Source organism: Ruegeria sp. CDSC052, from assembly GCF_059610685.1.
On sequence record NZ_JBXWOB010000004.1, the window covers coordinates 1 to 57,671 of the forward strand.

Consider the following 57,671-nt stretch of genomic DNA (forward strand, 5'->3'; position numbering starts at 1 on the left):
TGTTATACCCCTGAAACTCACGGGTATGAATCACGCAGGCGGGATGACGGCAACCAAATTAATAGGTCCAGAACCTAGGGATTGTGCCACTCAAAGGCGATAGGGCTGGCTAGGACGGTTGGCAAGATCGCGATGTGGCCAAGATCTTGGAGAAAGCTAACAAGTATAGAAGTGGCTACCTTGCCCGCGCAATCAGGCGCCGGGTAAGTGAAGTTTTTGCTAAGTATTAGCTAGAGCTTCACGCCGCCGCGACTGGGCCTGAAGTCCGAACCTTTTGGCCGTTGCTATCAGCGGACCCGGTTTCGGTTGGCGTTCCCTTGGCGACTTGCACCTGATTGCGCCCTTTGTCTTTTGCCATATACAGCGCGTCATCGGCGGCGCGCATCAAATCTTGCGGCATGGTGCCGTGCGCCGGGTAATGCGATACACCAACCGAAATCGTTATTCGCGGCAGCGACTTGTCACCGTATCGGACCGAGACCGCTTCGACCGACTGCCGTAATTTCTCGGCACGGCTCACCGCGTCATCCGGGGTGTTGTCCGGCAAGATCAGCATGAATTCCTCACCACCAATACGGCAGGCAACCTCGTCCCGGTCACAGCCCTGTTCCAAGGCGGCTCCGACTGCGCGCAGCACCATGTCGCCTGCATCATGGCCATGAGTGTCGTTGAACTTCTTGAAATGATCGACATCAACGGCGATCAGGCTCAGCGGTACACCGGTCTGTTGACTGCGTGAAATAGACTTGCGCAGGGTTTCCGTCATATGACGACGGTTGAACAGTCCGGTCAAAGGATCACGCACGGACTGGTCGTGCAGCTGATCGCGCATCCTCACATTTGCGATGGCCATGCTGATCTGTTCAGCGCAGAGCTGCGCCAGTTTCCTGCTGACATGGAACTCTTCTTCGCGCTCTTCAAGCGCGCGCAGATGCAGCAGGCCGACTGTTTCGCCATGCGCCAGAATTGGAAAGCAGAAATACGGGCGGCCGTCATGCGGTTCCGCATGTTCGCAGATGAAATCAATCTCAGAGGCGCCGAATTCATAGGTGCGTCCTCGGCGCAGGCCCCAGCAACCCTCGGGGTGGATATGTGCCTTATGCGTGCCGCCGTTCCAGCTGGCACATCCATCCAGCACATCGCGCGAGTTCGAGTAGACGTAAACGCTGCCCTCTGCTTCGGGCAGGATATGGGTCATAAAGCGCGAAACCATATCGAACAGTTCATCCAGCGAACGGCTGGATTGCAGCCATTCGTTCAGCTCCCCTAGCAGCCGCACCTCGCGGGCCAGCCGCAACTGGTCAGCCATCAGATCACGCTCTTTCTCGGATTGTTTGTGCAAAGAGCGCAGTTGCGCCCGGTTGGTCCTGTAGGTCACCAATGACACCATCGCCAGCGCCAACAGGGCCACACCGCTTAGAACGATCAGCGAAATTCTCAGCCGGGTTATGAAGGTCGCCCGCAAATCCGAGATATCGGTAAAAAACTCTATCGCACCGATGAAGCGACCGTTTTTTGTAACCGGCATAAAGACTTTGACTATGTGATGCGCACTGGAGTTCTGAATGTTGCCTGTGTGCAAGTCCAAGCCGTCAATCTCGGATAGGGGCACAACCTCTTGTAAATAGTACACCATTCCCCGGGCAACATCGGCGCGAAAGAACGCGCTGTCTTCGCGCAGGCCGACCTCACCTTGACGAGTGGACCAGACCACGCGTCCACTCGTGTCGAACAACCTGAACCGGTAGACATCCGATGCTTCGGGCATCGAGGTCAGAAACTCTGCGTCATGCCCGTCTATATGGCCGGTTCGCAGCGTTGTTTCGGGGTCTTCAAGATGCAAAACAACGCGGCGTTTCCACAATTCTGATTGTTTGAGGATATCTGTCCGCAGCATCCGTTCCACCAAGGGCGCAGGGAGCCTATAGACACCCCAGCCTGCTCCAATGGCGAGGCTGATCAGCAATAGGGTGATCCCGGTCCATTTGAGTCGATGATTGATCGTCCCCCGCTCAGCCAATGCCATATCCATATGCTCCCAAACCTTTGGGCCAAGCATCTGACCTAAGGCTTTACAGAGAGTTAAGGGCATCAGTCGAACACCGCTTCATTTGGTTAGAATTGAACGCAAGGAAAATCTTAAAAGCTTGTGAACAAGCCGTGAACAAAGCCTTTCCCTTTGCGCCCATCCGGCGTAGTTTGAGAGTATGAGCAGTTTTGACGAAATGGACGCCTTCGAGGGCGCATCGCTGTCGGCGCGGGCGATGCCTGCGGTGGCTGCCGACTATTTGAACGAACTCAACCCGGCACAGCGCGAAGCGGTCGAGCGGCTGGACGGTCCGGTTTTGATGCTGGCAGGTGCCGGCACGGGCAAGACCAAGGCACTGACCGCGCGGATCACCCATCTGCTCAGATCGCATCGGGTACGCGAGAACGAGATTTTGGCCGTGACCTTCACCAACAAGGCCGCGCGCGAGATGAAAGAACGGGTCGGGCGCATGCTGGGCCGACCTGCCGAAGGGATGCCGTGGCTGGGAACGTTCCACGCGATCTGCGTCAAACTGTTGCGCCGCCATGCCGAACTGGCGGGCCTCAAGTCGAATTTTACCATTTTGGATACGGATGACCAAAAGCGCTTGCTCAAGCAACTGACTCAGGCAGCCAATATCGACGACAAACGCTGGCCTGCGCGGATGCTGGCCGGGATCATTGATGACTGGAAAAACCGCGCGCTAACACCAGATAGAGTGCCTGCTGCGGATGCCGGAGCTTATAATAACAAAGGCATTGAGCTTTATGCCCAATACCAGACCCGCCTGCGTGAGCTGAATGCGGTGGATTTCGGCGATCTGCTGTTGCACGTGGTGACGATCTTTCAAACCCACCCGGATGTGCTGGAGCAATACCAACGCTGGTTCCGCTACATCCTTGTCGACGAGTATCAGGATACCAATGTCGCCCAATATCTCTGGCTGCGTCTGCTGGCCGGGGGGCATAAGAATATCTGCTGTGTTGGCGATGACGATCAGTCGATCTATGGCTGGCGCGGGGCTGAGGTGGGTAACATCCTGCGGTTTGAAAAGGATTTCCCCGGCGCTTTCGTGGTGCGGTTGGAGCAGAACTATCGCTCGACCCCGCATATTCTGGCGGCGGCTTCGAACGTTATTCGGGGCAATGAAAGCCGGTTGGGCAAAGAGCTTTGGACCGACAGAGAAGAGGGTGAAAAGGTTCGCCTGATTGGACATTGGGATGGTGAGGAAGAGGCGCGTTGGATCGGAGAAGAGATCGACGCGATGCAGGTCGGGACGCGTGGCGTGCGCCCGATGAACTTGGACGAAATAGCCATCCTCGTGCGTGCGTCGCACCAGATGCGCGCGTTTGAGGATCGGTTCCTGACTATCGGGATGCCCTATAAGGTGATTGGCGGGCCGCGGTTTTATGAGCGGATGGAGATTCGCGATGCCATGGCCTATTTCCGGTTGGTGGTCAGCCCCGAGGATGATCTGGCGTTCGAGAGGATCGTGAACACGCCCAAGCGCGGCCTTGGTGACAAGGCGCAGCAGACCATTCAGGTGGTGGCGCGTGAAAACGGGGTGTCCCTGGTCGAAGGCGCGCGGATCGTGGTCGAGCAGGGGTTGATCAAGGGCAAGGGCGGCAAGGCGCTGCGCGAGTTGATCGACGGGCTGGCTCGGTGGAATGCGATGACACGTGGACCACGGATTGAAGTGGATGATGACACCCTCATTGATGACGGGGTGTCTCCGATCCGCTATGGCGCGCCCGAGCACACGCATATCGAACTGGCGCAGATCGTGCTGGACGAGTCCGGCTATACCGCCCATTGGCAGAATGAGAAAACGCCCGAGGCGCCGGGCCGGCTGGAAAACCTCAAGGAACTGGTCAACCAACTGGACAATTTCGAGAACCTGCAAGGGTTTTTGGAACATGTCAGCCTGGTCATGGACAATGAAAAGGAAACGGATGGGGCAAAGGTCTCGATCATGACTCTGCATGCGGCCAAGGGGCTGGAGTTTCCCGCCGTGTTCCTGCCGGGTTGGGAGGACGGGTTGTTCCCGTCGCAGCGGTCGATGGACGAGACCGGAATCAAGGGGCTCGAAGAGGAACGGCGTCTAGCCTATGTGGGCATCACCCGTGCCGAAGAGGTCTGTACGATTTCCTTCGCCGCCAACCGCCGGGTGTTCGGGCAATGGCAGAATTCGATGCCATCACGGTTTATTGACGAACTGCCCGAGAAGCATGTCGAGGTTCTGACGCCTCCGGGGCTCTATGGCGGGGGGCAGCCGTCGGCCGGGATCGAAACCCGCGCGGCTGAGGCAAATGTCTATAACTCACCCGGCTGGAAACGGCTGCAGGCGCGGCAGGGACAATATGGCATGTCGCAACCGCGCGAAACCCGCAACACGGTGATCGACGCAACCGCAGTGGCAAGTTTCACACTGGGTGAACGGGTGTTTCACAAGAAATTCGGCTATGGCGCAGTGGAGGGCATCGAGGGCGACAAGGTTGAGGTCGCGTTCGACAAGGCGGGCACCAAGAAGGTTGTTGCCCAGTATCTTTTTCCGAAGGACGACGTTCCGTTTTAACCAAAAGGAATGCGCCTGACGGCGCATGCTCAATGTTTTGAAAGGCGCCTGGGTGGGCGCCTTTTTCTTTGGGGGAAACGAAAAACGGCGGTTCCCAGGGAGGAGGAAGGAAACCGCCGTTCTTTTCAACACCAAGGCAGGGAGGAGGAGAGCCCCGATGTATCCGAACCCGGGTTTGATCCCGGTATGAGGAAGACGCGGCGACGTCAGGGAGGAGGAGAGACGTCGCCGCGTACTTTCAACATCAGGGCAGGGAGGAGGAGAGCCCCGATGTATCTGCTTCCGGCGTTCAGGGCCGGTATAAAAGGCGGCAACGTCAGGGAGGAGGAGAGACGTTGCCGCAGATTACAGACCCAAGGGAGGAGTAGGGTCTGATCTCTGTATTGCTGTGCGCTTAACGCGCGAATTGTTCTTCTGCGGCCTGCATTGCCAGCCGACGGATCATTGAGCGGTGCAGGCCCAGGTCGGCCAACTCGCGATCGGACAGCTCGGACAGTTCGTTAACCGTCTGGCGGTAGGCCCGATAGCGTGCAAACCGGGTCTTTGCGGTTTCGATCATCGAAGCCAGGCCGAATGCCGGAGCGCTTCTCAGAGCGGTTTGTTGTGTTGCTACACCCATCTGCGTAACCCGTTTCGTATGTTGGTGCCGAAGTGTTTCGGCGTTTGCTTGAGGATGAAAATAAGCAAATGCTGCGATTGCACAATAGTTGACGTCGTCAATGCTGCTATGCAGCAAATGCATGGATATCAAAGAGTTGAATGTTGGCAATCGAATATGCCTTAAAAATATGGGTTTGAGTTGCGCCAAGGGTGTCGCTTCTAATGCGGTTCCACTGAAAACCATAGGATCGTGACGTAAGGTCCGATTGCTTCGGTACGGTTATCGAAGAAGCCGAATGGCTGTGGTCGTGCGTATATGGGAAATCGTGGGTTCAGGTGGTTTTTAGTAACTTGGGAATGCGTGGGAACCGAGCCACCTTTGTTGATTCGTAGTTTGGAATGGAGGATTTGCTGGCTCTATCTACGGGGAATCGATGAAAGTGAAAAAATGTTGGGAATTCATGGGACGTTCATAATCTCTCTGATTTGTCTATATATGGTTGCTTTGAGGTGGTTGTATTCTAATTCTGGTGTATAAATAGAGTTTTCATTCATTTTCTTATCGATTACATTGTGAGTTGGGATGTGAGTGTGAGAAATTTTCTATTGATTTCCATGAATTCCCATGCCATCCCTTGGTTATCCGATGAGGACGAGGCACATGGGGCGCTAAACGACCCCGAACCAATAAAATCAGGTTTCATACAGGCATCTCGCTTTCATCAATCAAGAGATCCGGCGCGCGGGCGAGCAGACATCCCCCCAGGTGGCGCGCGCAGCTGGACATCCCGCAAAGCGGGTCAATGCGGCGGGTTGATCAGTGGCAGCAGATCAACCCGCCGTTTTAATTCTGGGGGGAGTGAGAATTTCAAGTGGGGCGCAAGCGAAAGGGACAGTCGTCTTGGCGCGCAGGTTTAGAGGTGAAAGCCGCCATAAGGTGGACACGAAGGGCAGGGTCTCGATCCCGGCCTCGTTTCGCCGTGTGCTTGAAGCTTCTGATCCCAACTGGCAGCCCGGTGACAATCCCGAACTTGTAATTGTTTATGGCGACCACCGGCGCAAGTTCCTTGAATGCTATACTATGCAGGCGATTGACGAAGTTGACGCCAAGATTGATGCGCTTCCGCGCGGTTCGATGCAGCGGAAGACATTGCAGCGCATGTTCCACGGACAATCCTTTCCGACAAACGTGGATGAGACCGGGCGTCTGGTTCTACCCGCCAAGCTGCGCAGCAAGATTGACCTAGAGGGTGAAGCCTTCTTTATTGCCGCTGGCGACACGTTCCAGATCTGGAAGCCTGAAACCTACGAGTCTGATGAATTGGCGGCGGCCGAAGAATGGCTGGATGATCAGCCCGAAGATTTTGACCCTCTGGTGTTCCTAGATGGCGTCGGGGACGCGTGACGGCATGGCCGGTGCGCAACCCTCTTCTGACAAACCACATATTCCGGTATTATTGCGCCCTTTGCTGGCTGCGGTCTCTCCGGTGTCGGGTGTTTGGTTGGACGGAACCTTTGGTGCCGGGGGATATACCCGTGGCCTGCTCGAGGCAGGCGCGGACAAGGTCGTCGGCGTTGATCGTGATCCGCTGGCCTTTGAAATGGCCGCGGACTGGGCCAAGGGCTATGGCGATCGGCTGGTGATGCAGCCCGGCGTCTTTTCGCGTCTGGACGAATACGCGCAGGACTTGGACGGGGTGGTGCTGGACCTTGGGGTTTCCTCCATGCAGCTGGATTTGGCCGAGCGTGGCTTTTCCTTTATGAAGGACGGCCCGCTGGACATGCGCATGAGCCAGGACGGCGAAAGCGCGGCTGATCTGGTCAACACAGCAAGCGAAGCGCAACTCGCCGACATCCTGTTTCACTATGGTGAAGAACGCGCCAGCAGGCGAATTGCCAGGGCTATCGTAAAGGCGCGGGCGGAAGAGCCGATCACAACCACTTTGCGGTTGGTGGGGCTTATCGAATCCTGTCTGCCCAGGCCCAAACCCGGTCAATCGCATCCCGCGACACGCAGCTTTCAGGGGCTGCGCATCGCGGTGAATGCAGAATATGAAGAATTGTTCCAGGGCCTGATGGCCGCTGAGCGCGCGCTGAAACCTGGCGGGCAGCTGGCTGTTGTGACGTTTCATTCGATCGAAGACCGCATGGTCAAGCGGTTCTTTCAGTCGCGGGCGGGCAAAACAGGCCGGGCAAATCGCTATGCGCCCGAAATTGCGCAGGACCAGCCGCAATTTACGCTCAAAACCCGCAAGGCAGTGGGGCCGGACGAGCAGGAATTACAAGAAAACCCGCGTTCGCGCTCAGCCAAGCTGCGTGTTGCTGTGCGCACTGAGGCTCCGGCGGGGGAAATTGAAGCCCGCGCCATTGGGATGCCGCAACTAGGGGGAAGGGCAAAATGAAGAGTGTATTGTATGTGTTGACTGCCTTGGCCGTGTTCGGGGTGGCCCTTTGGGCGTATCAAGAGAACTACCGCACCCAGCAAGTTGTGAAAGAAACGCAAACACTGCAACGAGAGATCGGCGTGGCGCAGGTCCGACTGGCCGTTCTGAATGCGGAATGGGCTTATTTGAACCGTCCTGATCGTCTCCGAGAGCTGGCGGATCTGAATTTTGAACGTCTCGGCCTGCTGCCCTTGCGAGCAGAGCAGTTTGGGCGCGCGGATCAGGTTGCCTATGCCGAGGATCCAGATCTTCCGATTGTCGATCCCATCGAATTGCAGGCGATAACCAACATTAAGGCGTTGGGAGAGGTGCAGTTCCCATGACGCGCACGCCCCTCCGCCCTCTGGCCCGTGTCCTGGATGCGCGTGCACGCGGTGAAAATCCCAAGGTTATCGAGCGCGAAAACATCCAGAAGCGCCATGAAGATATGAAGGACAGGGCCCGTGCTCGGGCCGAGGGCCGTTTGCTGGTGCTGGGACTTTTCTTCTTTTGCGCCTTCTCGGTGGTTGGTGTTCGGATGGGGATGCTTGCGACATCCGAGGCGCAAGAACCCTTGGCCAACGCCCCCGGTGCCACAATCGCGATGCAGCGCGCCAATATTGTTGACCGCGAAGGGCGCATTCTGGCCACCAACCTGGACACCTATTCCGTCTATGCCCAGCCGCCGTTGATGATCGATCCGATTGCCGCCGCGGATCAACTGGTGGCAATCTTCCCGGATTTGGAAAAAGACCGTCTGATCAAGGATTTCACCGGCAACCGCAAGTTCCTGTGGATCAAAAAGCGCATCTCGCCCGAGCAGAAGCAAGCCGTGCATGACATCGGTGATCCAGGTATTCTGTTCGGCCCGCGCGAAATGCGCCTTTACCCGAATGGCAAGCTGGCAGCACATATCCTTGGCGGGTCAGGTTTTGGGCGTGAAGGCGTCAGTGCTGCCGAGGTGATCGGCGTGGCCGGGATTGAAAAGCAATTCGACGATTATCTGCGGGACCCTGCCAACGGAAACAAGCCGCTGCAACTCTCGCTGGATCTGACTGTACAGGCCGCTGTCGAACAGGTGCTTTTTGGTGGCATGAAGATCATGAACGCCAAAGGCGCCTCAGCCGTTTTGATGGATGCGCATACGGGCGAGGTCATCTCGGCGGCGTCGCTGCCATCCTTTGATCCCAATGATCGCCCGCGCCCCCCGACCTCGGGGTTTGATCCTTCGGACAGCCCCTTGTTCAACCGCTATGTGCAGGGCGTTTACGAGCTGGGATCGGTGTTCAAGATATTCACCGCCGCGCAGGCAATTCAGCTTGGTCTGGTGAACTCTGAAACGATCATCGACACCTCGGGTCCGATGAAAATCGGGCGTTTTCCGATTGGTGAGTTCAACGGCAAGAATTACGGCAAGATCAGCGTGGCGGATGTGATCGTCCACAGCTCGAACCGGGGTACTGGGCGTCTGGCGCTGCAAATTGGCGCGCAGCGGCAACAGGAATTCCTGCGTTCGCTGGGCATGTTCGAACCGACCCCGTTCGAGATTGTCGAAGCAAAAGGTGGCGAGCCGCTCAAGCCCAAGAAATGGGGTGAGCTGAGCACAGTGACCATTTCTTATGGCCATGGCTTGTCGACCAGCCCGATGCATCTGGCGGCAGGATATGCGGCGATTGCCAATGGCGGGTATTATGTCAGCCCAACGATTCTGCGCCGGAGCGGGTCACAATATGGCCCGCGCGTGATGTCTCTGGGCGCTGCGACGCAGGCGCAGAAGATGCTGCGCAAGGTTGTCACCGACGGCACAGCGAGCTTTGGCGATGTCGCCGGCTATGACGTGGCAGGTAAAACCGGTACGGCAGACAAACCGAAGCCGCGCGGTGGGTACTATGATGACAAAGTCATCGCCACTTTTGCGACGATCTTCCCGGCCTATGATCCGAAGTACGTACTTATCGTCACTCTGGATGAACCTTCCATCGTGGCCTATGGCGAAAAACGCCGTACAGCAGGGTGGACAGCCGTACCTGTGGCTGCAGAGCTGATCGGGCGTGTCGCGCCCTTGTTGGGATTGCGCCCCCGGCTTGAGCCTGAGGCGCGCGCTGCTATAACGCTGACCTCGAATTAGGCGTCCGGCGAAAGGTGGGTCATGGGCACTAGGACTAAGAAACTCAGCCAACTGGCCCTGACCGCACGTGCGGGTGCAAACCCTGAGATTACCGGGTTGGCCGTTGATAGCCGCGAGGTCAAAGACGGTTATCTGTTTGCGGCACTTCCGGGAACGCGCGTCCATGGCGCAGAGTTCATTCAATATGCTCTGCGCATGGGGGCCGCCGCAATCCTCACCGATGCCGAAGGGGCCGAGGTCGCAGCGGGCGTGCTTGCGGGGTCGGATGCCGCGCTGGTGGTGGTTGAAGACCCAAGGCAGGCGCTGGCAGGATGCGCAGCACTGTGGTTCGGAAAGCAGCCTCAAACCATCGTGGCTGTGACGGGGACCAATGGTAAGACCTCTGTCGCGACCTTTGTCCGCCAAATCTGGATGGAACTGGGTCATGCGGCCGTCAACCTGGGCACAACCGGGGTCGAGGGCGCATGGACTGCCCCTCTGGCGCATACAACGCCCGAACCGATCACCCTGCATCGGTGTTTGGCCGAGGCGGCTGAGAACGGTGTGACACATGCCGCGATGGAGGCATCCTCGCATGGTCTCGAGCAGCGCCGCCTCGACGGGGTACAGTTGGCGGCAGCGGGTTTCTCGAATTTCACCCAGGATCATCTGGATTATCACGAAACCTTCGAGGCGTATTTTGCCGCCAAAGCAGGACTTTTCGACCGCGTGTTGCCTCAGGACGGCACGGTTGTGGTCAACATGAGCGATCCAAAGGGTGGGCAGGTTCGTCGTATCGCTGAAACCCGCGGGCAAAATGTGCTGACCGTTGGATTGGGTGATGCAGATCTGTGTCTGCTCAATCAGCGCTTTGATGCAACCGGGCAAGATCTGCGGTTTTCGTGGCAGGGTAAGGTGTATCAGACCCGATTGAACCTGATCGGTGGGTTCCAGGCTGAAAACATCCTGCTGGCATGTGGGCTGGTGATCGCTGGCGGCGAAGATCCCACGCGTGTTTTCGAGACCCTGCCGCATCTGACGACGGTCCGGGGACGGATGCAACTGGCTGCGACGCGTGAAAACGGGGCTGCTGTGTTTGTCGATTACGCCCATACGCCAGATGCTGTGGCCACGGCACTCAAGGCTTTGCGCCCTCATGTTATGGGCCGGCTGATTGCCGTCATCGGTGCCGGCGGAGATCGTGATGCGACCAAGCGCCCGCTGATGGGCAAGGCTGCGGCCAATAACGCTGATGTGGTATTTGTCACCGACGACAATCCCCGCACCGAAGACCCAGCTACCATTCGTACTGCGGTGATGCTGGGCGCGCCCGAGGCAACCGAAGTGGGTGATCGTGCCGAAGCCATCCTGCGCGGCATAGATGCCCTGCAACCGGGTGATGCGCTGCTGATCGCCGGTAAAGGGCACGAGACAGGCCAGATTGTGGGCGATCAGGTTTTACCTTTCGACGACGTAGAACAGGCCAGCATCAGCGTGGCCGCCCTCGACGGGAGGGTGGCATGACGCTCTGGACTGCGGCCGAGGCCGCTGCGGCCACGGGTGGGCGTGCCACTGCTGATTGGCAGATCAATGGCGTATCCATCGACACCCGGACACTGCAGTCCGGCGACTTGTTTGTTGCTCTCAAAGCGGCACGCGACGGCCACGATTTTGTGGCGCAAGCGCTTGAGAAGGGCGCAGGCGCTGCGCTGGTCTCGCAGATACCCGAAGGCGTTTCCCCGGACGCGCCGTTACTGATCGTAGAGGACGTGCAGACCGGGCTTGAGGCGCTGGGACAGGCGGCTCGTGCCCGGACAGAGGCGCGCGTGGTCGGTGTAACCGGCAGCGTCGGCAAGACATCGACCAAAGAAATGCTGGTCAACATCTTGGAAATGCATGGAAAAACACATGCCAGCGTTGCCAGCTACAACAACCATTGGGGGGTGCCGCTGACGCTGGCGCGGATGCCGCGCGATACCGAATTCGCTGTGGTCGAGATCGGGATGAATCATCCCGGAGAGATTGCTCCGCTGGCGCGTCAGGCCCGCCCGCATGTGGCCTTGGTTACCACCGTCGCGGCAGTCCATCTGGAAGCATTCGAGTCGGTTGCAGGTATTGCGAAAGAGAAAGCCGCGATATTCGAAGGGTTGGTCCCGGGCGGTGCGGCCATCGTGAATGCGGATATCGAACACGCCGACATCCTGCGCCAATACGCAGATGAGGCCGGAGCAGGGATCGTCGATTTTGGGCGCGCTGCGTCAGATTACGTGCTGACCGGAGTTTTGCAAAAACCTGACTCGGTCCATGCAACGGCCGGCGTCGACGGAAAAGACATCTCTTTTGATGTGCAATCAGCAGGCACTCATTTCGCCATGAATGCGCTTGGGGCATTGGCCGCCTGCGTTGAACTTGGTGTTGACCTGAACGACGCCATCACCGGCCTGCGCAACTGGTCGCCGGTAAAAGGTCGCGGCGTTCGCGAGCAGATTTCGCTGGCCGGTGGTGGTCAGATCGAATTGCTGGACGACAGCTATAACGCCAATCCAACTTCGATGGAGGCTGCCTTGGAAGTTTTGGCCGCCTCACAGGGCATGCGCCGGATCGCGTTTCTGGGTGATATGAAAGAGCTGGGCGCGCAAGAGATCCCCATGCATGCAGCGATGGCGAATGTCGCGGCTATGACGCAGATGGATCAGGTTCACTGCATTGGCCCGCTTATGAAAGCGCTTTACGATGCGTTGCCAGCGGAAAAGCGCGGACTTTGGTTTGAGACCAGCGTTGAGATGGCTGAACGGCTGCCAGAGCTGATCTGCGCAGGCGACACTGTTCTTGCCAAAGGATCACTCAGCATGGCGCTGGCGCGAATTGTTGACGGTTTGCGGGAAATGGGGCAAGGGGACGCGCTTGAGCCATGATCGCCGCACGGGAAAGGTATTGATATGCTCTATTGGTTGACCGGCCTGTCGGACGGAGGGGATTTTTTCAATCTCTTCCGGTACATCACGTTCCGGGCGGGCGGTGCCTTTATGACAGCGCTGATTTTCGGGTTTATCTTTGGCAAACCGCTGATCAATGTTCTGCGCCGCAAGCAGGGCAAAGGGCAACCGATCCGCGATGATGGCCCCGAGGGGCACTTCTCCAAAGCGGGCACGCCGACCATGGGCGGCTTGCTGATCGTGGGCGCGCTGGTCACATCCACACTGGTCTGGGCGCGCTGGGACAACCCCTATGTCTGGATGGTCTTATTCGTGACGCTGGCCTATGCCGCCATCGGGTTTGCAGATGACTATGCCAAAGTATCCAAGCAAAACACCAAAGGTGTTTCGGGGAAAATGCGGTTAGGACTTGGTGTGATTATCGCAGTTCTGGCCTCAATTTGGGCCACGATGCACCACCCTGAGGCGCTGCAGAATCAGCTTGCTGTGCCGGTATTCAAAGACACGCTGCTCAATCTGGGGATATTCTACATTCCCTTCGCGATCGTCGTGATCGTTGGGTCAGCAAATGCGGTGAACCTGACCGACGGGCTGGACGGCCTGGCGATCATGCCCGCAATGATCGCCGCATCGACCCTGGGGATTATCGCCTATGCAGTGGGCCGGGTCGACTTTACCGAGTATCTGGATGTGCATTACGTGCCCGGAACCGGCGAGATCTTTATTTTCACCTCGGCCCTGTTCGGCGCTGGCCTTGGGTTTCTATGGTACAACGCGCCGCCTGCGGCCGTGTTCATGGGCGATACTGGATCGCTTGCCTTGGGCGGCGCTTTGGGAGCGATTGCGGTGGCCACCAAACACGAATTGGTGTTGGCTGTCGTCGGAGGTCTGTTCGTGGTCGAAGCGCTGAGCGTGATCATCCAAGTGCTGTATTTCAAACGCACAGGTCGTCGCGTGTTTCTGATGGCCCCGATCCATCATCACTATGAGAAAAAGGGGTGGGCAGAACCCACCATCGTGATCCGGTTCTGGATCATTTCTTTAATCCTGGCGATGATTGGGCTTGCGACGCTGAAGGTCCGGTAGGCTCCCGGCAGGTTCGGAGGACAGCCGGCCCGCCGCCTCCTGTTGGGCCGGGCTCGCGCTGCGCACGAACCTGCTGTCGATCTTGCCAATGGCAGGTTCATCTGTGCAGTGTGTCGGCGCATTTGAAGTCGAAAGAAGGTGGGAAATATGATCCCGGTCAAAGGGTTTTCAGGACAGAAAGTTGCGGTTCTGGGGCTGGGTCGGTCTGGCCTGACCACGGCGCGCGCCTTGCGGGCCGGTAATGCCGAACCCGTCTGCTGGGATGATAATCCGGCTGCACGCGCGGCGGCCGAAGCCGAAGGGTTCACATGCTGCGATCTAGGCCGTCACGGGGCGTTTGATGAGGTTGCCTGTCTGATTGTCTCGCCCGGGATACCGCATCTCTACCCATCGCCGAACCCTGTGGTGGCCGCAGCGCTTGAGGCCGGGGTGCCGGTGGATAACGATATCGGTTTGTTCTTCCGCTCGTTTGCCGGGCCGGAATGGGACAATCTGGATACTCCGCCCCGCGTGGTTGCGGTGACCGGGTCGAACGGGAAATCAACCACCGCCGCCCTTATCCATCATATCCTGACCGAAGCGGGCCGCGAGGCGCAGTTGGCCGGGAACATAGGCCGCGGCGTTCTGGATATTGATCCGGGGGGCAATGGCTCGGTCGTGGTGTTGGAACTGTCCAGCTATCAGACAGAGCTCGCGCGGTCGCTGACACCCGATGTGGCCATTTTCACCAACCTGTCGCCGGATCATCTGGATCGTCATGGCGGCATGGGAGGCTATTTCGCCGCCAAGCGCCGTCTGTTTGCCGAGGGCGGCCCTGACCGCGCCGTGATCGGTGTGGATGAGGACGAAGGCGCCTTTCTGGCCGGCCAGCTGGCCGAAGCGCCAACGGATGACCGGGTGATCCGTATCTCAGTTGCCCGCAAGTTGACCGGACCCGGATGGCAGGTATTTGCGCGCAAAGGGTTCCTGTCGGAGTATCGCAAGGGGCGACAGGCGGGGTCGATTGACCTGCGCGAGATCAAAGGTCTGCCCGGTGCACATAATCACCAGAATGCCTGTGCCGCCTACGCCACGTGCCGCGCGTTGGGGTTGGCCCCTCGGATCATTCAGGATGCGTTGCACAGCTATCCGGGCCTGCCGCATCGCAGTCAGATCATCGCCGAAGCGGATGGGGTCACCTATGTGAACGATTCAAAGGCGACCAATGTCGACAGCGCAGTAAAGGCGTTGAATGCGTTCAAGAAGGTCCGCTGGATCTGTGGCGGGCTTGAGAAAGAGGGCGGGTTGTCTGCACTCAACTCAGCCAGTGAACATGTGCTCAAGGCTTATGTGATCGGGCGCGAAGCTGCCGGATTTGCAATGCAGTTACAGGCAGATACCCTGGTTTGCACCACAATGGCAGAAGCCGTTGAACAGGCAATGAACGACGCGCAGTCGGGCGAGACGATTTTGCTGGCCCCTGCCGCAGCCAGTTTTGATCAATATGACAATTTCGAACAACGCGGTGAGGATTTTGCAGAACAGGTTCGTAAACGGCTTTAGGACACGCCATTTGCAATAGATCGCCGGTTGGGCCAAGCTGAGATGCTATCAGCTTGACGCGCCATATTTTTTGGTTTTGCTACCCGTCAAATTCAACACGAGGTTATGACTATGCCATATCGTAAGTTTTCCCTGATCCTGCCTGCCATTCTGATTGCGGGTGCCTGCACCAACACTGGCGCAAACTACCAGCCGATCATCGATGGTCCGGTTGGCCCTAATTACAACGTTGATCTGCAGCAGTGCCAACAGCTTGCGGCATCGCAGGCATCTGTTGATGGCACCACGGCCGGGAATGCAGCCATCGGCGCCGTTGGCGCAGCCGCAGTGACCGGGATCGTACAGGACAGCAGCGATAATCTGGGCCGCGCTGCAGTTGCAGGTGCGTTGGTTGGCGCCGGTGCGGATGTGATCAACAAGAACCAGAACAAAGAAGTGTTGGTGCGTAACTGCATGCGTGGCCGTGGGTACAACGTCGTCGGCTAGTGCCACGCAAATACCGTGTCGGCTAACCACGACTGGCGATTGCAGTTCCAGCGGCATGGCCCGAGGACCATGCCCATTGGAAATTGTACCCGCCCAGCCAACCGGTGACATCCACCGCTTCACCTATCGCATAGAGGCCGGGGACATCCCTGGCCTCCAACGTTTTTGACGACAGATCATCGGTGTCGATGCCGCCCAGCGTGACCTCGGCGGTGCGATAGCCTTCGGTCCCGGACGGGGTCAGATGCCAGTTCGACAGGGCCTCGACCAGGTCCGAAAGGGCAGTGTCCGATTGGTCGGCCAGATTGCCCTGCATGGGAATGTGTTGGCTCAGGAAATCGACCAATCGCGCGGGTAACTGCCGGGAAAGTTCAGTAGTCAGGGCTTTGCGTCCGCTGTTTTGGCGCTGATCTCGCAGCAGGTCGAACAGTGGCATATCCTGGATCAGGTTGACCCGGATCGCCTCACCCTCGCGCCAGTATGAGGATAGTTGCAGCGCGGCTGGTCCGCTGAGGCCGCGATGGGTGAAAAGCAAAGCCTCGTCAAAGCTGGTCCGGTCGTTCGACAGCCGCGTCGGCAGCGAGACACCGGACAGGTCCCTGAACCTGCCATCGGAAAAGGTGAACGGCACCAGAGCCGCGCGTGTCTCGGTCATCTGCAATCCAAACTGGTGCGCGATGTCATAAGCCAGACCCGTCGCCCCCATTTTAGGGATCGACTTGCCGCCTGTGGCCAGTACCAGATTGGTGCAGGTCAGGGCATGACGCTGCCCCTCGCGCTCAACCGTCAGCGCGAAACCAGTGTCGGTTTTGCGCAGGTCCTTCATCTCGGTCCTTACCCACAGCTCGGCCCCGGCGCGCTCTATTTCATCCAGCAACATTTGGATGATCTGTTTCGAGGAACCGTCGCAGAACAGCTGTCCCAGTGTTTTCTCGTGCCAAGCGATGTCATGACGCCCGACCATTTCAATGAAATCCCACTGCGTGTAGCGCGCCAATGCGGACTTACAGAAATGCGGGTTCTGAGACAGGAAGTTGCCTGGCCCTGCATACATATTGGTGAAATTGCACCGCCCGCCGCCCGATATGCGGATTTTCTCACCCGGCGCCTTCGCGTGATCGATCACCAGAACGCGCCCAACGCAATGGGCGGCACACATCAAGCCAGCAGCACCGGCGCCCAGGATGATCGTATCATAAGTCATGCGCGGGGGATGGCGTGGAATGGCTGGGATGGCAAGGGGGAGACGTGAAAACGCGCTGTAAACGTCCGTCCGTGACTGTGGCTCCGTCCTCTGATTGGTTTGGGAAAATGGAATGAAATTGGCAGTTGGAACATTTGTGATTTAGGCCGGAATACCATGTGCCAGAATACGCCCGACAAGGAAGCTCAATTTGACGCACTGCAGAGGGGGGCGGTTCAGTGATCACGCGCATTTCCCAAGTCACAGTTCGACTGGGAAAAAAGGCTGAATTGGTCGAATCCAGAAGGATAAAGCACTACGATCTTGTTCCCTAGGTGATCCGAACGCCCGGGACTGGAAGCCCTGAAGCGGATCACTGGCTTGAAGGCGCCAATTTCCCCATGTTGCGGCGTCATTCCACTAGCCCAAACGCTAAAACCCCTGTAGACTCGCACGTAGACCCCGAAAACGGGGCGTTAACGAGGCAGATAGTGGCGGTATCTCATGACTGAGATGGTGTATGGCGCGGTCCAGAACCAGCGCGGAGAACCGATTCTACCAAAGTGGTGGCGGACGATTGATCGTTGGACGATGTCCTGCGTACTGATCCTGTTTGTCATCGGGCTGTTGCTGGGGTTGGCCTCATCGCCGCCGCTGGCTGGTCGCAACGGGTTCGATCCGTTCCATTATGTCGAACGCCAGGCGTTGTTCGGCGGATTGGCGCTTGTTGCGATGCTGCTGACTTCGATGATGTCGCCTACACTGGTTCGACGTCTGGCGGTGTTGGGGTTTCTTGCTGCTTTTGTCGCGCTGGTCTTCCTTCCCGTCTTTGGCACAGATTTTGGCAAAGGTGCGGTGCGTTGGTATTCGCTTGGCTTTGCCTCGCTGCAACCGTCTGAATTTCTGAAACCCGGGTTTATCGTTGTGGCGGCCTGGTTGCTGGCCGCGTCACAACAGATCAACGGCCCGCCCGGTCGGCTATGGTCTTTTGCGCTGTGCATGGCGATTTTCGCCATGTTGGTTATGCAGCCCGATTTTGGTCAGGCCTGCCTGATCCTGTTTGGCTGGGGCGTGATGTATTTCGTTGCCGGTGCGCCGATGTTGTTGCTGGTTGGTATGGCGGGGTTTGTCGTGCTAGGCGGTATGTTCGCCTATTCCAACTCGGAACATTTCGCCCGACGTATTGACGGATTTCTGAACCAAGAGGTCGATCCGACCACCCAGCTGGGCTATGCCACCAATGCGATCCGCGAGGGCGGGCTTTTCGGTGTCGGCGTGGGTGAAGGGCAGGTGAAATGGTCGCTGCCCGATGCCCATACGGATTTCATCATCGCTGTCGCGGCCGAGGAATATGGCCTGATCCTGGTGCTGATCATCATCGCGCTGTATTCCCTGATCGTCGTGCGGTCATTGCTGCGGCTGATGCGCGAGCGCGACATGTTCATCCGCCTGGCGGGCACCGGTCTGGCCTGCATGTTCGGGGTTCAGGCGATGATCAATATGGGCGTCGCCGTGCGCCTTTTGCCTGCCAAAGGCATGACTTTGCCGTTCGTTAGCTATGGTGGGTCCTCGCTGATTGCAGGTGGTATTGCAATCGGCATGCTTCTGGCGTTTACCCGCACCCGCCCACAGGGCGAACTTGGTGATATTCTACGCGGACGAGGCTGATGGGCAAACCCTACCTTCTGATTGCGGCTGGCGGGACCGGGGGCCACATGTTCCCGGCTCAGGCGCTAGCCGAGGCGATGCTGCACAGGGGCTGGCGTGTGCGCTTGTCCACCGATACGCGCGGCGCACGATATACGGGTGGCTTTCCGCATTCGACTGAAATTGTCGAGGCGTCCTCGGCAACCTTCGCTCGTGGCGGACTGGCCGCCAAACTGATGGTCGGTCCCAAGATCGCAGGTGGTGTCGCCGGTATGGGGTTTCAGATGCTGCGCGACCGACCGGACGTCGTGGTCGGCTTTGGCGGTTACCCCTCGATCCCAGCGCTGGGCGCTGCGACGATGTTGAAGATCCCGCGCATGATCCATGAGCAGAACGGCGTTTTGGGCCGCGTGAATCAGCTGTTTGCGACCCGCGTGGCGCAGGTGGCTTGTGGTGTCTGGCCGACTGATCTGCCGGACGGTGCAAAGGGCATACATACCGGCAACCCGGTTCGGGCCGCCGTGCTGGACCGGGCTGCGGCGGGCTATATCCCACCGGGCGATTACCCGATGTCGATCCTGGTGATGGGTGGCTCGCAAGGTGCGCGCATCCTAAGTCAGATTGTGCCCGAAGCGATTGCCGCGCTGCCTGATGAGATGCGCCGACATATTCGTGTCGCACATCAGGCCCGTGACGAAGACGGCGCCCGTGTTTCCGCGTTATATGATGACCACGGTATCCGTGCCGAAGTGAAACCGTTCTTTCAGGATGTGCCCCGTCGCATGTCTGATGCGCAGCTGGTGATATCACGCTCAGGCGCGTCAAGTGTGGCGGATATATCCGTCATCGGGCGGCCCTCGATCCTGATCCCGTATGCCGCCGCAGCGGGCGATCATCAGACCGCCAATGCACGCGGGCTGGTTCAGGCCGGAGGGGCAATCATGATCCCAGAGAACCTGCTTGACGTTCCTTCGCTGACACAGCAAATCACCGCAGTTCTGACAAACCCCGAAGCCGCGCAAAAGATGGCCCATGCCGCCTTATCGACCGGCGCACCGGACGCGACCGAGCGTTTGGTCGCCCAGGTCGAACAGTTGGCGCAGAAGGAGACCGCATGACCCCAGCAACCAAACTGCCGCAGGATGTCGGGCCGATCCATTTCGTGGGTATCGGCGGGATCGGGATGTCGGGCATTGCCGAGGTGCTTTTAAATCTGGGCTATCGGGTTCAAGGCTCGGACCTGAAGGCGTCGAAGATCACCGACCGTTTGGCGGGTCTGGGGGCCGAGATCTTTGTCGGTCAAAGTGCTGAAAACCTTGAGAACGCCGCCGTGGTTGTGGTGTCGACCGCGATCAGACCGGGCAACCCGGAGCTGGACGGCGCCCGTGCGCGCGGCCTGCCAGTGGTGCGCCGGGCCGATATGCTGGCCGAGCTGATGCGCCTGAAATCCAACATCGCCATTGCCGGAACCCATGGCAAAACCACCACCACCACGATGATGGCGGAACTGATGGTGGCGGGGGAGTTTGACCCGACCGTGATCAATGGCGGCATCATTCACGCTTATGGCTCGAACGCGCGGATGGGGCAGGGCGAATGGATGGTGGTCGAGGCGGACGAATCCGACGGCTCGTTCAACCGTCTGCCTGCGACCATTGCCATTGTCACCAATATCGACCCCGAGCACATGGAGCATTGGGGCGATTTCGACCAGCTGCGCGACGGGTTCTATGAATTTGTCTCGAACCTGCCGTTTTACGGGCTTGCCGTCTGCTGCACCGACCACGCCGAAGTGCAAACACTGGTGGGTCGCATCACAGACCGGCGCGTGCGGACTTATGGTTTCAACGCGCAGGCGGATGTGCGGGCCGAGAACCTGACCTATAAGGGCGGCGTCGCACATTTCGACATTCACCTGCAATACGAAGACAAGAGGATCGAGGGTTGCACCCTGCCGATGCCCGGCGACCACAACGTCTCGAACGCATTGTCGGCCGTCGCTGTTGCCCGCCATCTGGGCATGAAAGCCGCCGAAATCCGCGAAGCGTTGGCTCATTTCGGTGGCGTCAATCGTCGCTTTACCAAAGTGGGTGAGGTCGATGGCGTCACGATCATCGACGATTACGGTCACCACCCGGTTGAAATCGCAGCGGTTCTGAAAGCCGCACGCCAGGCCACCGAAGGCCGAGTGATAGCGGTCCATCAACCCCACAGGTATTCGCGTTTGTCTAATCTGTTCGATGATTTCTGTACCTGTTTCAATGACGCCGACGTTGTTGCCATCGCCGATATTTTCGCTGCCGGAGAGGACCCGATCGAAGGGGCGTCCCGCGATGACCTGGTTCAGGGGCTGATCCGGCATGGGCATCGACATGCCCGCGCTTTGATGGACGAATCCGATCTTGAACGCCTGGTTCGTGAACAGGCCCGCCCCGGAGACATGGTTGTCTGCCTTGGTGCCGGTACGATCAGCGCCTGGGCCAATGGCCTGCCTTCGCGCTTGCAGAAATAACAGGCGATGTGACGTAATGGACTCTTTTGTGGTGCAACCCTAAAGAGTGATCGTGCAACCGCAGAAAAAGCGGTCTCGGAGGCAAGATTTGGCGTATTCGGTATTATTTGCAGGGTTGTGGGTCATAGCATCGACTATCGTGGCCATGCTACCGATGCGCCTGCAATTTCCACCGGGGATTGTGTTGGTTATCGTTGCGCCGGCGCTGATTGTCTGGCTGGGTTACGATTTCGGCTGGTTCTTTTCGGTCCTGGGCTTTGCGGCTTTTGCATCCATGTTCCGAAACCCAATTCGCCACTATTGGCAACGTTGGACAGGCCGAGGGGACGACGAATGAATTGGTCCATTGCCCTTGCCGCCCTGTGGGGAGTTGTTGCGAATGTCCTGGCGATGATCCCCAGCAAGGATAATCACTGGACCCGCGCCTATTTCTTGATTGCTGCGGGTATTCCTATCGTTGGCTATGTCACGCTGCAGAACGGTCCGTGGATCGGGTTGATTGTTCTGGTTGCTGGGATCTCGGTACTGCGTTGGCCCGTGATTTATCTGGGCCGGTGGTTGCGTCGGATCCTGGGTGCCGCGCAATAGCGGATACAGCTTGCTTTGGCGGTTCGAATCCGCGAATTAGCGGCCATGACTTCTGTTCCCTCGCCACGCGGCAAGCTCACCCAGAACCGCCCGCTGAATGATCTGACCTGGTTGCGGGTCGGAGGACCGGCGGATTACCTCTTTCAACCCGCCGACCAGGAAGACCTGCAGCAGTTTCTGCGCGACTTGCCTGACGATATCACGGTTTTCCCGATGGGCGTCGGCTCAAACCTGATCGTCCGGGACGGTGGGCTGCGCGCCGTAGTGATCCGGTTGGGCCGGGGATTTAATGGCATCTCGATTGAGGGCAACATTGTCACCGCAGGCGCGGCAGCGCTGGATGCGCATGTGGCGCGCAAGGCAGCTGATGCGGGCGTGGACCTGACGTTTTTGCGAACCATTCCGGGGTCGATTGGCGGCGCTGTGCGGATGAATGCGGGATGTTATGGCAGCTATACGGCGGATGTTCTGTGCAAGGCGACGATCATTACGCGGCAAGGGCAGGTCGTCGATCTGACGCCCGAAGAACTGAATTTTCGCTATCGTCAGTCGGATCTGCCTGAGGGTGCGGTGCTGATCTCGGCCACGTTCGAAGGCCCCCTAGGTGATCCTGATGAACTGCATGCCCGCATGGACTCGCAGTTGAAAAAGCGGGATGAGACCCAGCCGACCAAAGATCGCAGCGCGGGCTCGACCTTTCGCAATCCGGCGGGATTTTCCTCAACCGGTCGCGCGGATGATGTGCATGACCTCAAGGCTTGGAAGGTGATCGACGACGCGGGAATGCGGGGCGTGATGCGGGGCGGGGCGCAGATGAGCCCCAAGCATTCCAATTTTCTGATCAACACCGGCTCTGCCACCGCTGCCGACCTCGAAGGGTTGGGCGAAGATGTGCGAAAAAAGGTTTACGAAACAAGCGGCATCACGCTAGAGTGGGAAATCATGCGGGTCGGTGATCCGCTGACAGATTAAAGCCCCGACCGTCAGACCCAAAACAGGCAAAATAGGGCGACGGATCAAAGGCATAAAGCAGGACGGACCACCACATAAGGTCCGCAGGATTTGAGGCGCACGACGTGGGTAGTTCGAGCAGGACAAACCCCAAAGTGGCGGTATTGATGGGTGGACCCTCGGCGGAACGTGAGGTGTCTCTCAGCTCTGGGCGCGAATGCGCGGCCGCCCTAAGGGGAGAAGGCTTTGAAGTGGTCGAACTGGACGCGGGTCCGGACCTCTATGTGCGCCTTTTGGATATCAAGCCGGATGTGGTCTTCAACGCTCTGCATGGTCGCTGGGGCGAGGATGGCTGCGTGCAGGGTCTGCTGGAGTGGTTGCGTATTCCCTATACTCATTCCGGTGTGCTGGCATCGGCGTTGGCCATGGACAAGCAGCGCAGCAAAGCGGCGTTCCGTATCGCGGGTCTGCCAGTCGCCGAAAGTGTGATCGAGGCCAAATCCGAAGTTGCCGCGCGTCACATGATGGAACCGCCCTATGTGGTAAAGCCCAACAACGAGGGTTCCAGCGTCGGGATTTATCTGGTGCATGAAGGCGCCAACACTCCACCGAAACTGGCAGACGACATGCCCGAACTGGTAATGGTCGAACAATATGTGGCTGGCCGCGAGTTGACCGTCACAGTCATGGGCGACCGCGCTTTGACCGTGACAGAAATCATGACGGATGGCTGGTACGATTACGATGCCAAGTACAAGCCGGGTGGGTCGTGGCATGTGCTGCCTGCTGAAATCCCGCAGGACATTTTTGACCTTTGTATGGGCTTTGCCAAACAGGCGCATGATCTGTTGGGTTGCAAAGGCGTCAGCCGCACAGATTTTCGGTGGGATGACAGCAAGGGCGCAGAGGGCTTGTTCCTGCTGGAAACCAACACCCAGCCAGGAATGACGCCGACGTCACTGGCTCCGGAACAGGGCGCGCATTGCGGGATAACCTTCGGCCTGTTTTGCGCATGGATGGTGGAGGACGCATCATGCGACCGCTGACAGCCACCCGTGCGCCGGTTATCCACCGGTCAAAGCCACTTGCTGGTCCGGATGCCGATTTCGCTTCGGGGGACCGCAACAATGTAGAACCCAAGTTCCGCCTGCGGCGGCTTTGGGGGCGTAAGTCATCGGCGTTTGATCCGGCGCCGTCCCGCCTAAGCTATCGGTTGCAGCGCTGGATGTTGACGCCTGGTGTTCGCCGTGGCCTGAAATACGGGCTGCCGGTCTTCGCTGTGTGTGCTGCGCTTGGCGGGTATTTCAGCTCTCAGGACCGGCGCGAAGCGATTGTGGCTCATGTCCATGATGTGAAAATCTCGATCCAGCAGCGACCAGAATTCATGGTCAACCTGATGGCGATTGATGGGGCGGGAACCAACCTTTCGGAAGACATTCGTGAAGTGGTGCCGCTGGACTTCCCAATCAGTTCCTGGGACCTGGATGTCGAACAGATGCGCGAAACGATCACAGGGCTGGATCCGGTTAAATCCGCCTCTGTGCGCATCCGTCCCGGAGGTATCCTGCAGGTGGATGTTGTCGAACGGCAGCCCGCCATTGTCTGGCGTACCCGTCGAGGGGTCGAATTGCTGGATGAAACCGGCGCGCATGTTGAAATCATCGCATCGCGGCAGGATCACTCCAATCTGCCACTGATCGCGGGTGAGGGCGCGGATTCCTATGTACCCGAAGCGCTGCAACTGACGGCCACAGCCAGCAGTCTTGGCAATCGGGTGCGCGGTCTGGTGCGAATTGGCGAACGTCGCTGGGATCTGGTTCTGGATCGCGGTCAGCGCATCATGTTGCCGACGGAACGGCCAGTGCGCGCATTAGAACGCGTGTTGGCCGTGAACGAGGTTCAGGATCTTCTGGAACGCGATGTGGCCGTGGTGGATATGCGCCTGGGTCAGCGACCAACAATCCGAATGACCAAAGCCGCCAGCGAAGACTGGTGGAATACAAAAGTAGATGTGAGTAGCGGGCAGTAACGACAATGATGACCGATCTTTATCAGTCCCAACGGGCCATGCGGCAAATGCGCAGGCAGGCGATGCAACGCGGCGTTGTCGCTATTCTGGATGTCGGGAGCTCTAAGATTTCCTGCCTTGTGCTGCGGTTCGACGGCGCCGGACGTTTGCACGAGGACAGTGGCATCGGGTCTTTGGCCGGACAATCCGGGTTTCGGGTGATCGGTGCCGCGACCACGCGTTCCCGTGGTGTGCAATTTGGCGAAGTCACTGCGATGCAGGAGACCGAGCGCGCCATTCGAACCGCGCTTCAAGCCGCGCAGAAAATGGCAGATATCCGTGTCGACCATGTGATCGCCTGTTTCTCAGGGGCAAACCCGCGGTCCTATGGTTTGGATGCCCAGGTGGATCTGGAAGGTCAGCTGGTAACCGAGGCCGAAGTCGGCCGGGTTCTGAATGCCTGTGACGTGCCCGACTATGGTGTGGGTCGCGAAGTCCTACATGCTCAGCCGGTGAATTTTGCGCTGGATAACCGATCGGGCCTGATCGACCCAAGGGGTCAGATGGGGCAATCGCTGGCCGTCGATATGCACATGCTGACCGTGGACGCGGTTGCAATCCAGAATATCGTGCGCTGTATCAAGCGTTGCGATCTCGAATTGGCCGGTATCGCGAATTCGGCCTATGTCTCGGGTATTTCGGCGCTGGTTGAGGATGAACAGGAACTGGGTGCGGCCTGTATCGACATGGGCGGTGGCACCACCAGCGTGTCAATATTCATGAAGAAACACATGATCTATGCCGATTGCGTGCGCATGGGTGGGGATCATGTGACCAGTGACATCTCGATGGGGCTGGGCGTTCCGGCCTCTGTTGCCGAACGGATCAAGACATTCAATGGCGGCGTTCACGCGACCGGCGCGGATGACCGCGACCTGATCGACATTGGCGGTGATACCGGCGATTGGGAACATGACCGCCGTACTGTCAGCCGGGCAGAGTTGATAGGTATCATGCGTCCACGTGTCGAAGAAATCCTGGAGGAAGTGCGTGTACGGCTGGATGCGGCTGGCTTTGAGCACATGCCCAGTCAGCAGATCGTCCTGACCGGAGGCGGCAGCCAAATCATGGGGCTGGACGGGTTGGCCTCTCGTATTCTGGGGCAGCGTGTTCGCCTTGGTCGCCCGCTGCGGGTCCATGGGTTGCCGCAATCGGCCACAGGGCCGGGGTTCTCTTCGGTTGTGGGGCTAAGCCTGTTTGCAGCCAACCCACAGGATGAATGGTGGGATTTTGAAATCCCCGTAGACACCTATTCCGCACGCCCGTTCAAGCGCGCTGTGCGGTGGTTCCGTGACAACTGGTAAAGCCGCGATCGCGGCGCTGGTCATGGCTGTGCCGTCAGCGATAGAGGCTCAGACCCGTATCACACCCGAAGCCTTCCTGGGGGCCGTTCAAGGAAAGACCGTAAAGTTTCACGTCTATGACAGCGGTATACTGGTCGGCACCGAAGAGTTCCTGAGCCCGACTCTCTCGGTCTGGCGTATGGAGGGCAAGGGTTGTGTGTACGGGAAAATTACAACTCCTAATGGGCAGATTTGCTTTCTGTACGACGATGACGAGGATGGTCTGCCAGTTTGCTGGTGGCCGTTTTTGTATGAAGACCAGTTGATGGTGCGAATGGTCGGTTTCTCCAGGACAGAAATTCAAGAGGTCAGGGACATTTCTGAGAAAGGTCTTAACTGCCCAAGTGCCCCAATTAGCTAAAGAAATATCTTGCAGGGGCTGTCAAAATCCCGCAAGATATCCACAGGGCCCGTCAGAGGCCTTGCGAGAGGGCTTGAGCAGTTTTCCGCAGACAGAATGTGAATGAATTGCAAGTGACGCGCCCGTCAACAGTGGCGCGAGCGTCGCATGTTTTGTGGTGCTTTGAGATAATTCCGCAACATCTGGCAATCTCTGCCAAATACTGTTTCCAGGTGCCTTATTTCCTCCATATTTTGTGGATTTTCGCGATTTTTGGCGTGACGTTTGCCGTTTGGATCGGTAGGATTGTTAGTGGATAGGTAAGAAAAACACCGCGTTGGCGGGTTATATAAACAGGCGGACAGAAGCATGACATTGAATCTTTCGATGCCCGGGCACGACGAGCTGAAGCCTCGGATTACAGTTTTTGGCGTTGGCGGAGCGGGCGGTAACGCCGTCAACAACATGATTGAAAAACAGTTGGACGGTGTCGATTTTGTCGTTGCCAACACCGATGCCCAGGCGCTGCAGCAAAGCCAGTCTTCGTCACGAGTTCAACTGGGCGTGAAAGTCACCGAAGGTCTGGGTGCGGGCGCGCGTCCGACAGTGGGTGCGGCAGCTGCCGAAGAAAGCATCGAGCAGATTGTAGACCATCTGGCAGGCGCGCATATGTGCTTCATCACGGCCGGTATGGGCGGTGGCACCGGCACGGGTGCCGCACCGATCATCGCGCAGGCAGCGCGTGAATTGGGTGTTTTGACCGTCGGTGTTGTGACCAAGCCTTTCCAGTTCGAAGGCGCCAAGCGGATGCGTCAGGCCGAAGACGGTGTTGAAGCCTTGCAGCGCGTAGTCGACACGCTGATCATCATTCCAAACCAGAACCTGTTCCGTCTGGCCAACGAAAAGACCACGTTTACCGAGGCGTTTTCGATGGCGGATGACGTTCTGTATCAGGGTGTCAAAGGCGTGACCGACCTGATGGTGCGTCCGGGCCTGATCAACCTCGACTTCGCGGATGTTCGCGCCGTTATGGACGAGATGGGCAAGGCGATGATGGGCACGGGCGAAGCCACCGGCGAAGATCGCGCCGTACAGGCCGCCGAGAAGGCCATCGCGAACCCGCTGTTGGATGAAATCAGCCTCAAGGGCGCCAAGGGCGTTCTGATCAACATCACCGGCAGCCACGACCTGACCCTGTTCGAACTGGACGAAGCCGCAAACCGTATCCGTGAGGAAGTGGATCCTGAGGCGAATATCATCGTCGGCTCCACGCTGGACACCGCAATGGAAGGCGGCATGCGCGTTTCGGTTGTGGCAACAGGTATCGACGCCAGCGAAAAGCAGGATGATGTGCCTGTCGCGCGTCGTTCGATGTCGGCACCGCTGACCCGTTCGGTTTCTGCAGAGGAAGCGGCCCTGGAAGAAATGTCAGTGGCGGCAAGCGCCGAACCTGAACCTCAGCCCGAACCAACGCGTGAACCTTCGCTGTTTGAGGCAACTGAAGAGCCGATGGAACCGCAGTTCCAACCGCGCGCAGAACAGGATGATGACGGCCTGCCACCCCCGGCTTATCAGCCGCGCGTGGCCGAATTCGAGCCGACTCCCGAGCCGGTCGAATACGCCCCAGAAAGCTTTGTCGCACCTCAGCCGCAAGCACCCGCAGGATCGCCATCACCCGAAGCTCTGAGGCGCTTGCAGGCAGCCGTCCAGAATGTACCTCCGGCTGAAAGAGGTCATCCTGCGCCTCGGCCACAGGAGGTCTCCGATAATCATGGGGATGCCGACCGCCCGCGATTTGGTTTTAACCGCCTGATTGATCGCATGACCGGCCACGCAGCCGATACTCCGGCGCAGCAACCGGCCCGCCAGCAGCCGGTATTGCGCCAATCTGACGCTACGGCACCTGCACATGTCGAGGACGACCCGGAGCAGGATCGGATCGAAATACCGGCCTTCCTTCGCCGTCAAGCCAACTGATCGCGGTAACAATATACTAAAGAGGGGCTGCCATTTGGCGGCCCTTTCTTATTTTAAAACAGTGCATTATCCCTATGTGAGCAGGGTTTTGCCGACCTGTCACATTCATGTTTCATTCGGTTGCAAAGAGTGAGTTGAGCCTTTTGACCTGCTTCCTTAGTTGAATGCCAACACGGCCATCACAGGTCGGACGCCACTCACCGAGGTCACACTTGCAACATACGCTCAAATCTCCGATCACGTTTACAGGCCTCGGGCTGCACAGCGGTAAGCCTGCGACGATGATCCTGAAGCCGGCTGCTGCTGGCCACGGCATCTGGTTCAAACGGACGGATATCGAGCTGGGCAATGCGTTGATCCCTGCAATCTACGATGTGGTCGATCGTACCCCGCTTTGTACCCGACTGGTCAATGAAGCGGGCGTTACGGTTTCCACCGTCGAGCATATCATGGCAGCTTTGGCTGGATGCGGTGTCCACAATGCGCTGATCGAGATTGATGGCCCCGAGGTGCCGATCATGGACGGGTCTTCGATTGAATTCGTTCGTGGCATCATGTTGAAAGGCGTGCGTCGTCAGGCAAGCCCGGTCCTGGCCTATGAGGTTCTTAAACCTGTGACCGCAACCCGTGAGGGTGCCAGTGCTTCGATTGCGCCTGCGGACGGTTTGATTATCGATTTTCATATCGATTTTGAAGACAGCGCCATTGGTCGTCAGACTAAGACGCTGGATATGTGCAATGGCTCTTTTGCACGCGAGCTTAGTGATTGCCGGACATTCTGCCGTCGTACCGACGTCGAAGCAATGCGCGAGAACGGCTTGGCTCTTGGCGGCACGCTTGAAAATGCTGTGGTCGTTCAGGGCGACGAAGTTCTGACCCCGGGTGGCCTTCGCCACGCAGACGAGGCAGTGCGTCACAAGATGCTAGATGCTCTGGGTGATTTGTATTTGGCGGGTGGACCGATTCTGGGTCATTTCACCGGCGACAAGTCTGGTCATGCGATGACAAACACGCTGCTGCGCAAGCTGTTTGAAACGCCCGGTGCTGTGCGTCCGATCCTGTGTACCCCCGAACAGGCCGCGCGTCTGCCCGGACAGGGTCTGGTCTGGGACGAAATCCCCGAAGTCGCCTGATTGGTTCCACTCTGCTGACAAATCCGCCAAAGGGCCTACTAAGGCGTTTTGCACTGGAATTTTATGTGCTAGACCAAGGCCCAAACCGGGGTATTCCCATTAAGCAAGACGACAAGGATTGGCGGAATGATAGGCACCAAAGCGGCGGTCAGATTCGCAGGGGCGGTACTTCTGACAGCAGTTTTGACAGCGTGCAACAGCGGGGGCGCTGACCGCAATCAGAACCTAGAAGGGTTCACCCCCGAACAGATTTTCACGCGTGGGGAATTTGAGCTGTCGGAGAATCGTTCCGACGATGCGGCGTGGTACTTCTCCGAGGTTGAACGTCTTTACCCTTACTCTGACTGGGCAAAGCGCGCGCTGATCATGCAGGCGTTTTCGTACCATGCAGATGAGAATTACGAAGAAAGCCGTGCAGCAGCACAGCGCTATATAGATTTCTATCCAACCGACGAAGATGCGGCCTATGCCCAATATCTGTTGGCACTCAGCTATTACGACCAGATTGACGAGGTGGGCCGCGATCAGGGCCTGACGTTCCAGGCGCTTCAGTCATTGCGCACGGTGATCGAGGTCTATCCGGACAGCGAATATGCCACCTCCGCCGTGCTGAAATTCGATCTGGCCTTTGACCATCTGGCTGGCAAAGAAATGGAGATCGGACGTTATTATCTGCGTCAGGATCACTATACTGCCGCGATCAACCGGTTCCGCGTTGTGGTAGAGGATTTTCAGACAACTTCGCACACCGCCGAAGCGCTCTATCGCCTGATCGAGGCATATCTCTCGCTGGGTCTGGTGGATGAGGCGCAATCGGCCGGTGCAATTCTGGGTTACAACTACCAATCCTCGGAATGGTATGACGCTGGCTATAAGCTGCTGACCTCTCGCGGGCTGAAACTCAAAAGCCGCGGCAACAACTGGCTCAGCACGATTTATCGCCAGACCGTCAAAGGTCAGTGGTTGTAATCGTCATGGCAAAAGGCGTGGGACGCTGAGACCCGATGCTGCGCGCCCTTGATATCCGCGATATGCTGATCATCGACCGGTTGGAACTGACGTTCCAGCCGGGATTGAACGCGTTGACCGGCGAGACCGGCGCGGGCAAGTCGATCCTACTGGATTCGCTTGGGTTCGTTCTGGGCTGGCGCGGGCGGGCAGAGCTGGTGCGTCAGGGGGCCGCTCAGGGCGAAGTTGTGGCCGAGTTCGAGCTGCACGAAAAACACCCCGCACATGCGATTTTGGCCGAAGCCGGATTGCCCGGAGGCGAAGAGCTGATCCTGCGCCGCGTGAACACAGCCGAGGGCCGGAAAACCGCATGGGTCAATGACCGGCGTTGCTCGGGCGAGGTGCTGCGGGCCTTGTCGGAAACCCTGGTGGAACTGCATGGCCAGCACGATGATCGCGGCCTGCTGAACCCACGTGGCCACCGCGCGATGCTGGATGATTTTGCCGGGGCAGGGGGGCAACTGGCCACTGTGCGCTCTGCATGGTCCGAGATGTCGCGTGCGCGCAAGCTTTTGTCTGAGGTCGAATCTGCCTTGGCTGCCATGCGGGCAGAGGAAGAATTTCTGCGCCATGCGGTCACTGAGCTTGATAAGCTTGATCCGCAGCCCGGCGAGGATGCCGAACTGGATGCAAGGCGCCGCATGATGCAGGGGGCAGAGCGGATTCGCGATGACGTCGCCCGTGCCTATGACTTGCTTGGCAGTGATGGGGCCGAGGGCGCGATGTCTGATGCTCTGCGCTGGCTGGAAGGCGTGTCCGATAATGCAGGCGGGCAGTTGGAAGAGCCTGTTGCCGCACTGGGGCGTGCACTTGTCGAATTGGGCGAGGCGCAAGATGGCGTTAATGCCAGTCTTCAGGCGCTGGACTTCAATCCAGCTGAATTGGAGGCAGTCGAGGAACGGCTTTTCGCCATTCGTGCGTTGGCCCGCAAGCATGACGTTGCCCCGGACGACTTGGGCGGGTTCGCGGAGACCTTGCGTGAGCGGCTGAACCGTTTGGATGCTGGTGACGCTGATCTGGCCGACAGGCGCGTTGCGGTTGAGACTGCGCAGGCAGTTTATCACAAGGCTGCGGAGGCACTCAGCAGCCTGCGCCAACGGGCAGCGGGTGAACTTGACACCGCTGTGATGGCCGAGCTTGCACCGCTGAAAATGGAACGCGCTGTGTTCCAGACCGAGATCACCCCGTCCGATCCCGGCCCCGAAGGTGCGGATGCTGTGGCGTTCACCGTTGCCACCAACCCCGGTGCACCGTCTGGACCGTTAAACAAAATCGCCTCGGGCGGTGAACTGAGCCGCTTCTTGCTGGCGCTCAAGGTCTGTCTGACCGGCGATGACAGCGTGCGCACGATGATCTTTGATGAGATCGACAGGGGTGTTGGCGGCGCGACTGCGGACGCCGTCGGCAGGCGTCTGGCATCGCTGGCACAGGGCGGGCAGGTATTGGTCGTGACGCATTCCCCGCAGGTCGCCGCACGTGCCGCCTATCACTGGCGTGTTCAGAAACATGTGACCGATGGGCAAACTCTGTCGACCGTGGTGCCTTTGGCCCAGGCCGACCGGGTGGACGAGATCGCCAGGATGGTCGCCGGAGACACGATCACGGACGAAGCGCGCGCCGCTGCCCGTGCTCTTCTGGACGCATAGGCCCTCACAGACGCGCGATCCGGCTTTTAACCGTGCCCTCCGTGGCTTAGTAAGGGGTGTATTCTGATCCCCCGAGGGCAAATGACCCAGTCAACCCGCACCGTTCTGCGCAACCAGCTCAATCAGGCTCTGGCCGCGATGAAGGACGCGTGGCGGGTGATGCGCAGGCGCGGGCCCAGCCAAATTCAGTTCTGGTTCATCGCGCTGGCGATTGGGATTGCCGCAGGCTTTATGGCATTGGGATTTCGTAAGGCAATTCAGGCATTGCAGGCCTATGTCTACGACACCGGGGATATCTCGTTACTGCACAGCCATGTGGAAAAGCTACCCTGGTTCCTGATCCTGATCACACCGATCATCGGCGGTCTTATCGTTGGCATCATCCTGCACCGGTATACCGATGACGGGCGCGTGCGTTCAGTTGCCGACGTAATCGAAGGCGCTGCCCTTACCGATGGTCGGGTCGAAGGCAAGGCGGGTATCGCGTCTTTTTTCTCCTCGCTGATTACGCTCAGCACAGGTGGGTCCACGGGTCGAGAAGGGCCGGTTGTGCATATGGCAGGCGTGATCTCGACCTGGGTCAGCAATCGTATCCATGCCGACGGAATTACCGGGCGTGATTTGCTGGGATGTGCGGTGGCGGCGGCAGTTTCGGCCAGTTTCAACTCACCCATTGCCGGTGCTTTGTTCGCACTTGAGGTGGTGTTGCGCCATTTCGCGGTGCATGCTTTTGCGCCCATCGTTATCGCTTCGGTCGCCGGGACGGTGATTAACCGGCTGGAATACGGCGACGTGACCGAATTCACTCTGGATACGCCCGGATCCCTGCAATTCTATGTCGAGCTGCCCGCGTTTCTGATCCTTGGGTTGATCTGCGGGTTGGTGGCCTTGCTTCTGATGCGGTCGATCTTCTTTGCAGAAGATATTGGCAATCACATTCAAAGCCGGCTGTCCTTGCCCGGATGGCTGCGTCCTGCTGTATCAGGCGCAATGTTGGGACTGATCGCGATCTGGTTTCCCCACATCATCGGCGTTGGATACGAAACCACGATCCGGGCTCTGGCCGGAGATTTGGTTCTGACAACCGCCATCCTGTTCGCAATCATCAAAACTGTGGCTGTTGCGATCACGATGGGGGGACGTATGGGTGGCGGTGTGTTTTCACCCTCGCTGATGATAGGTGCGTTAACCGGGTTGGCATTCGGGTTGATTGCAACGGGTTTGCTGCCCGATGTATCGGGGACCCATACCCTTTATGCATTTGCCGGGATGGGCGCGGTTGCCGCTGCCGTGCTTGGTGCCCCGATTTCGACCACGATGATTGTCTTTGAACTGACCGGAGATTGGCAGATCGGTCTGGCGGTGATGGTGTCGGTTTCAATGTCCACGGCGCTGGCTTCGCGCCTCGTGGATCGATCCTTCTTCCTGACACAACTGGAACGGCGCAATGTGCATCTGGCCGCGGGGCCACAGGCCTATCTTCTGGCAATGTTGCGCGCAGGCGCAGTGATGCGACCGCTTGGCGATGCACGTTCAATCACCCGGGAAGAAGCACAGGTTTTGATTGATCAAGGTCTTTTTGTTCAAGCAAGCGCTACGCTTGAGGCGGCGATGCCGTTCTTCGACCGAGACGAAATCCTCTGCATACCGGTGGTTGTGAGCGGTGATGACGGAGCTGAGACCCCAGTCGGTACGCTCTACCATATTGATGCGCTAAAGGCCTATAACCGCGCGTTGGCAGCCACGGCTGCAGAAGAACATTCATAACAGGGGCCCCTGCAACATTGGTCCTTGTCAATCTTGTTCCTTGAAACAGGCGAGGCATTAACGCGATACGATCTTTGGATCTGCACTTGCCGGGCGTGGCCAGTCGAAATCCAGAGGCTCATGTGTTCGATCTGACAAGCTGTGCAGAACTGAGCTTTCTAGCTGAAAAACATTAGGCCTTGGAGCGCTGGTGAAGGACTAACTTTACCTCACTGACGCTCTGGAATTTGTGGAACGACGCGCAACTTTGAGCCGTCGACAGCTTCCCAGGATATTTTCGAGCCAGCGGGTCATGCAATATTGGCCGTAACATCGAGAAATTCTGATCTATTGCGGACTTTTGTCGGTATCTGGTCAAAGAACGGCAGTGTGGCACAGCCCAATTCCGCGGCGGCTGCGCCAATGTCTGATTTTGGAAGTTAGATTCAATTTCCGCAGAATCCGGTTTGCACACTCTTTGTCTGTCATCGCGCTCTGAGGGCAACAATCCGAGCGAGTGATGAACTTTGCGCCAACACCGCTCCTTACGATCTGTTGGCATTCGCCGCTGGAAGGAGGCCATCCGGGCGCAACAGCAGCAGCAAGATGACTGAGGCCAGAACCATTGCATCCCGGTATGGGGCCAGACTGTCTGGCAGGAAAGCCTGTAGCAGAACTTCCAGCCCGCCGACGATGAACCCACCAAGGACAGCGCCGCCTAAGCTGCCCAAACCTCCAAGTACGGTCGCAATGAAGGCCTTCAGAACGGGGAAAAATCCCATCAGTGGATCCACTGACCCGCGTTGTGCCGTCCAGATGACAGCGGCAATACCCGCAAGTAGCCCTGACAGGGCAAAAGCCACAGCAACGACCCGGTTGGCCTTGATACCCAGCAGTTTGAGCATCTCGATATCTTCGGCAGCGGCGCGCATGGCCATGCCAATGGTTGTGCGCCGCAACACGAATGTCAGGCCTGCAAGGGCTGAAAATGTTACGATGATTGATACGGTCGGGATAATGCCAAATGTCGTCTGGCCGATATGATAAGTGCCAGACCATGACGCTGGAAAAGAGATCGGGACGGGTCTGGCGGAAATTCCGTTCTGGAACAGAACTTTGAGGATCTCGGACACCGCGAAAGATGTGATCAAAAGTGCAACGACATCCGCGCCGCGCATGGCGCGAAACGCTGTACACTCCATTGCCATGGCCATGAACACAGAAGCGCCAAGCCCGACAACAAGAGCGGCGATCGGCGGCAGGCCAAAGCTCATGGCCAGAAAGATGCCATAGCCCCCAAAAGTCATGATTTCGCCATGCGCGAAATTGATCAACCGCACAATAGAGAACACAATCGCCAGCCCCAGGGCCAGCATCGCATAAATTCCCCCAAGGCTAAGCGCGTTGATCATTTGTTGAAGAAGAACTTCCATCGCTCAAGCCGCCAGATATGCGGATTGCAAGACCGCGTCATTTGCTAGTTCCGATGGTGCACCGGCAGCGGCAACAGCGCCATTCGCCAGCACCACGGCATGATCGGCAATGTCCAGGGCAAGAGCCGCGTTTTGCTCGACCAGAAGCACTGAAATACCGTCGGCTTTCAATTCTTCTACGATGTCGAAAATCTGATCCACGACCTGCGGCGCAAGACCAAGCGACGGTTCGTCCAGCAACAGCAAGCGCGGTCCGCTCATCAAGGCACGTCCCACCGCCAGCATCTGTTGTTCGCCCCCCGACAAAAGCCCCGCCATCTGACGGCGGCGTTCGCCCAGGATCGGGAAACGCTCTTTCATCTCGGCCAAACGTTTGGCGCTGAGCTTCTCGTCGCCCAGAATTGATCCGGCCAGCAAAAGATTTTCTTCGACCGTCAGCTGCGCAAACACGCGGCGTCCTTCCGGTGAGATGGCCACACCCGCCCGCACAATGGCGTCGGGTTTGGCCCCTGTCATATCCTTGCCAAAAAGGGAAACAGCGCCCGATACCACGGGCAAAGCACCTGCGATGGCCATGACCGTCGTTGTCTTGCCTGCGCCATTGGCCCCTAAAAGCGCCGTTATGCCGCCTTTGGGGACGATCAGGTCAATGCCCTGAACCGCGCGGATTGGGCCATAGCGGACGTGCAAGCCTTGGATATCGAGTGCTGTTTCCATTGGGTTCAGACCTTACGGCTGTGGCAGGATTGCGGGATCAGCTGAGGTGCGCAGGACAAACTCTTTTTCGCCTGCATCGGTAATCCGCGCGACCACAACATCACGCAGAGGCATCCGGTCGGTCCCCGCGAAAGTGAAGTTGGACATGATACCCTCACCATTCTCAATGCCGGCCATTGCGGCAGTCACGGCAGCAGGGTCTGTCGTGCCAGCCGCTGCGACAGCATCCTCGATCATATGCGCAATATCGCAGCCATTGACGTAGTAATTGTTGTCAGGCGTGATCCCCTTTGCAGCAGAGAACCGAGCGATGAAATCGGCATAGGCAGAGCCTTCGTCTGGGAAGCCACCAGATGTATGCGCTACGCCTGTGACGACATCACCAAGGCCGCGTACGGTTGGTGAATCGAGTACGTCACCTCCCATCACCTGGGTATCAACCCCGGCACCGCGCAGCGCACGGATGAAGGCCGGGAAATCAGGCTCCCAAGCCCATGTGACGATCACATCCGGGGTGGTATCCGCATTCTTGATGGTCGTCACGATGGCAGAAAAGTCCGGCTGGTTCAGCGAATAGTTGCTTTCCCCGACAACGGCACCACCAAGCGATGTGAAGGCCTCGCCAAAGTACTCGGGCCCACCCAATGTGTAGGCACTGTCTGGGGATTTCACGAGCCAGACACGTTCGAACCCTTGCTCGCGTGCGTGGCCTGCCAGTACGGCGGCCTGTTGGTTGTCCGCAGGGTAACTGCCAAAGACATGTTCACCGACTTGCGTCAGAACCGGGGCTGTTCCGGCAAAGGTCATTGTTGGGATGCTGTCAGCCGCTGTGATCTGGGCCGCGGCGATTGTCGGATCGGCATCGGCTGACGCCACGATGAACTGCGCGCCGTCATCGATCATTTCCTGTACGACTTTAACGCCTTCGGCGATGTCAGACCGGGTGTCGCGCACGATCAGCTCAACCGGTGTTGTGCCGTTCAGGCCCCCCTTGGCGTTCATTTCGTCAATGCAGAACTGGAACCCGGCATAGGCGGGTCCATCATAGGGGGCCAGATAGCCCGATTGCGCGGACATTACGCCGATTTTATAACTCTCAGCCATCGCTGTTCCAGCCAGGCCGGTGATAACTGCTGTTGAAAGAAGAAGGGCATTACGTATCATTTTATTGCTACCTCTGTTGGTTGACTTCGGTTGGTTTCGCTAATTTCTGCTTTTTGGGCTGTGCGCCCTTTGCCGATGTAAGCCTCGATGACTTTGGGATTTGCGCGCACGTCTTCAGGCGTGCCTTGCGCGATGACGCCACCTTGGTGCATCACCACGATCCAGTCCGACAGGCGGTTCACGAACCTCAGGTCATGATCGATCAGAAGGACACCGATGCCGCGTGTTTTGCCGACCTTAATCAGCCGATCAGCCAGGTCATCTGTTTCGCTGGGATTCATGCCAGCGGCCGGTTCATCCAGTAAAAGAATCTTCGGGTCTTGTGCCAAAGCGCGGGCGATTTCCAGGCGCTTGCGGGCACCATATGGCAGGCCGTCGGCGCGATACCCGGCGACTTCCCCAAGATCAAAGGCATCCAGTTCACGCAGCGTGATAGCCGCGGCAGTCTTGCGGTCGTGACCTGCGGCCAAAGCGGCAACAAGAACATTTTCGTAGGCTGTCAGACCGCTGAACAGGCGCAAGTTTTGGAAGCTACGCGAGACACCAAAGCCTGGCACTTTGTGATGCGAGACACGGGTCAAATCAACCTCGCCCATATGCGCAGAACCGGTGTCCGCCTGATAGGCGCGTGTCAGCAAGTTAACAAGCGTGGACTTGCCAGCACCGTTGGGGCCAATCAGGCCAGTGATGCGCCCAGTCGGAGCTTCGAAACTGACGTCTCTTACGGCTTTGACGCCTGCGAAACTTTTTGACAGGTTTGATGCTTTCAGCGTGGCTGGGACGACGGACTCGGGCGTGCGCGCAGGAGTTACTCGGGGCTTCAGGCGCCCGAGCAGATTTGCATCGGCGCCAGGGCCAAGTTCAAAGCCTCCGACCAGACCCTGAGGTCGCGCCCAGATCACCAGCAGGATGGCAAGCCCCAGGACAATCGTCGTCAGGCCAAAGACCTCGGGCAAGGTGACGCCAAGCACAGTTGAGCCGCCTTCGAACTGGCGCACAGTGTCCTGCAGCAGCGTCACCGCGATCACCCCGACCACTGCGCCGCCAACCGATGACATTCCACCGACAATCATCATGACCACTTGCGCAAAGACGAGCCCAAGGTAGAAGGATGCGGGTGAAAATGCCCCCAGCATATGCCCATAAAGTGCACCCGCGACTGTCGCCATGGTACCAGAGGCACACCAAGCAATGAATCTTGTGCGTCGGGCATTGATGCCAAGTGCTGTTGCGGCATCCTCATCGTCACGGGCCGCGCGGGAAAACAGACCCAAACGGCTTTCGCGATACCAACGGGCCAGCAGGATTGCACCCGTGGCCGCGCCGAGGGCCAGAACCAGGTCTGTCACCCTTGGCACACCGTAAAACGTCTGGCTGCCGCGTGTGATCTCGCGTGCGGCGATGGCCACGCCATGGGCGATGATCAGCAGGCCAAGCGTGGCAATCGTGGCAGACGCACCCACAAGCCGAGCGATGGCGCTTCCGGTTAGGGCTGCAAAGGCAAGTCCCGCAAGGGCGACCACCGGCAGCGACACCCAGATCGTTACTTCATGGCCTGCCAGAAATGACGGAAGATCCGGCAGGGCAGAACGTTGAAGAGCAGCAGGCATGGTGAGAATGCCTGACAGATAAGCGCCTAGCGCCAAAAAGGCGCCATGCCCGAAAGACACAATGCCCGTGTTGCCGCAATAAACCGCAAGGGCCACTACAGCGACCACATTGACACACATCTGTACAGCAATCCGCTCGCCAGTGCGTCCAAAAATCAACGTCAGCCCAAGCACCACAGCCAGCAGCACAGCAACCGCCGCCGCCGTCCGGAGCAAGTTGGACGCCCGCAAGCGTCCGGGATGTGTATGAAGGGGGACGATGCTCATGAGGGAATGTCCCCTACTGCTGTAAGGATTGCGTCTGCCAGCAGATCCGCCCACAGCCCGACTTGCGATTGTTCGCGGATTTGATCGTTTCGAATTTCAATCAGGCAATGCACAAGCTCACGGGGTTCTGCATGCGCTGGAATAAACCAATCGCCCTCAGTTTCGATCTGATAGGGCTTGTTCAACGCAAAGGTCATGTCAGGGCGGCGCTGCGCGATATGTGCCATCAATGCTTTGGCAGCACCGCCTGTGCCGCGGCTTAAAAAGCCTGCCTGCCAAGGCCGGTCCTTGCCATCGAGATGCGGTGTAAAGGAATGGATCGAAAACGCGGCACGACGCGGACGGTTGGCAAAGAGCCGATTCAACTCTGCATCCATAGGTCGAAAGATTTCATCGACACGCATGGCCCGGCTCAATTCGGTGATCGCGCTGTTCCCCGGCACCTCAACCTGGTCGCTGATCGCAGGGACCGCCAAGGGGCTGTCAGGGGGACGGTTACAGTCAAATACCAGCCGTGAGTAATTTTGGACGACGAGAGGCGCGTTCAACTGTTCAGCCAACTGGCGCGCTACATCCTGAGCACCAATGTCCCAGCCGCGGTGGCTTTCAATGACGTCGCGGGAGACTCCCAAATCTCCAAGCATCTCGGGGACTGCATTGCCTGCATGCTCACACAGCAGCACGATCTCCGACGTGCTATCTGCATTAACGACGTCAATCGGCGCAGGATCGTTTGGCCCCAATAAGGTATGAGTACACAAATTCATGCAGCTTGGACCGCACGGTGTGTGCATCGTCTTATCATACCGAGCAGATCCTTGGGGTCGTGCGGGTCGGCAACCAGATCCAGCATTTCGCTTGGGGCGCCGTCAGTCGCTTTTTGGTGCAGCCAGCGCGTGGCCGAGATATCCTCGACCACAAAGCCAACACCATCAAAAACCGTGATCTGATCTTCGGAGGTTCGTCCCTTTTTAGAACCGGTTAGAACCTGCCACAGTTCGTTGACCGCGTGATCCGGGTCGAGTTGCTGGATATCGCCCTTGATGCGCGTCTGTTTTGGGTACTCTACAGAAATGTCATTGCGCATCAGAATATCCCGTTGCCGATACTCGCAGCGGTTTTAGCTGATTTGGGGGCCAGTATACGCGTCACCATCGCCGATGTTGCCACCGTGCGAAGCGCCGTCAGAAGGGTCATTTCAGAAAAGGGCTGTGGATAGCCGGTATCAACAGAGGCCAGCACACCAACGGCGGTTAGGGTTTGCAGGCCGACCTTGGTGTTCGATCGGTGCCCGTTCGCGGACTTGAAGGTGTGATCCACACCATCAGAGGTTGGCATCAGTTCAATCACACCCGCCTTAGAATGGGACGCAACGCGCGGTGTTTTGTCAAATACCGGCCAGCGTTTGAAATCGGCTTCGATCATATTGGCCAATCCTGCAAGGCAGTCCCGTAGGCCATGCTTATGGACCAGGGCCCGCATGTTTTCGACGCTGACAAATGGAACCAATGCTCTGTCAGAGGGCGCGCTCATCAGTATGTTCCTTCATACGCGGCGCATTTCTGTGCTGTGTCCATGTCTTTTACCGCGTCGATTTCTGCAGCCTTATGGGCGGCGTAGACGCTCGCGAAATCTGGTCCGAACCAACTGGTGACGGTCGTATCCGCCTGAAACGCCTCAAGGGCGGCCTCAAGCGTTTCGGGCAGGCGCACAAAACCACGCGCCGTGAGATCATCCGCTGACAGAAGCGACAGGTCTTCCTCGGTCGGCGCAGGCGCTTTCAGCCCATCTTCGATCCCCTGAACACCAGCATGTACAACAGCGGCCAAAGCCAGGTAGGGCGACGCCGCTGCATCCGCCGCGCGGTATTCAATGTTGAATTGTCTGGCGATTGAAGCGGGGTCCTTTGCCGTCACAGGGCAGACCCTTAACGAGGCCTCGCGGTCTCGGAACCCGAGATTGTTATACGCAGCCGACCACCGGTGCGGAGTAAGGCGTTCGTATGACACGACAGACGGTGCCGTCAGCGCTAAAATGTTAGGCAGGTATTTTAGCACGCCAGCAGCGAACCCATCAGTAAGTCTGGACATCCCGCAGGGGCCGCTTGCATCAAATGTGACCGGCTCGCCGGCATCGTCGACAAAGCTCATGTGGATATGAACGCCATTGCCGACGCTCGCCACATCGCGGATTGGCGTAAAGGTTGCAGCCTCACCCAGGTGACGCGCTGCCGAGCGAGTAAGCTCGCGCAGGATTACTGCCGCATCTGCCGAGCGCACACCTTTGGCAGGGCCGATAACGACCTCGTATTGATTGGGGCCGAATTCCTTCATGATACTGTCTGGCTCGAGCCCGTTTTCGGCGAGTGTCGCCATCAGCACTTCGCAAAGCTTCCGCTGAATCTCGAACCCTTCGCGTCCGTATCCCTGGTTTTCCACCGCCGGTGGGCTTTTCAGTTGAAACTCGTGCTCGAACGCCGAGATCAGATGAACGCCTGCTACATCATGCAGGCGCTTCAGCGCGGATTTGAGGATAGCGCGCGTACAAAAGGCCCAAGGATCCCCGTCAAGCGTGACGACATCGCCCATCAGGAAATGCTCGGTCACATCTCCAAATGTCGCCCGGGCCTCTGCGTTTGCATCGGGAATCAAAAGCAAATCACCTAGCGCGCCGAACGGGCTGTCAGCGATTATGTCGAAACAGGTGATCTGCACATTGGTAGGGGTCCAGCCGACCCCCCGCACCACCCGTTTTTCCAACTGATCAGCGGGAAAGGCTTTGCCGCGCACCTTTCCGGCAACATCGGATATGGCAGCAAAAATTAGCGGCAGGGTCATTTTTCATTTTCCTCTTGAGTAAAGCGCAAAGCATCCCAGGCCTTGATGCGGTCTCGGGTCTGTTCCCAGTTGTCCTCGGCAATCCGCGTCACGATGGCCTCGGTCACCGAGAGTGCCGCCGAGTAAGTATCCCACAAGGTGCCGCTATCAATTGGCACCGGCATGACCTCATGGGCGTGTTTGGCAATCGGTGAAATCCATTTGTCCGTCATCAGGATCACACGGGCATTCCGATCGCGTGAGGCAACAAGCGACAGCTGCTCCAGCGCCGGTTGGTAACGGCGAAAATCAACAGCATAAAGGATATCCCCGGGCCGCATCCGCAACAAATATTCTGGCCAGCCTTCAGGCGTATCAGGCAGATGAAACACATCCTTGCGGATCTGACGCAGGTGGAACGAAAGATGCTTGGCGATCGTATCGCTGATCCGGCCACCCAGCACGTAAACGCTGCGTTTCGGGTCGGTCAGAAGGGTGCAGATCTGGTTAAACTGATCTTCGGTGATAGCATCAGCCGCCATGGCCATCTGGCTGGCCGATTTGGAAATAAAGTCCTTCAGATATCTCCCATGAACGGGCCGTTCCGCCTGGTGGAGTTGAACAGGCGAGCGGTGCCCTTCTTTCAATTCCGCGATAAGATCACGTTGGAAATCCTGATATCCATCAAGTCCAATCTTGGTAACAAACCGTGAGATTGAAGGCGGTGACACCTCGGCGTGTTTTGCCAGCTCCTGGATCGAGGAAAGGCCAGCAAATGGGTAATCCGACAGGATAGCTGCAGCAAGTTTGCGCTCTCCGCTGGTTAGCATATCGGCTGCGTTTTCGATGCGGTCTCTGATCAACATGCGCTATATGGTGGTGGAAAAATATTTTCTGTCAATCTAAATTGAATTGACTTTGGAATTTTATTTTCTTTTAGTATGGACGTCATGATCGCCCTCATTCATAAAATTAGACCTCTTGGGCAAACATTTGAAAGCAGAGACAGACATGGAATTGACCCGCGATCTTCCACTAGAATATGACCAATCGGGATTGCTGTTTATTGACGTGCAGAACTTTGCAGCCCACAGGGATGGTGCCGAATTCGAAGGGCTGACAAATGCCGAGTTTGACGCAAAGTTTGGCTGGTTTTTTGAGCAGCTGAAATCCAGTATCGTACCTAATATGCAAGCCTTGCAAAAGGGATTTCGCGCGGCGGGAATCGAGGTTCTTTACACAACGATTGAAAGTCTGACCAAAGACGGGCGCGACAGATCTCTGGATTACAAAATCACGGGCTTCAACGTGCCCAAAGGATCCTGGGACGGCAAGGTGATCGACGAACTGGCACCAGCCGATGATGAGATCGTGTTTCCAAAATCTTCGTCCTCAGTCTTTGTCTCGACCCACATAGATTACGTGCTGCGCAATCTCGGCATAAAGCAATTGGTGCTGGCAGGGATCGTGACCGATCAATGCGTCGAAAGCGCAATTCGCGATGCCTGTGATCTGGGCTATCTGGTCACCCAAGTGACGGATGCCTGCATGACCTACACGCAAGAGCGTCACGACAATTCCCTGCAAACGATCAAAGGCTACTGCCGTCAGGTGACGACAGCCGAATTGCTTGACGAAATCGGTCGTGGCTAGGTCGGTGAGGCGCCCAGCCGATCCGTTTGGCGGCGCGTCTCAGGCGTTATCCACACCCGTTTTCTCGCCAAATTCCGATTTTTCCCTGCGCGTCAGTCCAACCTGTCATCATCCAAAAAATCGCTCAGAAATATTTGGCGAGGCACACTCAAAACAGCATGTGAGATCAGAGACAAACCCACACTTTTCGGTAAAACGTCCAAGCATTATCTGCCCTCACCACATGTTTTCCTTGATGCAGCGAATGCCAGTTTCAGAGTGACATAGTAAAAAGGCTACATAAGTGGTCACGGATTTGCCGATACACAAAGCAAATGCCAGGTTGAAACCAATTTATTGATCGGTATCGGGGCCTTGGGAACAGCGGTAGGGCCACGAGCGTTGTAATTGCGTCTCCAAGTGGTTACATAGGGAACACTAAAGTTCTGGTTTTCTGCAGCCCAGGCGTATCGCCTGCTAGAGTGAACTAAGTTCTTCCATCATGAAAATTCAGCTGTCACGTCCTCTACTTGGATTTGATGTTTGGGAAAGTTGCCGATGTTTTCGCGCACGACCACATCGCTTGTGACGTTAGTTGATCCGTTTGTGGTGATCAGACGCACCGATGGCTTGCCAATAAACCACAACGCAACCGTTGATCAAATGAGCTTCCGATAGGCAAAAACTGCGCCTATCGACCATCGCGTCCTGGGATTGGCCCGGGCGCAAGATCAAGATTGCGCAGAAAGACATAAAACAGCGAGGCGGCGCTTTCTCCGCCAGAGGAACTAAAATGACATTTCCAGAATGGACGAAACCAGGCATCTACGGTGCTTTGTGTGGTGCGGTGGCGGTCTCAATCCTTGGCTTTACCTGGGGCGGATGGACAACCAGCGGCAGCGCTCAAGAGTTGGCGAAAGACCATGCTAGCGAAGAAGTAACGCTTGCGATGGTGCCGGTCTGCCTGAACAGGTCAACCGCTGATCCCAAGCGCGAAGAAATAATCGAAACACTGCAAGAGGCCTCTGGCTTCAACCGCCGCAAGGCCATGATGGATACTGGTTGGGCAACACTGCCGGGGTCAGATTCGCCAAGCCGCGACCTCGCAGATGCCTGTATCGCGGGGCTTGAGCTGGATGGATCATAAGGCAAAGGCAATGCCGCAACTCTTTCGGACGACTTGGCGCGCAAATCTGTTACTAGGCATTCAGATGAGTGCGGCGCTGATTGGGTTTACACTCGGTGCTTTGCTTTTATTTTCGATGCCTGCATTCTCTCAATCTACATCGCAATCGGTGCCAGAAAATGCCACTGCAACGAGTTACGGTGACGGTTGGAAATGTAACGCCGGGTATAGGTTGAGTGGCGACGTCTGCGCGGCTGTTATAGTGCCAGCAAATGCCTATCCGACCAACCGTACCTATGGTTTAGGTTGGGAATGTCTTCATGGTTTTCGCGAGAACGATGAAGCGACCTGTGTTGCGGTGATTGTACCCGATGGCGGATTCCTTGATTCATCAGGTGAACGTTGGCATTGCTCGCGCGGTTTTCTCAAAATCGACGACACGTGCCAAGAAATTGTCGTACCCGCAAACGCTTATCTGGCTGATACGACCTATGGACCCGCGTGGGAATGCAAACGTGGGTTCGAAGCATTGGACGACCGTTGCGTCGCCATTGTGGTCCCGGCCAACGCGTATTTGAATTCATCAGGATACGGCCAACCTTGGACATGTGAACGTGGATATTTTGTACAGGATGGCACGTGCGCGGCCGTCGTGATCCCTGAACATGCCTACTTGGACGATGCAACGTACGGCACGGGATGGAAGTGCGAGCGGGGATACGCGACCTCAGGTGTGAATTGCGAAACAATAGAGCTTCCTGCGAATGCCCATCTTGACAGGTCCGGAAACCGTTGGAACTGCAACAAGAATTTCAAGTCATCTAAAGGTCTGTGCGTTCTCGATAACTGAGCGCGCGGCGCGACTATTTCGACTTTGGTATCCGATGGTGACGACCGTGTTGCCTTGGGTGTCGACCACACAAAGGAAACATCATGAAAACCGACTTTAACGTGGCAAACACGATCCGTCGTCCTGTTAGCGGGGCGCAGGCGCCGCCATTTACCAGCGACGAACCCATAAGATCAACTTCTGCCACTCAGATCATCTTGCCGCCAACTGCGATTGTCTATTGCCAAGGTAACTTTGCCAAGGCGGATGGCAAAACTGCAAATGGCCTCGTTCGCCATTCAGAGGCCTACAGGATCCTGTCTGTCATCGATAGCGATCACGACGGCAAAGACAGCGGGTTGGTTCTTGACGATACTGTAAACCACATTCCGGTCTTCAGAAGTCTGGACGCTGCTGTTGTCCATGAAGCTGTAATCCCGGATACCCTCATTTACGGGATGGCACCATCTACGGGCAGGCTCTCATCGACAGATCGTGACGTTGTTCTCGACGCGATATCACTTGGTATGAACATCGTCAGTGGATTGCATGAATATCTGGGCGATGATCCAGAAATCGCTTCTTTTGCGGTCGAACGCAAAGTCACCATCCGAGATATTCGCAAACCCAAACCCAGCAAGGATATGCGCCTGTTCGATGGAAGTATTTCTGGTGTGAAAGCACTGCGCATAGCGGTTCTTGGGACCGACTGCGCCATCGGAAAGCGGACAACAGCGACTGTTTTAGCCCGTGCCTTGAACACAAGAGGCATCAAGACTGTCCTTGTTGGTACGGGCCAGACAGGTTTGATGCAGGGTGCAAAATATGGGGTGGCAATGGATGCCGTACCACCGCAGTTCTGTTGCGGCGAACTTGAAGGCGCGATCGTCGACGCTTCCGAGTCTGAACGACCCGATGTCATATTGATCGAAGGTCAAGGGGCGTTGAGCCATCCGGCATTCTGCACATCCGCCTTTATCCTGCGGGGCAGCCAGCCGGACGCCGTAATCCTCCAGCACGCTCCAAAGCGCGCGCATCGCTGTGACTTTCCCAATATGCCGATGCCCAAGCCTGCAAGTGAGATTGCCCTAATCGAAGCATTTGCTGACACAAAGGTCATTGGTGTCACGCTCAATCATGAGGGGATGTCCGAGGCCGAGGTAACCGACACGATCGCCGCACAGTCACAAATACTCGGGCTGCCGGTAACGGATGTACTCAGCCGGCCGGCTTCGCATTTGCTTGCAATGGTTGTTGCCGCTTACCCTGGGTTACATCACTCGACACCCGTGGCTGCGATATGAGTACCCCTCGCATTGAGGTGCATCTGAGCAAGATACGTCACAATGCGAAGACTGTTGTCGAGCGCCTCAAGACACGCGGCATCGGTGTCACCGGTGTGACCAAGGCAGTGTGCGGGCATCCAGCCATCGCTCAGGCAATGCTCGACGGCGGCGCTGTGGGGCTTGCGGAAGCGCGGCTTAGTAACGTGCGAAGGTTACGCAACGCGGGCATGACATGCCCGATCACATTGATCCGTACACCAACGCTGAGCCAGGTCGATCAGGTCATCCAATACTGTGAGGCGAGCTACAATACAGAAATCCTCGTGATTACCGCTCTGGCCGCCGCCGCGATCCGGAAAGACTGCATTCACGGCATTATCCTGATGGTTGAGATGGGCGATCTGCGCGAAGGGATCATGCCAAAGGACCTCGGCTCGGTTGCACAGCAAGTGGTGGACATGCCCGGCGTTACGCTGAAAGGCATCGGAGCGAACTTTGCATGTCTGGGGGGAATTGCCCCGAATGCTGCAGATATGGAGGCCCTATCTGACCTGGCGAATGAAACAGAGGGGCAGTATGGTCCCTTCCTTCACACGGTATCTGGCGGAAACTCGGCCAACCTTCCTTGGGCCCTCGGCGGACACCCAGCTTGTCGCATCAACGATCTAAGGCTGGGGGAAGCAATACTTCTGGGCGTTGATCCGGTTTCCGGAGATCAAATAGGCGGGATGTATACGGATGCCTTCATACTTATCGCTGAGGTAATTGAAACAGGGTCCAAACCTGCATCTCACCCTCAGAGCATCTGCGATCCGGTATTCAAAAGACTTCACCTCGTCCCGAAAAGCGGACAGAGCACACAAATAATTCTGGCCGTTGGTCAGCAAGATACGGACATTTTGGGGCTTTCGATGCCCCCTGGATACAGGCTTATTGGTGCAACAAGCGATCATCTTGTCGTTGGCACTTACCATTCGACGCAAAGCGTAGGATCGGAAATGAAGTTCCAAATGAACTATAGTGCGTTGATGAATGCTATGTCCGCTCCCGACGTTAAGACAAAGTTGCTCCGTGGCAGTCATTCACGACACGCGCATGTCTCTCAAGGATCAGGCACCCACCTAGCATCGATTTGATCACTCAACTGATAAATGCACCGTTGAAAACGGTTAGGAGAATAACCATTGGCAAAGCTGACAAAAAAAACTGTCTTCAATGCACACGTTCCCAAGGCGGAAACACCGATGGACAAAACAACGCGGATCGTTAGAGAAATGGTCAACGAAGAAGCAGAGCAAAGACAGATCAAGAATGCCCGGCTCCGCAAAACTCGGCTCGAAAGGGATGCGAATATATTATCTGAAGCCTGTCCGCCGAAGCCCGTCAAAAAGCGGTGACAGGATTGTCGCCCCTTCTTTTTGCGCGACTGGAATGATCGAACCACGAACAAAGCGGCTAGCGAACATTGTTTTTCCCATGCATCAATCGCACCCATACTCATTTTACGGATACTGCCATGACAATCTCAGATGAGAGCTCAGAAAAAATTCACTATATCTGCCAGACATATGTGGAAAATAAGCCCGGTCGCGGAGGGCAAGGAAACTTGAAAATTGGCAAGCAATTTGAATACTCCACGGCGGCGGAAGCACAAAACAGAGCAGAAAGGGAAGCGCTATCCGACGATTGCGCTGGCGCCGATGCCTACATGGTCAGTGAGGACCCGAACAGTGGCGAGGTCGGGGCGCCGAGCTTTATCATTAGGCTTGGAAATGTTCCGGAATTTGATGAGTTTTAGATCTTGAGCAGGCTTCAGTTTAACTCTCTAAACTCACCTTGTTTGCGGCATTAGATCGACCAAAAACAAATCTATTTGGTGCCAGAAAAACAGACCATTTTGGGCGTGGGTTTTGCCAAGAAACTGCGCCATGAATACCGGAAAAAAGCAGTTTTTAGTGTAGGCGCAGCGAGAAATCCCAAGGTGCAGGTCGGGCTCGTTTGATACTTTCGTGGTATCCAGCGTAAAGGATCGTTCTCTTACTTCGAGCCAGATTTTGACGTGAAGGCCAAAGCGATCTGGCCTTTCATATTGTGCAACAACTCGATTGAGTAGAGGTATTGCGCATCTGGGACATACGTCAGATTTGTTCGACCTTCACGGAATCAAGCGGGTAGAAGGCGACATGGCCTTTGATGTCTAAGGCAGAATGGATCGGGTCTTCATAGCTCCAAGCAGCGTTTTCAGTGACCGAGGATTTGTTGACGATCGAAAAATGCGTGGCTTGGCCCTTGTGTTTGCACTGCGTGACCTTGTCGGTAACATCCAGAAATGCCATCGCGATATCGGTACGAGGGAAATAGATGACCGGATCAAGATCGCCCTCGAGCAATTCCAGAGCATTTGTGGTTTCACCCAGAATGGCGCCTCCTGAACGGACGCTCCATTTGCCTGGTGTCTTGCGAATGGTGATCTCGGTCATCTTTGCTCTTTCCTCTGGTCCGGTTTCCCGCTTGTCCACTGCCCGGTATATGTAACGATGCGGTGTCAGATCGGTGCGGTTGCGGCATCCAACCACAGTTGGGCGTCATCTCCCAGCCTTGGTCGAACTTTTTCGGCAACTTCGCGGTGATATGCGTTGAGCCAGTCGCGTTCGACTGCCGTCAGCATATCGGTCAGAACCAAGCGTCGGTCGATAGGGACATAGGTCAATGTGCGCCATTCCAACATGGGACGTTCCGCGTCACCACTGGGCAGGGTAGGGGCAGATTGCACCACCAAAAGGTTTTCAATCCTGATTCCAAACGCACCTTCGCGGTAGTAACCCGGCTCATTCGACAAGATCATGCCCGGCAGCAAGGGCTCATGGCTGGCTTTGGACAGACGCTGAGGGCCCTCATGCACACTCAGATAGGCACCGACGCCGTGCCCGACACCGTGATTAAAGTCCTGACCCGCTGCCCATAGGGGAATACGCGCCACGGATTCGATATCACGTCCAGCCAACCCGGCAGGCCAGCGCAGCATAGACATGGCGATCATGCCTTTCAGCACGCGAGTAAAGCAGGCTTTTTCTTCTTCACCCACATTGCCGATAGCAATGGTCCGGGTAATATCAGTCGTGCCATCCAAATATTGTCCGCCGCTGTCCAGCACCAGGATATGACCGTCTTGCAGCAGGCTGTCGGTTTCCTCGGTCACCCGGTAATGCATGATCGCGCCATTGGGTCCTGTCCCTGCAATCGTATCGAACGAGATATCCTGCAGGGCATTATCCTTGCGCCGGTTCTCCTCAAGCCGAGTGACCACCTGCGTTTCCGTAACATCGCCAGCGGCTTGCGCATCCAGCCAGCACAGCGTTTCGATCACAGCGACAGCATCGCGCAGATGTGCCTCGGCACTGCCTGCGATTTCGGCAGGGTTCTTGCAGGCTTTGGGCAGCGCACAAGGGTCGCCGCCATCGACCATCTGCCCTTCTAGCACATCGGCCACTGCCTGTGGCAGCGTACCAAGATCAACCTGAACCTTACCGTCAAGCGCTGCGACAGCCGTCAAAAACGTGTCCGGCGCATGAACTGTGACTGAATCGGCCATCGCCACGTTCAGCTTTTGGTGCGCCATGAACAGATCCACGCGGCCATCCGCATGCAGTATAGCAAACCCATGCGCCACCGGGTTGTACCCGATATCGGAGCCCCGAATGTTCAACAACCACATGATCGAGTCGGGCAGGGTAATCACCGCTGCGCCACAGCCCGTGTCCTGCAGGGACTGCGCCAGACGCGCGATTTTGCTGTCTGCGCTTTCGCCCGCGAATTCGATCGGGTGCAGCTTTACCGGGTTCATTGGTGGATCGGGTTGATCCCACCAAACCCGGTCCACCAGATTGTCGCTGCGCACCAGTGTAATATCTCGGCCTTCAAGGTCGGTCTGCGTTTTCGCGATCTGACCCGCCGAATGTAGCCACGGATCAAAGCCAACCCGACCACCCTGCGGGAGTTGTTCCGTTAGCCACGCGGCAAGGCTGACCTCGGGCCATGGAACAGGTGTGTAATCGGCGGCGACCTGCGCTTTGACCTGCGTACGATAACGTCCGTCAATGAAGACGCCGGCCTTATCTGCCAAAACCACGCAGAACCCGGCCGAACCTGTGAACCCGGTCAGCCAGGCAAGCCGTTCGTCGCGCGGGGCCACATACTCGCCTTGATGCACATCTGCGCGCGGGACCAAGAAACCGTCCAACCCGTCGCGTGCCAATTCGGTCCGCAGATCGGCCAGCCGAGGCGGGCCCTGTTCCGGCCGTGCGGTCACGGCGAAGGACTGAAACATGTCATACCTCTATCAGTTTGGAGCGCGCGACGCCATGTTATGGAAAAGGCGATTCAGCCTACTCTCTTCATTCCCATAACCCGCGCTCGTGCGCGCGGATCACTGTCAAACAGAGCGGCCAGTTGCTCGGTCATGGCTCCGGCCAGTTGCTCGACATCCGTGATGGTCACGGCGCGGTCGTAATACCGGGTCACGTCATGGCCGATGCCGATGGCAAGCAATTCCACCATCTTGCGCTTTTCGACCATCCCGATCACATCGCGCAGGTGCTTTTCCAGATAGTTTGCTGGGTTCACGCTGAGCGTTGAATCATCGACCGGCGCCCCGTCCGAGATTACCATCAAAATCTTGCGCTGCTCGCGCCGTGCCGTCATCCGGCGATGCGCCCATTCCAGCGCCTCGCCGTCGATATTTTCCTTCAGCAGACCTTCTTTCATCATCAGCCCCAGATTGGGTCGGGCGCGTCGCCACGGGGCATCCGCGCCTTTGTAGATGATATGGCGCAGATCGTTCAGACGACCGGGCTGCTGTGGGCGGCCATCGTTCAGCCAGGCCTCGCGCGCCAGCCCGCCTTTCCACGCTCGCGTGGTAAAGCCCAGAATCTCGACCTTGACGTTGCAGCGTTCCAGCGTGCGTGCCAGAACATCCGCGCAGATCGCCGCGATCGAAATAGGTCGCCCGCGCATCGAGCCCGAATTATCCAACAGCAGCGTCACCACCGTATCGCGGAACTCAGTATCCTTCTCGACCTTAAAGCTCAGCGGTGTGGTTGGGCTTGCAACAACACGCGCCAGACGGCCCGCGTCCAGAATGCCTTCTTCGCGGTCGAACTCCCAGCTGCGGTTCTGTTGCGCCTGCAACCGGCGCTGCAATTTGTTGGCCAAACGGCTGACGGCACCTTTCAGCGGTTCTAGCTGTTGATCCAGATAGGCCCGAAGGCGTTCCAGCTCAGCGGGCTCCGCCAGATCCTCGGCGGCGATCTCTTCGTCATGGGTGCTCAGGTAGACCTTATAGTCGGGATCAGCATCGGATGCAGGCGGAGGGGCAGGCGGCTCCAGCGGGGCCTCGCCCTCGGGCATCTCGGCCTCTTCTCCCATTTCATCCTCGGCCATCTCATCCATGGAGACTTGAGCCTGAGACTGATCCTGCTGTTCTTCCTGTGACTGCTCAGGGGTCGCATCCGCGTCCTGTTCGTCCTGATCATCCTGACCAGTGCTGTCGGGGTCGGGCTGTTCTTCGGCGTCGTCTTCGGCCTGATCTTCCTGATCTTCGTCCAGCTCATCCGGGTCATCGCCCAGCTGATCGCCATAGCCCAGATCCTTGATCATCTGGCGTGCAAACTTGGCGAATTCGGCCTGGTCCGAAAGTACCTCGTCAAGGTTCTCCAGTACGCCCCCTGCCTGATCTTCGATAAACCCGCGCCACAGGTTCATGACATTGTCAGCCGCAGGCGGCAGGTCGCGACCAGTGGCCAGATGCCGGATCAGATAGCCGGCGGCCACCGAAAGAGGCGCGTCAGCTGGCTGTTTGCATTGATCATACCCACGCCGGATCGCTTCGTGCCCGATCTTGACGTCGATGTTGGACGCAGTGCCTGGCATGTCCCGCGCACCCATCGCTTCGCACCGGGCAACCTCCATCGCCTCGTACAGATCGCGGGCCATGTCACCTGGAGGCGCATAGCGATTATGAGTAGCATCATCGTGATAGCGTCGCTGCAAAGCCAAAGCATCCGCGGTCCCGCGCGCCAACAGAACCTCTTCCCGCGTCATGCGCCGCGAGACCTGAGGCAACCGCATCGACTCACCCGACAGGCCCGACGGGTCGACCGTATAGCTCACCGTAAGTTCCGGATCGTCGGCCATCACTTTGGTGGCTTCGGCCAGAGCTTTCTTGAACGGATCAGCGGGGTTGTCTTTGGGTTTGCTCATCGGTGGCAGGTCCGGTCTTGTTCTACTCGGGCAACCTAGAGCCAATCATAGGTCTTGACCATAGGGTCGGCCTTGTTTTCCGGGTAATCAGCGGCACGCCCGAATTGCAAAAACGCCAGACCTGTAGAAAAGAGGCAACGCCCGGCTTCTGCGTGGCCTGTGATTCTAACTGGGGGTGACTTTTCCGTCAGTACAATGCAAAACGAACGGTACACGAACGCGTGATATAGTTATTTGTTTGGGACGGTTTAATGGGACTCAGAAGACAATTTCGAAAATTGTTCGGGATCAAAAGACAGACCATAGAATTACAGCCCTCGGGCTGGTTAGCCGAGAATGTTTTCTGTCAGTCACCCTCAACGCCGCTGAGTGAGATAGTTCACGTTTTCGATCCCAAATACAAAGATCCTGACCCAATCAACCTAGTGCATATCGTCAATTTCTTTTCTGTCGACGGAGCGATGAATGATGTCCAGCGCGCTACGTTGGATAGCATGGTGACTGCCAAATCAGATCCGTTGGCTGGTGAAGGTGAAACAACTTTGGTGCAGGTTCCGGTGCATGGGGACGAAGATCTGATTCAAGCCCATTACGGCCTGCAAGTTGCGACAAAACTGGAACGCACGGTTCTGGATGTCGGAACGTTTCGAATTCCTCGGCCTTTGCCACTTTTGTTTGATGTTCTGGAAAAGGGTGCATCCGTTGCTAAACCCGGAGATTTTGTAATCTACACTAATGCAGATATTTGTCTTCAGCCCTATTTTTATGGCGCGGTACGTCAGCTTATTGCGGGTGGTTTCGATGCCATCACGATCAATCGTCGGACATTTGGCGATGCGCATGGGTTTTCCCATGACCCCCTGTCTATGGGCGAGGTTGGTATGCAGCATCCGGGTTTCGACTGCTTTGTTTTTTCCAAAGAAGTTTTCGATCAATTTGTTCGCACAGATTCCTGCCTCGGGATGTCTGGGGTCATACAGCCAATGCTATTCAATCTCGCTGCGCACTCGAAACGAATGCTGATGCTCAAGAATGTCAGTCTGACGTTTCATTTCGGCGATGATCGGCCGTGGAAAACCCAGGACTTTGATGATTATGCCATGCATAACTTCACAGAGGCGGCGGATAGTTTAACCAAATTGGCGGAAGACGTCAGTAAACGCGGTCATCTTCGCGAGTTCTGTGACAATCACATTGGAATCTGGAAACTTGACGACGATGGATTGTTGGCTCCAGATGCGGCTCAAGAAGTTGCACAGGCACATTTGGCCAATAATGCATAAAAGCTAACTTTCATAGCTTTTGATGATGTGGCCCTGCAAGAGCTTCCGAAAGCCTGTGCCACGCACAAGCCCCCGGAAATTCCGTATATTTTGTTATCCCAAGCTGGTGCTTGCAGCGCTTTCCGGGAGTTCCTCGTCAAAACACCGCTGATAGAACTCGGCCACTGTCTGGCGCTCCAGCTCGTCGCATTTGTTCAGAAAGGATAGGCGGAAAGCATAGCCGACATTGCGGAAAATCTCGGCGTTTTGGGCCCAGTTGATTACCGTTCGGGGGCTCATCACGGTCGAAAGATCACCGTTCATGAACGCGGTCCGAGTCAGATCGGCAACGGTGACCATCTGAGCGACGATCTTGCGGCCCTCGGCAGTGTTGTAATGCGGCGCTTTGGACAGAACGATCATCGTTTCTGCGTCATGGCTAAGGTAGTTCAGCGTCGCGACCAGAGACCAACGGTCCATCTGGGCTTGGTTGATCTGTTGTGTGCCGTGATACAGGCCGGTCGTGTCACCCAGGCCAACAGTATTGGCGGTGGCAAACAGGCGGAAATATTTGTGCGGGGTCAGAATCTCGTTCTGGTCCAGCAGAGTCAGGCTGCCATTGGTTTCCAGAACGCGCTGGATCACAAACATCACGTCTGCGCGCCCGGCATCGTATTCGTCAAAGACGATAGCAACAGGGTTACGCAGAGCCCAGGGCAGAATTCCTTCGTGGAAATCCGTGACCTGTTTGCCATCACGCAGCTTGATCGCATCCTTGCCGATGAGGTCGATCCGGCTGATATGGCTGTCCAGATTGACGCGCACGGCCGGCCAGTTCAGTCGCGCAGCGACCTGCTCGATATGGGTCGATTTACCGGTGCCGTGATAACCCTGAATCATCACGCGGCGGTTATGGGTAAACCCTGCGAGGATTGCCAGCGTCGTATCTGGGTCGAACTTATATGTCGGGTCGATCTCGGGAACCCGTTCTGTCTGTTCGTAAAAGCGTTTGACCTGCATGTCAGAATTGATGCCGAACACATCTCGGACCGAAATCTCTTCTGTTGGTTTTGCGTTTGCGTCAATCGGCCAATCCATGCCTGTCGTCCTTATCCTGATACCGCGGCCCCCGCGCGGGCTTCTGAACCCGTGTGTGGTGCAACATATTGCAGATAAGGGCAAGGGAAAGCGGCCCCCTTGGAAAGGTGAGCAGGTTTTTCTTTCAAACTGGCCCTATTGACGCGCGGGCGATCCTTGGTCGCGACGCGTACCAGGTGCAGGTCAAGCCGCGTTTGTCAACAAAGGCACTGCGGCCTGTTCGGACGCACATGCCGATCCATGTGTCGGAAATGCTGTATGCAGGTAAGTATTCAATAATCCAAATGTTGAAAATGACCTTATCAGACATATGAAAAATGGTCTCATGGGGCTTTTTGCAAGTTGCTCAAGTACACAGCAGATTTCTTTGCTAGTCGCGAGCCAGATCTGTCAGTTGGCAATACCAGACGTCGAGATGGCAGTTTCTGGATTCAGCGTCATCCTAAGGACGTGTAGAAACTAGGCAGGGCAACACTTTCGGCGAACGGGAAAGTGACCTCGGGCAAATGCCACAAGAAATCGTCACAACTTGCGGCTCGTCACGTGCAGATATTGAAATGTGTTGTGGAGGTGGTACACTATTTTGGACTTAGTTTAAGTAATAAGTAAAAGGTTGCCATGGCTTTAGTAATTACCGGTCCAACGAGGATTTTCTTTCCTCCGAACACGGACACATTTTCTGTGGACTACAACTCCAGCAAGCCAGCGTCTTGGTTTGTATCTGTAACAGATGACGGACTTCTTTCCCCTTCAGATTACTCGGTTACGATTTCCAGTGCTGGTTTACTAACAGTGGACCTGCAGCCGGGGGTTATTGTTCCCCCAAATACAACTCTGAGTTTGATCGTCAGAGCCTCCAGCGGGCCTGGAAATGGCAACAATGCCTCGATTGGGGTAACCGTTAGGTTGCCCGCTGGAACGGTGCCGTGTTTCGTGAAAGGGACATTGATTGAAACTGAAAGTGGCTGTCGCGCTGTTGAGGAACTCGCTGTTGGTGACAAAGTGCGTGCTTCCAGTGGTGAACTGCTACGCATCGAGTGGATCGGAGAGAAGACCCTGCAGGCAGAAGCTTTGAAGCGAAACCCCCAGTTACGTCCGGTTTGCATTCAGAAAGGTGCATTCGGAAAAGGACTGCCTGACCGAGATTTGTACGTTTCTCCACAACATAGGATTGTCGTGGAGGGTTGGCGCGCAGAGTTGCTGTTTGGAGAGCCAAAAGTTTTCGCCGCGGCAGTTCATCTCGTTAACGATCATACAATTCGCCAAGTAAATACTTATGATCCCGTTACATACTACCATATTGCTTGCTGTCGCCACGCGATACTGTTGTCGAATGGTTTGCCAACTGAAAGTTTGTTTTTAGGTGAAATGGCGGTGATGTCCTTCGATCGGGAAGATGCCGAGGAACTCCGTGAGCTATTTCCCGAACTGCGAAACGCGGCACCCGCTTTTGAGCAAACGCGCGTACGTTGCCTAAAACGCCCCGAAGCTGCTGCGTTACGCGATACGTTCGCGCACTGAACCCACTACCTAAAATTCCGGCTGTCCTTGATCTGATCCCACGCCCAGACAACCTCTTGCAACTGCTCTTCCTGAGAACGGTCGCCGCCGTTCATATCGGGGTGCAACACCTTGATCAGCTTTTTATAGGTCTTTCGGATTTCGGCCTTGGACCAGCTGTCATTGGCTTCCAGAATCTCGATAGCGCGACGTTCGGTTGGGGGCAGGCGGCGGCCGCCTCCGCCTGTAGTGCGCCCTTTGTTCTGGGTACTGTTCGCGCCCAGCACCTGGTGCGGGTCTTCGATTCCCAAACGGGCCCAGGCACGTGCCTCGGGATCGCCCATGGGTTTGGTTTCACGCTCCCAGACTTTGTCCTTAGACTGTTGAGCATTCATTTCGGCCTCGGTCGTGCCGTCGAAGAAATTCCATTTCTGGTTATACTCGCGCACATGCTGCTGGCAGAACCAGAAGAAATCATCCAAAACATCCGGTGCTTTCGGGGCCCGAAATTTACCAGGCTCTTCACAGCCCTCATGGTCACAGATTCGCACCGAAGTTTCAGACGCGCCAGACATACCACGCCGTCCACGCGGGTTTTTTTTCTTCGCGCTGGAGACGGACATATCGAATCCAAATGGGTCTGATTTCGTCATGCTATGATCCTTAAGAACGCATCTTCTCGACTCGGAGGCAGCAGTTTAGTCTAAGCAGCCGAAAGTAGAAGAGGGGGGCGGTAATATTTTTGCC

Annotated in this window: 50 protein-coding genes and 1 pseudogene; 35 read left to right on the top strand and 16 right to left on the bottom strand. The window is 56.9% G+C overall.

The window, feature by feature from the left end; all coding sequences use genetic code 11:
• Window positions 1–238: 238 nt before the first annotated feature.
• The gene (locus AC2FIM_RS08960) at window positions 239–2,026 is read right to left on the bottom strand and encodes a sensor domain-containing diguanylate cyclase (RefSeq protein WP_496677607.1); all 1,788 of its coding nucleotides are present in this window, start codon (window positions 2,024–2,026) and stop codon (window positions 239–241) included.
• 181 nt (window positions 2,027–2,207) lie between these two features.
• Between AC2FIM_RS08960 and AC2FIM_RS08965 the strand changes: the two genes are divergently transcribed.
• Entirely contained in the window at window positions 2,208–4,604 is a 2,397-nt protein-coding gene (locus tag AC2FIM_RS08965) for an ATP-dependent helicase (RefSeq protein ID WP_496708100.1), read from the top strand.
• Between the two features lie 394 nt (window positions 4,605–4,998).
• Here the strand turns inward: AC2FIM_RS08965 and AC2FIM_RS08970 are convergent, their stop codons facing one another.
• On the bottom strand, window positions 4,999–5,223 hold the full coding sequence (locus tag AC2FIM_RS08970; protein ID WP_142635057.1) for a DUF1127 domain-containing protein: 225 nt from the start codon (window positions 5,221–5,223) through the stop codon (window positions 4,999–5,001).
• A gap of 918 nt (window positions 5,224–6,141) precedes the next feature.
• Here AC2FIM_RS08970 and mraZ point away from each other — a divergent pair.
• The 9 genes from mraZ (at window position 6,142) to AC2FIM_RS09015 (ending at window position 15,784) form a co-directional block, all read left to right on the top strand.
• On the top strand, window positions 6,142–6,609 hold the full coding sequence (gene mraZ / locus AC2FIM_RS08975) for a division/cell wall cluster transcriptional repressor MraZ (protein ID WP_246097158.1): 468 nt from the start codon (window positions 6,142–6,144) through the stop codon (window positions 6,607–6,609).
• A gap of 4 nt (window positions 6,610–6,613) precedes the next feature.
• Window positions 6,614–7,606 carry a 16S rRNA (cytosine(1402)-N(4))-methyltransferase RsmH gene (gene rsmH / locus AC2FIM_RS08980; protein WP_496677605.1) on the top strand — a complete coding sequence of 331 codons (993 nt, stop codon included), beginning with the start codon at window positions 6,614–6,616 and terminating at the stop codon, window positions 7,604–7,606.
• Entirely contained in the window at window positions 7,603–7,971 is a 369-nt protein-coding gene (ftsL, locus tag AC2FIM_RS08985) for a cell division protein FtsL (RefSeq protein ID WP_142635053.1), read from the top strand. The genes rsmH and ftsL overlap by 4 nt, the downstream gene beginning before the upstream one ends.
• Window positions 7,968–9,755, top strand: coding sequence for a peptidoglycan D,D-transpeptidase FtsI family protein (locus AC2FIM_RS08990; RefSeq protein WP_142635051.1), 1,788 nt, complete (start codon window positions 7,968–7,970; stop codon window positions 9,753–9,755). Before ftsL ends, AC2FIM_RS08990 begins: the two co-directional genes overlap by 4 nt.
• Window positions 9,756–9,776: 21 nt before the next feature.
• A complete protein-coding gene (locus AC2FIM_RS08995; RefSeq protein WP_281972762.1) occupies window positions 9,777–11,258 on the top strand; it encodes a UDP-N-acetylmuramoyl-L-alanyl-D-glutamate--2,6-diaminopimelate ligase in 1,482 nt (493 codons plus the stop codon).
• Window positions 11,255–12,649 (top strand): UDP-N-acetylmuramoyl-tripeptide--D-alanyl-D-alanine ligase, encoded by a 1,395-nt coding sequence (locus AC2FIM_RS09000; RefSeq protein WP_496708098.1) that lies wholly within the window; start codon window positions 11,255–11,257, stop codon window positions 12,647–12,649. Before AC2FIM_RS08995 ends, AC2FIM_RS09000 begins: the two co-directional genes overlap by 4 nt.
• A 24-nt stretch (window positions 12,650–12,673) precedes the next feature.
• Window positions 12,674–13,756, top strand: a complete 1,083-nt coding sequence (gene mraY / locus AC2FIM_RS09005; protein ID WP_142635045.1) for a phospho-N-acetylmuramoyl-pentapeptide-transferase — start codon at window positions 12,674–12,676, stop codon at window positions 13,754–13,756.
• A 147-nt stretch (window positions 13,757–13,903) separates the two neighbouring features.
• Complete coding sequence (gene murD / locus AC2FIM_RS09010; protein WP_496677594.1) at window positions 13,904–15,298, top strand: UDP-N-acetylmuramoyl-L-alanine--D-glutamate ligase; 1,395 nt, start codon at window positions 13,904–13,906, stop codon at window positions 15,296–15,298.
• A gap of 111 nt (window positions 15,299–15,409) precedes the next feature.
• Complete coding sequence (locus AC2FIM_RS09015) at window positions 15,410–15,784, top strand: glycine zipper family protein (protein WP_246097157.1); 375 nt, start codon at window positions 15,410–15,412, stop codon at window positions 15,782–15,784.
• Between the two features lie 22 nt (window positions 15,785–15,806).
• Here AC2FIM_RS09015 and AC2FIM_RS09020 read toward each other — a convergent pair whose 3' ends face one another.
• Entirely contained in the window at window positions 15,807–16,988 is a 1,182-nt protein-coding gene (locus AC2FIM_RS09020; RefSeq protein WP_496677592.1) for a BaiN/RdsA family NAD(P)/FAD-dependent oxidoreductase, read from the bottom strand.
• A gap of 483 nt (window positions 16,989–17,471) precedes the next feature.
• On the opposite strand from AC2FIM_RS09020, the gene ftsW reads away from it, so the two are divergent.
• The 15 genes from ftsW to AC2FIM_RS09095 all read left to right on the top strand — a co-directional run bounded on the left by ftsW (window position 17,472) and on the right by AC2FIM_RS09095 (window position 33,947).
• On the top strand, window positions 17,472–18,635 hold the full coding sequence (gene ftsW, locus AC2FIM_RS09025) for a putative lipid II flippase FtsW (protein WP_496708095.1): 1,164 nt from the start codon (window positions 17,472–17,474) through the stop codon (window positions 18,633–18,635).
• Window positions 18,635–19,732, top strand: a complete 1,098-nt coding sequence (locus tag AC2FIM_RS09030; protein ID WP_496731941.1) for a UDP-N-acetylglucosamine--N-acetylmuramyl-(pentapeptide) pyrophosphoryl-undecaprenol N-acetylglucosamine transferase — start codon at window positions 18,635–18,637, stop codon at window positions 19,730–19,732. Before ftsW ends, AC2FIM_RS09030 begins: the two co-directional genes overlap by 1 nt.
• Entirely contained in the window at window positions 19,729–21,126 is a 1,398-nt protein-coding gene (gene murC, locus AC2FIM_RS09035) for a UDP-N-acetylmuramate--L-alanine ligase (RefSeq protein ID WP_496677589.1), read from the top strand. The genes AC2FIM_RS09030 and murC overlap by 4 nt, the downstream gene beginning before the upstream one ends.
• A 52-nt stretch (window positions 21,127–21,178) precedes the next feature.
• Window positions 21,179–21,463, top strand: a complete 285-nt coding sequence (locus tag AC2FIM_RS09040) for a DUF2484 family protein (RefSeq protein WP_496689714.1) — start codon at window positions 21,179–21,181, stop codon at window positions 21,461–21,463.
• A complete protein-coding gene (locus AC2FIM_RS09045; protein WP_142635031.1) occupies window positions 21,460–21,714 on the top strand; it encodes a DUF2484 family protein in 255 nt (84 codons plus the stop codon). Before AC2FIM_RS09040 ends, AC2FIM_RS09045 begins: the two co-directional genes overlap by 4 nt.
• A gap of 45 nt (window positions 21,715–21,759) precedes the next feature.
• Complete coding sequence (gene murB / locus AC2FIM_RS09050) at window positions 21,760–22,686, top strand: UDP-N-acetylmuramate dehydrogenase (RefSeq protein ID WP_271950283.1); 927 nt, start codon at window positions 21,760–21,762, stop codon at window positions 22,684–22,686.
• A 146-nt stretch (window positions 22,687–22,832) separates the two neighbouring features.
• The gene (locus tag AC2FIM_RS09055) at window positions 22,833–23,711 is read left to right on the top strand and encodes a D-alanine--D-alanine ligase (RefSeq protein ID WP_271950281.1); all 879 of its coding nucleotides are present in this window, start codon (window positions 22,833–22,835) and stop codon (window positions 23,709–23,711) included.
• Window positions 23,699–24,694: a cell division protein FtsQ/DivIB gene (locus AC2FIM_RS09060; protein WP_142635027.1), complete on the top strand. Its 996-nt coding sequence runs from the start codon at window positions 23,699–23,701 to the stop codon at window positions 24,692–24,694. Before AC2FIM_RS09055 ends, AC2FIM_RS09060 begins: the two co-directional genes overlap by 13 nt.
• A gap of 8 nt (window positions 24,695–24,702) precedes the next feature.
• A complete protein-coding gene (gene ftsA / locus AC2FIM_RS09065) occupies window positions 24,703–26,037 on the top strand; it encodes a cell division protein FtsA (RefSeq protein WP_142635187.1) in 1,335 nt (444 codons plus the stop codon).
• Window positions 26,024–26,437, top strand: coding sequence for a hypothetical protein (locus AC2FIM_RS09070; protein ID WP_496677587.1), 414 nt, complete (start codon window positions 26,024–26,026; stop codon window positions 26,435–26,437). The genes ftsA and AC2FIM_RS09070 overlap by 14 nt, the downstream gene beginning before the upstream one ends.
• Before the next feature lie 348 nt (window positions 26,438–26,785).
• Window positions 26,786–28,393: a cell division protein FtsZ gene (gene ftsZ, locus AC2FIM_RS09075; protein ID WP_496677586.1), complete on the top strand. Its 1,608-nt coding sequence runs from the start codon at window positions 26,786–26,788 to the stop codon at window positions 28,391–28,393.
• Between the two features lie 212 nt (window positions 28,394–28,605).
• Window positions 28,606–29,526, top strand: coding sequence for a UDP-3-O-acyl-N-acetylglucosamine deacetylase (lpxC, locus tag AC2FIM_RS09080; RefSeq protein WP_185956629.1), 921 nt, complete (start codon window positions 28,606–28,608; stop codon window positions 29,524–29,526).
• Window positions 29,527–29,652: 126 nt separating this feature from the next.
• Window positions 29,653–30,495, top strand: a complete 843-nt coding sequence (locus tag AC2FIM_RS09085) for an outer membrane protein assembly factor BamD (RefSeq protein WP_142635022.1) — start codon at window positions 29,653–29,655, stop codon at window positions 30,493–30,495.
• 35 nt (window positions 30,496–30,530) lie between these two features.
• Window positions 30,531–32,180 (top strand): DNA repair protein RecN, encoded by a 1,650-nt coding sequence (gene recN, locus AC2FIM_RS09090; RefSeq protein WP_496708092.1) that lies wholly within the window; start codon window positions 30,531–30,533, stop codon window positions 32,178–32,180.
• Between the two features lie 81 nt (window positions 32,181–32,261).
• On the top strand, window positions 32,262–33,947 hold the full coding sequence (locus AC2FIM_RS09095) for a chloride channel protein (RefSeq protein ID WP_281972772.1): 1,686 nt from the start codon (window positions 32,262–32,264) through the stop codon (window positions 33,945–33,947).
• A gap of 524 nt (window positions 33,948–34,471) precedes the next feature.
• Here the strand turns inward: AC2FIM_RS09095 and AC2FIM_RS09100 are convergent.
• The 8 genes and pseudogenes from AC2FIM_RS09100 to AC2FIM_RS09135 all read right to left on the bottom strand — a co-directional run bounded on the left by AC2FIM_RS09100 (window position 34,472) and on the right by AC2FIM_RS09135 (window position 42,799).
• Window positions 34,472–35,359: a branched-chain amino acid ABC transporter permease gene (locus tag AC2FIM_RS09100; protein ID WP_496708091.1), complete on the bottom strand. Its 888-nt coding sequence runs from the start codon at window positions 35,357–35,359 to the stop codon at window positions 34,472–34,474.
• Between the two features lie 3 nt (window positions 35,360–35,362).
• Window positions 35,363–36,076 carry an ABC transporter ATP-binding protein gene (locus AC2FIM_RS09105; protein WP_142635014.1) on the bottom strand — a complete coding sequence of 238 codons (714 nt, stop codon included), beginning with the start codon at window positions 36,074–36,076 and terminating at the stop codon, window positions 35,363–35,365.
• A 12-nt stretch (window positions 36,077–36,088) separates the two neighbouring features.
• Entirely contained in the window at window positions 36,089–37,240 is a 1,152-nt protein-coding gene (locus AC2FIM_RS09110; protein WP_142635012.1) for an ABC transporter substrate-binding protein, read from the bottom strand.
• Window positions 37,237–39,117: a branched-chain amino acid ABC transporter ATP-binding protein/permease gene (locus AC2FIM_RS09115; protein ID WP_281972775.1), complete on the bottom strand. Its 1,881-nt coding sequence runs from the start codon at window positions 39,115–39,117 to the stop codon at window positions 37,237–37,239. Before AC2FIM_RS09115 ends, AC2FIM_RS09110 begins: the two co-directional genes overlap by 4 nt.
• Window positions 39,114–39,911: an N-formylglutamate amidohydrolase gene (locus AC2FIM_RS09120; protein WP_496731944.1), complete on the bottom strand. Its 798-nt coding sequence runs from the start codon at window positions 39,909–39,911 to the stop codon at window positions 39,114–39,116. The genes AC2FIM_RS09115 and AC2FIM_RS09120 overlap by 4 nt, the downstream gene beginning before the upstream one ends.
• A pseudogene (locus tag AC2FIM_RS09125) lies at window positions 39,881–40,650 on the bottom strand (Rossmann-fold NAD(P)-binding domain-containing protein). Before AC2FIM_RS09125 ends, AC2FIM_RS09120 begins: the two are co-directional and overlap by 31 nt.
• Entirely contained in the window at window positions 40,650–41,954 is a 1,305-nt protein-coding gene (locus AC2FIM_RS09130) for a glutamine synthetase family protein (protein WP_496708090.1), read from the bottom strand. The pseudogene AC2FIM_RS09125 and the gene AC2FIM_RS09130 overlap by 1 nt, the downstream one beginning before the upstream one ends.
• Complete coding sequence (locus tag AC2FIM_RS09135; protein WP_496702099.1) at window positions 41,951–42,799, bottom strand: MurR/RpiR family transcriptional regulator; 849 nt, start codon at window positions 42,797–42,799, stop codon at window positions 41,951–41,953. The genes AC2FIM_RS09130 and AC2FIM_RS09135 overlap by 4 nt, the downstream gene beginning before the upstream one ends.
• A 145-nt stretch (window positions 42,800–42,944) precedes the next feature.
• On the opposite strand from AC2FIM_RS09135, the gene AC2FIM_RS09140 reads away from it, so the two are divergent.
• The 8 genes from AC2FIM_RS09140 to AC2FIM_RS09175 all read left to right on the top strand — a co-directional run bounded on the left by AC2FIM_RS09140 (window position 42,945) and on the right by AC2FIM_RS09175 (window position 48,808).
• The gene (locus tag AC2FIM_RS09140; protein WP_271950264.1) at window positions 42,945–43,586 is read left to right on the top strand and encodes a cysteine hydrolase family protein; all 642 of its coding nucleotides are present in this window, start codon (window positions 42,945–42,947) and stop codon (window positions 43,584–43,586) included.
• Between the two features lie 772 nt (window positions 43,587–44,358).
• Entirely contained in the window at window positions 44,359–44,712 is a 354-nt protein-coding gene (locus tag AC2FIM_RS09145; protein ID WP_142635000.1) for a hypothetical protein, read from the top strand.
• Window positions 44,713–44,776: 64 nt separating this feature from the next.
• Entirely contained in the window at window positions 44,777–45,541 is a 765-nt protein-coding gene (locus tag AC2FIM_RS09150; RefSeq protein ID WP_496677570.1) for a hypothetical protein, read from the top strand.
• Between the two features lie 83 nt (window positions 45,542–45,624).
• A complete protein-coding gene (locus tag AC2FIM_RS09155; protein ID WP_496731946.1) occupies window positions 45,625–46,824 on the top strand; it encodes an N-acetyltransferase DgcN family protein in 1,200 nt (399 codons plus the stop codon).
• The gene (locus AC2FIM_RS09160; RefSeq protein ID WP_271950258.1) at window positions 46,821–47,942 is read left to right on the top strand and encodes an alanine/ornithine racemase family PLP-dependent enzyme; all 1,122 of its coding nucleotides are present in this window, start codon (window positions 46,821–46,823) and stop codon (window positions 47,940–47,942) included. Before AC2FIM_RS09155 ends, AC2FIM_RS09160 begins: the two co-directional genes overlap by 4 nt.
• 48 nt (window positions 47,943–47,990) lie before the next feature.
• Entirely contained in the window at window positions 47,991–48,203 is a 213-nt protein-coding gene (locus AC2FIM_RS09165; protein WP_142634993.1) for a hypothetical protein, read from the top strand.
• Between the two features lie 119 nt (window positions 48,204–48,322).
• Entirely contained in the window at window positions 48,323–48,604 is a 282-nt protein-coding gene (locus AC2FIM_RS09170; protein WP_142634991.1) for a hypothetical protein, read from the top strand.
• A 78-nt stretch (window positions 48,605–48,682) separates the two neighbouring features.
• Window positions 48,683–48,808, top strand: coding sequence for a hypothetical protein (locus tag AC2FIM_RS09175; RefSeq protein WP_271950255.1), 126 nt, complete (start codon window positions 48,683–48,685; stop codon window positions 48,806–48,808).
• A gap of 136 nt (window positions 48,809–48,944) precedes the next feature.
• Here the strand turns inward: AC2FIM_RS09175 and AC2FIM_RS09180 are convergent, their stop codons facing one another.
• From AC2FIM_RS09180 to cobT, 3 genes are all read right to left on the bottom strand, one after another.
• Window positions 48,945–49,286, bottom strand: coding sequence for a DUF427 domain-containing protein (locus AC2FIM_RS09180; RefSeq protein ID WP_142634990.1), 342 nt, complete (start codon window positions 49,284–49,286; stop codon window positions 48,945–48,947).
• Window positions 49,287–49,351: 65 nt separating this feature from the next.
• Window positions 49,352–51,133, bottom strand: coding sequence for an aminopeptidase P family protein (locus tag AC2FIM_RS09185; protein ID WP_142634988.1), 1,782 nt, complete (start codon window positions 51,131–51,133; stop codon window positions 49,352–49,354).
• Window positions 51,134–51,186: 53 nt separating this feature from the next.
• On the bottom strand, window positions 51,187–53,064 hold the full coding sequence (cobT, locus tag AC2FIM_RS09190) for a cobaltochelatase subunit CobT (protein WP_142634986.1): 1,878 nt from the start codon (window positions 53,062–53,064) through the stop codon (window positions 51,187–51,189).
• Window positions 53,065–53,342: 278 nt separating this feature from the next.
• Here cobT and AC2FIM_RS09195 point away from each other — a divergent pair, with 278 nt between their 5' ends.
• Complete coding sequence (locus tag AC2FIM_RS09195; RefSeq protein WP_271950252.1) at window positions 53,343–54,347, top strand: hypothetical protein; 1,005 nt, start codon at window positions 53,343–53,345, stop codon at window positions 54,345–54,347.
• A gap of 93 nt (window positions 54,348–54,440) precedes the next feature.
• Here AC2FIM_RS09195 and cobS read toward each other — a convergent pair whose 3' ends face one another.
• The gene (gene cobS / locus AC2FIM_RS09200) at window positions 54,441–55,424 is read right to left on the bottom strand and encodes a cobaltochelatase subunit CobS (RefSeq protein WP_271950250.1); all 984 of its coding nucleotides are present in this window, start codon (window positions 55,422–55,424) and stop codon (window positions 54,441–54,443) included.
• Window positions 55,425–56,042: 618 nt separating this feature from the next.
• Here cobS and AC2FIM_RS09205 point away from each other — a divergent pair.
• Window positions 56,043–56,945, top strand: a complete 903-nt coding sequence (locus AC2FIM_RS09205) for a Hint domain-containing protein (protein WP_142634979.1) — start codon at window positions 56,043–56,045, stop codon at window positions 56,943–56,945.
• Between the two features lie 5 nt (window positions 56,946–56,950).
• Here the strand turns inward: AC2FIM_RS09205 and AC2FIM_RS09210 are convergent, their stop codons facing one another.
• Complete coding sequence (locus AC2FIM_RS09210; RefSeq protein ID WP_142634977.1) at window positions 56,951–57,577, bottom strand: J domain-containing protein; 627 nt, start codon at window positions 57,575–57,577, stop codon at window positions 56,951–56,953.
• Between the last annotated feature and the right edge of the window lie 94 nt (window positions 57,578–57,671).

Coding starts and splice junctions, on each gene's coding strand:
- AC2FIM_RS08960 (WP_496677607.1), bottom strand. CDS start 2,026: ATGGCATTGGCTGAGCGGGGGACGATCAATCATCGACTCAAATGGACC.
- AC2FIM_RS08965 (WP_496708100.1), top strand. CDS start 2,208: ATGAGCAGTTTTGACGAAATGGACGCCTTCGAGGGCGCATCGCTGTCG.
- AC2FIM_RS08970 (WP_142635057.1), bottom strand. CDS start 5,223: ATGGGTGTAGCAACACAACAAACCGCTCTGAGAAGCGCTCCGGCATTC.
- rsmH (WP_496677605.1), top strand. CDS start 6,614: ATGGCCGGTGCGCAACCCTCTTCTGACAAACCACATATTCCGGTATTA.
- ftsL (WP_142635053.1), top strand. CDS start 7,603: ATGAAGAGTGTATTGTATGTGTTGACTGCCTTGGCCGTGTTCGGGGTG.
- AC2FIM_RS08990 (WP_142635051.1), top strand. CDS start 7,968: ATGACGCGCACGCCCCTCCGCCCTCTGGCCCGTGTCCTGGATGCGCGT.
- AC2FIM_RS08995 (WP_281972762.1), top strand. CDS start 9,777: ATGGGCACTAGGACTAAGAAACTCAGCCAACTGGCCCTGACCGCACGT.
- AC2FIM_RS09000 (WP_496708098.1), top strand. CDS start 11,255: ATGACGCTCTGGACTGCGGCCGAGGCCGCTGCGGCCACGGGTGGGCGT.
- mraY (WP_142635045.1), top strand. CDS start 12,674: ATGCTCTATTGGTTGACCGGCCTGTCGGACGGAGGGGATTTTTTCAAT.
- murD (WP_496677594.1), top strand. CDS start 13,904: ATGATCCCGGTCAAAGGGTTTTCAGGACAGAAAGTTGCGGTTCTGGGG.
- AC2FIM_RS09015 (WP_246097157.1), top strand. CDS start 15,410: ATGCCATATCGTAAGTTTTCCCTGATCCTGCCTGCCATTCTGATTGCG.
- AC2FIM_RS09020 (WP_496677592.1), bottom strand. CDS start 16,988: ATGACTTATGATACGATCATCCTGGGCGCCGGTGCTGCTGGCTTGATG.
- ftsW (WP_496708095.1), top strand. CDS start 17,472: ATGACTGAGATGGTGTATGGCGCGGTCCAGAACCAGCGCGGAGAACCG.
- AC2FIM_RS09030 (WP_496731941.1), top strand. CDS start 18,635: ATGGGCAAACCCTACCTTCTGATTGCGGCTGGCGGGACCGGGGGCCAC.
- murC (WP_496677589.1), top strand. CDS start 19,729: ATGACCCCAGCAACCAAACTGCCGCAGGATGTCGGGCCGATCCATTTC.
- AC2FIM_RS09045 (WP_142635031.1), top strand. CDS start 21,460: ATGAATTGGTCCATTGCCCTTGCCGCCCTGTGGGGAGTTGTTGCGAAT.
- murB (WP_271950283.1), top strand. CDS start 21,760: ATGACTTCTGTTCCCTCGCCACGCGGCAAGCTCACCCAGAACCGCCCG.
- AC2FIM_RS09055 (WP_271950281.1), top strand. CDS start 22,833: ATGGGTGGACCCTCGGCGGAACGTGAGGTGTCTCTCAGCTCTGGGCGC.
- AC2FIM_RS09060 (WP_142635027.1), top strand. CDS start 23,699: ATGCGACCGCTGACAGCCACCCGTGCGCCGGTTATCCACCGGTCAAAG.
- ftsA (WP_142635187.1), top strand. CDS start 24,703: ATGACCGATCTTTATCAGTCCCAACGGGCCATGCGGCAAATGCGCAGG.
- ftsZ (WP_496677586.1), top strand. CDS start 26,786: ATGACATTGAATCTTTCGATGCCCGGGCACGACGAGCTGAAGCCTCGG.
- AC2FIM_RS09085 (WP_142635022.1), top strand. CDS start 29,653: ATGATAGGCACCAAAGCGGCGGTCAGATTCGCAGGGGCGGTACTTCTG.
- recN (WP_496708092.1), top strand. CDS start 30,531: ATGCTGCGCGCCCTTGATATCCGCGATATGCTGATCATCGACCGGTTG.
- AC2FIM_RS09095 (WP_281972772.1), top strand. CDS start 32,262: ATGACCCAGTCAACCCGCACCGTTCTGCGCAACCAGCTCAATCAGGCT.
- AC2FIM_RS09100 (WP_496708091.1), bottom strand. CDS start 35,359: ATGGAAGTTCTTCTTCAACAAATGATCAACGCGCTTAGCCTTGGGGGA.
- AC2FIM_RS09105 (WP_142635014.1), bottom strand. CDS start 36,076: ATGGAAACAGCACTCGATATCCAAGGCTTGCACGTCCGCTATGGCCCA.
- AC2FIM_RS09110 (WP_142635012.1), bottom strand. CDS start 37,240: ATGATACGTAATGCCCTTCTTCTTTCAACAGCAGTTATCACCGGCCTG.
- AC2FIM_RS09115 (WP_281972775.1), bottom strand. CDS start 39,117: ATGAGCATCGTCCCCCTTCATACACATCCCGGACGCTTGCGGGCGTCC.
- AC2FIM_RS09120 (WP_496731944.1), bottom strand. CDS start 39,911: ATGCACACACCGTGCGGTCCAAGCTGCATGAATTTGTGTACTCATACC.
- AC2FIM_RS09130 (WP_496708090.1), bottom strand. CDS start 41,954: ATGACCCTGCCGCTAATTTTTGCTGCCATATCCGATGTTGCCGGAAAG.
- AC2FIM_RS09135 (WP_496702099.1), bottom strand. CDS start 42,799: ATGTTGATCAGAGACCGCATCGAAAACGCAGCCGATATGCTAACCAGC.
- AC2FIM_RS09140 (WP_271950264.1), top strand. CDS start 42,945: ATGGAATTGACCCGCGATCTTCCACTAGAATATGACCAATCGGGATTG.
- AC2FIM_RS09145 (WP_142635000.1), top strand. CDS start 44,359: ATGACATTTCCAGAATGGACGAAACCAGGCATCTACGGTGCTTTGTGT.
- AC2FIM_RS09150 (WP_496677570.1), top strand. CDS start 44,777: ATGAGTGCGGCGCTGATTGGGTTTACACTCGGTGCTTTGCTTTTATTT.
- AC2FIM_RS09155 (WP_496731946.1), top strand. CDS start 45,625: ATGAAAACCGACTTTAACGTGGCAAACACGATCCGTCGTCCTGTTAGC.
- AC2FIM_RS09160 (WP_271950258.1), top strand. CDS start 46,821: ATGAGTACCCCTCGCATTGAGGTGCATCTGAGCAAGATACGTCACAAT.
- AC2FIM_RS09170 (WP_142634991.1), top strand. CDS start 48,323: ATGACAATCTCAGATGAGAGCTCAGAAAAAATTCACTATATCTGCCAG.
- AC2FIM_RS09180 (WP_142634990.1), bottom strand. CDS start 49,286: ATGACCGAGATCACCATTCGCAAGACACCAGGCAAATGGAGCGTCCGT.
- AC2FIM_RS09185 (WP_142634988.1), bottom strand. CDS start 51,133: ATGTTTCAGTCCTTCGCCGTGACCGCACGGCCGGAACAGGGCCCGCCT.
- cobT (WP_142634986.1), bottom strand. CDS start 53,064: ATGAGCAAACCCAAAGACAACCCCGCTGATCCGTTCAAGAAAGCTCTG.
- cobS (WP_271950250.1), bottom strand. CDS start 55,424: ATGGATTGGCCGATTGACGCAAACGCAAAACCAACAGAAGAGATTTCG.
- AC2FIM_RS09205 (WP_142634979.1), top strand. CDS start 56,043: ATGGCTTTAGTAATTACCGGTCCAACGAGGATTTTCTTTCCTCCGAAC.
- AC2FIM_RS09210 (WP_142634977.1), bottom strand. CDS start 57,577: ATGACGAAATCAGACCCATTTGGATTCGATATGTCCGTCTCCAGCGCG.